General features: G+C 69.5%; 51 protein-coding genes and 1 pseudogene (1 of these 52 only partly in view). 30 read left to right on the top strand and 22 right to left on the bottom strand.

What is annotated here, in order from left to right; all coding sequences use genetic code 11:
• Positions 1-180 (bottom strand): annotated as a pseudogene (locus tag KBZ33_RS05330) (IS5/IS1182 family transposase); the annotation flags it as partial.
• A 206-nt stretch (positions 181-386) separates the two neighbouring features.
• Here KBZ33_RS05330 and KBZ33_RS05325 point away from each other — a divergent pair.
• Complete coding sequence (locus KBZ33_RS05325; RefSeq protein ID WP_254950883.1) at positions 387-1,244, top strand: hypothetical protein; 858 nt, start codon at positions 387-389, stop codon at positions 1,242-1,244.
• A 9-nt stretch (positions 1,245-1,253) separates the two neighbouring features.
• On the opposite strand, the gene KBZ33_RS05320 is transcribed toward KBZ33_RS05325, so the two are convergent.
• The 4 genes from KBZ33_RS05320 to KBZ33_RS05305 are packed head-to-tail and all read right to left on the bottom strand — an operon-like array spanning position 1,254 to position 3,874.
• Positions 1,254-2,534 carry a Y-family DNA polymerase gene (locus KBZ33_RS05320; protein WP_254950881.1) on the bottom strand — a complete coding sequence of 427 codons (1,281 nt, stop codon included), beginning with the start codon at positions 2,532-2,534 and terminating at the stop codon, positions 1,254-1,256.
• Positions 2,531-2,857 (bottom strand): S24 family peptidase, encoded by a 327-nt coding sequence (locus KBZ33_RS05315; RefSeq protein WP_315859140.1) that lies wholly within the window; start codon positions 2,855-2,857, stop codon positions 2,531-2,533. Before KBZ33_RS05315 ends, KBZ33_RS05320 begins: the two co-directional genes overlap by 4 nt.
• 44 nt (positions 2,858-2,901) lie before the next feature.
• Positions 2,902-3,348 carry a hypothetical protein gene (locus KBZ33_RS05310; RefSeq protein ID WP_254950879.1) on the bottom strand — a complete coding sequence of 149 codons (447 nt, stop codon included), beginning with the start codon at positions 3,346-3,348 and terminating at the stop codon, positions 2,902-2,904.
• A gap of 10 nt (positions 3,349-3,358) precedes the next feature.
• Positions 3,359-3,874 (bottom strand): pentapeptide repeat-containing protein, encoded by a 516-nt coding sequence (locus KBZ33_RS05305; protein WP_254950877.1) that lies wholly within the window; start codon positions 3,872-3,874, stop codon positions 3,359-3,361.
• Between the two features lie 138 nt (positions 3,875-4,012).
• Here KBZ33_RS05305 and KBZ33_RS05300 point away from each other — a divergent pair, with 138 nt between their 5' ends.
• From KBZ33_RS05300 to KBZ33_RS05290, 3 genes are all read left to right on the top strand, one after another.
• The gene (locus KBZ33_RS05300) at positions 4,013-5,665 is read left to right on the top strand and encodes a bifunctional diguanylate cyclase/phosphodiesterase (RefSeq protein ID WP_254950875.1); all 1,653 of its coding nucleotides are present in this window, start codon (positions 4,013-4,015) and stop codon (positions 5,663-5,665) included.
• A 14-nt stretch (positions 5,666-5,679) separates the two neighbouring features.
• Entirely contained in the window at positions 5,680-5,901 is a 222-nt protein-coding gene (locus KBZ33_RS05295; protein WP_254950873.1) for a DUF2721 domain-containing protein, read from the top strand.
• Positions 5,902-5,962: 61 nt separating this feature from the next.
• Positions 5,963-6,328: a YraN family protein gene (locus KBZ33_RS05290; protein WP_254950871.1), complete on the top strand. Its 366-nt coding sequence runs from the start codon at positions 5,963-5,965 to the stop codon at positions 6,326-6,328.
• 24 nt (positions 6,329-6,352) lie between these two features.
• On the opposite strand, the gene KBZ33_RS05285 is transcribed toward KBZ33_RS05290, so the two are convergent.
• Positions 6,353-6,640, bottom strand: a complete 288-nt coding sequence (locus KBZ33_RS05285) for a hypothetical protein (RefSeq protein WP_254950869.1) — start codon at positions 6,638-6,640, stop codon at positions 6,353-6,355.
• 77 nt (positions 6,641-6,717) lie between these two features.
• Here KBZ33_RS05285 and rsmA point away from each other — a divergent pair, with 77 nt between their 5' ends.
• The 7 genes from rsmA to KBZ33_RS05250 all read left to right on the top strand — a co-directional run bounded on the left by rsmA (position 6,718) and on the right by KBZ33_RS05250 (position 12,669).
• Positions 6,718-7,563 (top strand): 16S rRNA (adenine(1518)-N(6)/adenine(1519)-N(6))-dimethyltransferase RsmA, encoded by an 846-nt coding sequence (rsmA, locus tag KBZ33_RS05280; RefSeq protein ID WP_254950867.1) that lies wholly within the window; start codon positions 6,718-6,720, stop codon positions 7,561-7,563.
• Between the two features lie 5 nt (positions 7,564-7,568).
• The gene (gene ispE, locus KBZ33_RS05275; protein WP_254950865.1) at positions 7,569-8,519 is read left to right on the top strand and encodes a 4-(cytidine 5'-diphospho)-2-C-methyl-D-erythritol kinase; all 951 of its coding nucleotides are present in this window, start codon (positions 7,569-7,571) and stop codon (positions 8,517-8,519) included.
• Positions 8,516-8,818: a DUF3082 domain-containing protein gene (locus tag KBZ33_RS05270; RefSeq protein ID WP_254950863.1), complete on the top strand. Its 303-nt coding sequence runs from the start codon at positions 8,516-8,518 to the stop codon at positions 8,816-8,818. Before ispE ends, KBZ33_RS05270 begins: the two co-directional genes overlap by 4 nt.
• A gap of 155 nt (positions 8,819-8,973) precedes the next feature.
• Positions 8,974-9,957 (top strand): pyruvate dehydrogenase complex E1 component subunit beta, encoded by a 984-nt coding sequence (locus KBZ33_RS05265; RefSeq protein ID WP_254950861.1) that lies wholly within the window; start codon positions 8,974-8,976, stop codon positions 9,955-9,957.
• Position 9,958: 1 nt separating this feature from the next.
• The gene (gene secD, locus KBZ33_RS05260; protein WP_254950860.1) at positions 9,959-11,485 is read left to right on the top strand and encodes a protein translocase subunit SecD; all 1,527 of its coding nucleotides are present in this window, start codon (positions 9,959-9,961) and stop codon (positions 11,483-11,485) included.
• 9 nt (positions 11,486-11,494) lie between these two features.
• A complete protein-coding gene (gene secF / locus KBZ33_RS05255; protein ID WP_254950858.1) occupies positions 11,495-12,448 on the top strand; it encodes a protein translocase subunit SecF in 954 nt (317 codons plus the stop codon).
• Positions 12,445-12,669: a hypothetical protein gene (locus KBZ33_RS05250; protein WP_254950856.1), complete on the top strand. Its 225-nt coding sequence runs from the start codon at positions 12,445-12,447 to the stop codon at positions 12,667-12,669. The genes secF and KBZ33_RS05250 overlap by 4 nt, the downstream gene beginning before the upstream one ends.
• A gap of 30 nt (positions 12,670-12,699) precedes the next feature.
• Here the strand turns inward: KBZ33_RS05250 and KBZ33_RS05245 are convergent, their stop codons facing one another.
• From KBZ33_RS05245 to psb28, 3 genes are read right to left on the bottom strand one after another with little or no spacing between them, the layout of a single operon-like run.
• Positions 12,700-13,707: an AI-2E family transporter gene (locus tag KBZ33_RS05245; RefSeq protein ID WP_254950855.1), complete on the bottom strand. Its 1,008-nt coding sequence runs from the start codon at positions 13,705-13,707 to the stop codon at positions 12,700-12,702.
• A complete protein-coding gene (locus tag KBZ33_RS05240; protein WP_254950853.1) occupies positions 13,704-14,777 on the bottom strand; it encodes an AI-2E family transporter in 1,074 nt (357 codons plus the stop codon). The genes KBZ33_RS05245 and KBZ33_RS05240 overlap by 4 nt, the downstream gene beginning before the upstream one ends.
• Positions 14,774-15,157, bottom strand: a complete 384-nt coding sequence (gene psb28 / locus KBZ33_RS05235; RefSeq protein WP_254950851.1) for a photosystem II reaction center protein Psb28 — start codon at positions 15,155-15,157, stop codon at positions 14,774-14,776. Before psb28 ends, KBZ33_RS05240 begins: the two co-directional genes overlap by 4 nt.
• 126 nt (positions 15,158-15,283) lie before the next feature.
• On the opposite strand from psb28, the gene KBZ33_RS05230 reads away from it, so the two are divergent.
• A complete protein-coding gene (locus KBZ33_RS05230) occupies positions 15,284-16,030 on the top strand; it encodes a GUN4 domain-containing protein (protein WP_254950849.1) in 747 nt (248 codons plus the stop codon).
• Positions 16,031-16,062: 32 nt separating this feature from the next.
• Complete coding sequence (locus tag KBZ33_RS05225) at positions 16,063-16,488, top strand: ATP-binding protein (RefSeq protein WP_254950847.1); 426 nt, start codon at positions 16,063-16,065, stop codon at positions 16,486-16,488.
• Here KBZ33_RS05225 and KBZ33_RS05220 read toward each other — a convergent pair.
• Positions 16,454-16,816, bottom strand: coding sequence for a DUF6439 family protein (locus KBZ33_RS05220; protein WP_315859138.1), 363 nt, complete (start codon positions 16,814-16,816; stop codon positions 16,454-16,456). The two genes, KBZ33_RS05225 and KBZ33_RS05220, sit on opposite strands and share 35 nt — an antisense overlap.
• A 38-nt stretch (positions 16,817-16,854) precedes the next feature.
• Here KBZ33_RS05220 and KBZ33_RS05215 point away from each other — a divergent pair, with 38 nt between their 5' ends.
• Positions 16,855-17,124 (top strand): hypothetical protein, encoded by a 270-nt coding sequence (locus tag KBZ33_RS05215; RefSeq protein WP_254950845.1) that lies wholly within the window; start codon positions 16,855-16,857, stop codon positions 17,122-17,124.
• A gap of 1 nt (position 17,125) precedes the next feature.
• Here KBZ33_RS05215 and KBZ33_RS05210 read toward each other — a convergent pair whose 3' ends face one another.
• Positions 17,126-18,451: a glutamine synthetase family protein gene (locus KBZ33_RS05210; RefSeq protein WP_254950844.1), complete on the bottom strand. Its 1,326-nt coding sequence runs from the start codon at positions 18,449-18,451 to the stop codon at positions 17,126-17,128.
• A 163-nt stretch (positions 18,452-18,614) separates the two neighbouring features.
• Between KBZ33_RS05210 and KBZ33_RS05205 the strand changes: the two genes are divergently transcribed.
• The gene (locus KBZ33_RS05205; RefSeq protein WP_254950842.1) at positions 18,615-19,133 is read left to right on the top strand and encodes an allophycocyanin subunit beta; all 519 of its coding nucleotides are present in this window, start codon (positions 18,615-18,617) and stop codon (positions 19,131-19,133) included.
• Positions 19,134-19,194: 61 nt separating this feature from the next.
• Positions 19,195-20,373: an alanine--glyoxylate aminotransferase family protein gene (locus KBZ33_RS05200; protein WP_254950841.1), complete on the top strand. Its 1,179-nt coding sequence runs from the start codon at positions 19,195-19,197 to the stop codon at positions 20,371-20,373.
• A gap of 1 nt (position 20,374) precedes the next feature.
• Here KBZ33_RS05200 and KBZ33_RS05195 read toward each other — a convergent pair whose 3' ends face one another.
• Positions 20,375-20,872 carry a nucleoside deaminase gene (locus KBZ33_RS05195; protein ID WP_254950839.1) on the bottom strand — a complete coding sequence of 166 codons (498 nt, stop codon included), beginning with the start codon at positions 20,870-20,872 and terminating at the stop codon, positions 20,375-20,377.
• Positions 20,873-20,913: 41 nt separating this feature from the next.
• Between KBZ33_RS05195 and KBZ33_RS05190 the strand changes: the two genes are divergently transcribed.
• On the top strand, positions 20,914-22,371 hold the full coding sequence (locus KBZ33_RS05190) for a pyridoxal phosphate-dependent decarboxylase family protein (RefSeq protein ID WP_396107988.1): 1,458 nt from the start codon (positions 20,914-20,916) through the stop codon (positions 22,369-22,371).
• A 116-nt stretch (positions 22,372-22,487) separates the two neighbouring features.
• Here the strand turns inward: KBZ33_RS05190 and KBZ33_RS05185 are convergent, their stop codons facing one another.
• From KBZ33_RS05185 to KBZ33_RS05170, 4 genes are read right to left on the bottom strand one after another with little or no spacing between them, the layout of a single operon-like run.
• Positions 22,488-24,083: a YcjF family protein gene (locus tag KBZ33_RS05185; protein ID WP_254950837.1), complete on the bottom strand. Its 1,596-nt coding sequence runs from the start codon at positions 24,081-24,083 to the stop codon at positions 22,488-22,490.
• Complete coding sequence (locus tag KBZ33_RS05180; protein ID WP_254950835.1) at positions 24,080-26,272, bottom strand: transglycosylase domain-containing protein; 2,193 nt, start codon at positions 26,270-26,272, stop codon at positions 24,080-24,082. Before KBZ33_RS05180 ends, KBZ33_RS05185 begins: the two co-directional genes overlap by 4 nt.
• Positions 26,253-26,729: a signal peptidase II gene (lspA, locus tag KBZ33_RS05175; RefSeq protein WP_254950833.1), complete on the bottom strand. Its 477-nt coding sequence runs from the start codon at positions 26,727-26,729 to the stop codon at positions 26,253-26,255. The genes KBZ33_RS05180 and lspA overlap by 20 nt, the downstream gene beginning before the upstream one ends.
• Positions 26,729-27,298, bottom strand: a complete 570-nt coding sequence (locus tag KBZ33_RS05170) for a biotin transporter BioY (protein ID WP_254950900.1) — start codon at positions 27,296-27,298, stop codon at positions 26,729-26,731. Before KBZ33_RS05170 ends, lspA begins: the two co-directional genes overlap by 1 nt.
• Positions 27,299-27,380: 82 nt before the next feature.
• Between KBZ33_RS05170 and KBZ33_RS05165 the strand changes: the two genes are divergently transcribed.
• Positions 27,381-27,665, top strand: coding sequence for a DUF3148 domain-containing protein (locus tag KBZ33_RS05165; protein WP_315859137.1), 285 nt, complete (start codon positions 27,381-27,383; stop codon positions 27,663-27,665).
• Here the strand turns inward: KBZ33_RS05165 and KBZ33_RS05160 are convergent.
• A complete protein-coding gene (locus KBZ33_RS05160; protein WP_254950832.1) occupies positions 27,634-28,950 on the bottom strand; it encodes a pitrilysin family protein in 1,317 nt (438 codons plus the stop codon). The two genes, KBZ33_RS05165 and KBZ33_RS05160, sit on opposite strands and share 32 nt — an antisense overlap.
• Complete coding sequence (locus tag KBZ33_RS05155) at positions 28,947-30,221, bottom strand: pitrilysin family protein (RefSeq protein WP_255011580.1); 1,275 nt, start codon at positions 30,219-30,221, stop codon at positions 28,947-28,949. The genes KBZ33_RS05160 and KBZ33_RS05155 overlap by 4 nt, the downstream gene beginning before the upstream one ends.
• Before the next feature lie 42 nt (positions 30,222-30,263).
• Here KBZ33_RS05155 and KBZ33_RS05150 point away from each other — a divergent pair, with 42 nt between their 5' ends.
• The 11 genes from KBZ33_RS05150 (at position 30,264) to KBZ33_RS05100 (ending at position 40,975) form a co-directional block, all read left to right on the top strand.
• The gene (locus KBZ33_RS05150) at positions 30,264-31,016 is read left to right on the top strand and encodes a phycocyanobilin:ferredoxin oxidoreductase (RefSeq protein WP_254950829.1); all 753 of its coding nucleotides are present in this window, start codon (positions 30,264-30,266) and stop codon (positions 31,014-31,016) included.
• 11 nt (positions 31,017-31,027) lie between these two features.
• A complete protein-coding gene (locus tag KBZ33_RS05145; RefSeq protein WP_254950827.1) occupies positions 31,028-31,894 on the top strand; it encodes an efflux RND transporter periplasmic adaptor subunit in 867 nt (288 codons plus the stop codon).
• The gene (devC, locus tag KBZ33_RS05140; RefSeq protein ID WP_254950825.1) at positions 31,891-33,057 is read left to right on the top strand and encodes an ABC transporter permease DevC; all 1,167 of its coding nucleotides are present in this window, start codon (positions 31,891-31,893) and stop codon (positions 33,055-33,057) included. The genes KBZ33_RS05145 and devC overlap by 4 nt, the downstream gene beginning before the upstream one ends.
• Positions 33,058-33,075: 18 nt before the next feature.
• Entirely contained in the window at positions 33,076-33,819 is a 744-nt protein-coding gene (locus tag KBZ33_RS05135; RefSeq protein ID WP_254950823.1) for a DevA family ABC transporter ATP-binding protein, read from the top strand.
• A 71-nt stretch (positions 33,820-33,890) separates the two neighbouring features.
• Positions 33,891-34,046 (top strand): hypothetical protein, encoded by a 156-nt coding sequence (locus KBZ33_RS05130; protein ID WP_011293689.1) that lies wholly within the window; start codon positions 33,891-33,893, stop codon positions 34,044-34,046.
• A gap of 112 nt (positions 34,047-34,158) precedes the next feature.
• On the top strand, positions 34,159-35,097 hold the full coding sequence (locus tag KBZ33_RS05125) for a glycosyltransferase family 2 protein (RefSeq protein WP_254950822.1): 939 nt from the start codon (positions 34,159-34,161) through the stop codon (positions 35,095-35,097).
• 111 nt (positions 35,098-35,208) lie between these two features.
• On the top strand, positions 35,209-35,925 hold the full coding sequence (gene rpsB / locus KBZ33_RS05120; protein ID WP_254950820.1) for a 30S ribosomal protein S2: 717 nt from the start codon (positions 35,209-35,211) through the stop codon (positions 35,923-35,925).
• 39 nt (positions 35,926-35,964) lie between these two features.
• Complete coding sequence (gene tsf / locus KBZ33_RS05115; protein ID WP_254950819.1) at positions 35,965-36,624, top strand: translation elongation factor Ts; 660 nt, start codon at positions 35,965-35,967, stop codon at positions 36,622-36,624.
• A gap of 10 nt (positions 36,625-36,634) precedes the next feature.
• Positions 36,635-37,723, top strand: coding sequence for a hypothetical protein (locus KBZ33_RS05110; protein WP_254950817.1), 1,089 nt, complete (start codon positions 36,635-36,637; stop codon positions 37,721-37,723).
• Positions 37,724-37,749: 26 nt separating this feature from the next.
• Positions 37,750-40,233, top strand: coding sequence for an ATP-dependent DNA helicase RecG (gene recG, locus KBZ33_RS05105; protein WP_254950815.1), 2,484 nt, complete (start codon positions 37,750-37,752; stop codon positions 40,231-40,233).
• Between the two features lie 34 nt (positions 40,234-40,267).
• Complete coding sequence (locus KBZ33_RS05100; RefSeq protein ID WP_254950813.1) at positions 40,268-40,975, top strand: M15 family metallopeptidase; 708 nt, start codon at positions 40,268-40,270, stop codon at positions 40,973-40,975.
• Here the strand turns inward: KBZ33_RS05100 and KBZ33_RS05095 are convergent.
• Both KBZ33_RS05095 and sir read right to left on the bottom strand, forming a co-directional pair.
• Positions 40,948-41,367 carry a hypothetical protein gene (locus tag KBZ33_RS05095; protein WP_254950811.1) on the bottom strand — a complete coding sequence of 140 codons (420 nt, stop codon included), beginning with the start codon at positions 41,365-41,367 and terminating at the stop codon, positions 40,948-40,950. The two genes, KBZ33_RS05100 and KBZ33_RS05095, sit on opposite strands and share 28 nt — an antisense overlap.
• An 81-nt stretch (positions 41,368-41,448) precedes the next feature.
• Positions 41,449-43,218 (bottom strand): sulfite reductase, ferredoxin dependent, encoded by a 1,770-nt coding sequence (sir, locus tag KBZ33_RS05090; RefSeq protein ID WP_254950809.1) that lies wholly within the window; start codon positions 43,216-43,218, stop codon positions 41,449-41,451.
• Positions 43,219-43,331: 113 nt separating this feature from the next.
• Here sir and glyS point away from each other — a divergent pair, with 113 nt between their 5' ends.
• The gene (gene glyS, locus KBZ33_RS05085) at positions 43,332-45,497 is read left to right on the top strand and encodes a glycine--tRNA ligase subunit beta (protein ID WP_254950807.1); all 2,166 of its coding nucleotides are present in this window, start codon (positions 43,332-43,334) and stop codon (positions 45,495-45,497) included.
• Here glyS and KBZ33_RS05080 read toward each other — a convergent pair whose 3' ends face one another.
• Positions 45,498-46,595 (bottom strand): type III polyketide synthase, encoded by a 1,098-nt coding sequence (locus KBZ33_RS05080; RefSeq protein ID WP_254950805.1) that lies wholly within the window; start codon positions 46,593-46,595, stop codon positions 45,498-45,500.
• A protein-coding gene (locus KBZ33_RS05075) for an NAD(P)/FAD-dependent oxidoreductase (protein ID WP_254950803.1) crosses the window boundary here: on the bottom strand, positions 46,586-47,723 show its 3' portion. Its footprint extends 17 nt past the window's final position; 1,138 of the gene's 1,155 nt are visible here — the last part of the coding sequence; its start codon lies beyond the right edge, outside the window; the stop codon is at positions 46,586-46,588. The genes KBZ33_RS05080 and KBZ33_RS05075 overlap by 10 nt, the downstream gene beginning before the upstream one ends.

Raw genomic sequence — 47,723 nt, 5'->3', positions numbered from 1 at the left:
CTCCGGTGGAACCGATGGTCGTCCCTCTGAGGCGTACAGCCTGCAGAAAGTGGGATTGAGCCGATCAAGCGCCTGATCCGCCAGCTTGCGAATCCGCCTGAGCGGATGGCTGCTCGGGATCCGCTCCTCGATCGAGACGTAGGAGAACAGGGAGCCGCTGCGCTCCTGTTGGCCTCGCATCAACGAATGGGCAGTTGATGCATTCTCGCAGAGGTGGCCGGGTTTTTCAGCAAACTCTTAGGGGCATGTAGCCGCAGGAGCTGATGATCAGAACGGTCCACATCCGTGGCTGAAACCCTTGCTCCTTCAGGGTTTTTCTACGTTGTCTGCCGTTTCACCCCTTTATCCCGTGTGGCGTTCGCCTTGATTTTGTTCATCGTCTGCCTATGAGAACGTCCTTCTCCGATAGCGAAGCCCGTCGCGAGCTTTCTCTGGTGCTTCAGTACATCGGCTACGGGCTGTTTGGCCTGTTTGTCGCCTTCCTGCTCAAGCTGGTGCTGCCGGTGGCGTTGCTGCAGCCCGCCTGGCAGTTGAAACTGGCCAATGCCCTGCGCACCACGGCACTGTTTCCCTTGCTGGGGGCGGTGCTGCTGCTGCTGGCCCAGCTCTTGCGCTCCCAGTCCACCCGCCTGGCCGACCAGGTGCAGTGGATGCGGCGGCTCGCCTTTTTCGCCGCCATCGGCTTTCTGTTGCTGATCCCTTTGCAAACCCATGCGGGGCTGAAGCTGCTCGGTGACGGCAACAGCGTGGAACTGCGCGCCATGCGCCAGGTGAAGCAGGTGGCTGAGGAGATCCGCTTCGCCAAGAGTGAAGCGGCCCTGAAACGGGCAATCAGCCAACTGCCCGGCGCTCCCGCCCAGATCCAGGGCGCGTTCACCAAGCCCCTCGACCAGGTGCGGGCCGTGGTGCTTGATCAACTCCAGCCCCAGATTCAGCGCGCCGACTACCGCCTGGCAGAGCTGCGCAAGCTGCGCCTGCAGGGGGGATTGCTGGGCTGGATCACCGATGGCCTGGCGGCCCTCGCCCTGGCTGTCTGCTTCGCGGCCATTGGTCAGCTCAAGCGTGGAGGCTCCAGCCTGCTGCTCCACGTCCTTCATCTGCCGGACGTCCTGCGTTTTCGTCAAGGCCTGGGCCGACGTTCCCGGCAGCCGGTGGATGCGGCCTGGCTTGCATCGCTTCAAGACGATGGGGAGGACCCAGCCTCGCCAGGGGCAGGCCAGCCCCCCCCTGTGAAGCGCCCCTGAAGGCCCGATCTAGGCCCGCACCACCGGGACATCGCTCAGCCGGGTGGTGGCGGCCCTCGACAGGCGCGAGCGGCGCATCGTCCAGCGGGGCCGCAGGCCGCAGGCGGCCCACTGCACCGTGCCGCTGCCGTAGCGGCGGTTGAGGCCGTCGACGGCGGCCATCAGGGCCTCGCGCCGCTGCTGTTGTTCCGGTGGCAGCGGGGCCAGCAGGTGGTGCTGCAGCAGCCCCACCGGCTGCAGATCCTGCAGCAGCACGCCCGCCTTCTGCAGCGGCTTGTGGGGCCGGAACAGCCGCTCGGCCAGGGGCAGGGCGGCGGCGAGCAGCACGGCGGTGTCGTTGCTTGGCAGCGGCAGGGCGACGGTGGCGGCATTGGCATAGAAGCGGGTGCCGTTGAAGGGGCTGCTGCGCACGAACACCGTGACGCTGCTCGCCCGCTGCCCCTGGCGGCGCAGCTTTTCGCAAGCCCGGCTGAGGTAGGTGGCGATCGCCTGCCGCAGGTCCTCGAGGCTGGTGACCGGTTCGCTGAAACTGCGGCTGACGCAGGTTTCCTGCTTCGCCGGCGGCACGGCCACCAGGGGCAGGCAGCTGTGGCCGCGCAGTTCCTGCTGCAGGCGCACCCCGACGACGCCACAGCGGTGCCGCAGTTCGCCGCTCGGCATGTCGCGCAGGGCCCGGGCCTGGCTGATGCCCCGCAACCGGCACCAGCGGGACAGCTTGCGGCCGATGCCCCAGACGTCCTCGATGGCGATCGCCTCCAGCCAGGGGCCCGGATCCCCGACCTGGCCCAGATCGAAGACGCCGCCATGGGAGAGGTCGCGTTTGGCGATGCGGTTGGCGATCTTGGCCAGCACCTTGGTGGGGGCGATGCCCACCGCCACCGGCAGGCCCAGCTGGCGGCGCAGCTGCCGGCGCAGGTCTTTTCCCCAGACGGTGAGGTCGCCGTCGCCGGGGGGGCGGTGCAGACGGCCGAAGGCCTCGTCGATGGAATAGACCTCCAGCTCCTCCACCCAGGCTTCGAGGCTGGCCATCAGCCGCTGGCTCATGTCGGCGTAGAGGCCGTAGTTGGAACTGCGCACGATCACGCCGCGGCGCTCCAGGTCGTGGCGCACCTGAAACCAGGGGGCGCCCATGGGAATGCCCATGGCGCGGGCCTCGGCGCTGCGGGAGACGATGCAACCGTCGTTATTGGAGAGCACCACCAGGGGCTTGCCGATCACGGAGGGGTCGAGGGCCGCTTCGCAGGAGGCGTAGAAGTTGTTGCCGTCGACCAGCACGGTGGCCTGGCTCATCGCCCCCCCGGCAGCGAACGGATCACGTGCACGGCCACGCCCCAGAGGCGGTCGTCGTCGCGGCCACCGAGGGCGAGGGGCGGGTAGGCGGGGTTGGCCGGCTCCAGCCACCAGTGCGCCCCCCGGCGCACCAGGCGCTTGAGGGTGAATCCCCCCTCCAGCAGGGCTACCACGATGCGGCCCGATCGGGGCGTGGCCTCCCGGTCCACGACGAGCAGGTCGCCGTGGCGGATGCCGGCACCGAGCATCGAGTCGCCGCAGACGCGCAGCAGCAGGGTGCGGCCGGGGTGGAGGTTCAGCTGTTCGTTGAGGTCGACCCCCATCCCGGTCCCGGGCGACGGCCTTCAGCTTAGTACGAATGTACTGATCAGTCGTCGTCCTCCAGCAGCAGTTGCTGGAAGGCGGTGTAGAGGTCCTGGTCGGGGTCGCCGGCCGAGGGGCGGGAACTCCTGCCGGTCCGGGGGGTCTGGCTCCGGCGGCGGCCAGGGGAGGCGGGACGCTGGCCGTTGCCGCTCAGGTCGCTGCCGGTGCTGCCGCCGCTGGCGGTGGGGTTCATCGGAGCAGGCGCCTCCAGTTGCCGCAGCCGCTCCAGCAGGTGGGGCGGCACGCTGCCGTCAGCGCTGACGTCCATCAGGCCGCGGAACAGCTTCTGGGGGTCCTGCTCGGTTTCGACGGGATGGCGACGGTCGACCGCCCGGCTGCCGGGGGTCGCATCGCCAGCCACCGGGGTGGGCGGTGGCGGAGCCGGAAGCTTGCTGGGCAGCTGGCGGCCGAGGGCCTCCAGCCGTTCGCGGCTGCGGGCATCGAAGCTCATCGGGGCGGGCTCAGCTGCAGTTCAGTGTGTCGCGGGTGAGCCGACCGCTGACGGGATTGGTGCCGCTGGCGGCGGCGCAGAGGCTGGTGAGGGCATCGCCGCGCAGGGGCACGTTGGTGAAGTCGGCGCCGTCGATGAGCACCCCGCGGAATTTGGTGTTGAAGGCGAAGGCGTCGTCGAGGCGGGCGTTGCGCAGGTCGGTGCCCTCAAACACGGCCGAATCCAGGGTCGCGTCCCGCAGATCGCTGCCGCTCAGATCAGCGTCCTGGAGCTTGGCGCCGAACAGGCTGGCGCCGCGCAGGTCGGCCCCGGAGAGATCGGCGTCGCGCAGGTTGGTGAGGTTGAAGGTGACGCCGCGTAGATCGGCGCCATGGAAATCGGCTCCGATCAGCACCTGCTTGGCGTAATCCATCGCCGCCGCCACCGGCAGGGGGCCGGCCAGCAGCAGGAGGCCGCCCAGACACAGGGACAGCAGGAGGGTCAGGGGCCGGGGCAGGGAGAGCGGCAGGAAGAGCGGGCTCGCCATCGAGGATGGAGCGAAGGACTTCAGCCTAGGCAAGGGGGCCGCACCACTCCGTGGCCCGCGGAGCGATGCCGATGGGGACAGGGCGACTAGCGTGGCACGGGTCCGGTTGTCCGGCCCGTTCGATCTCCGAATCCGTGGATGGCCCAGGACCTCCAACCCAAGGACTTTCAACCCAAGGATGTCGAGCCAGGGGACGTCCGGCCAGGGGATGTCCAGCGATCAGGGACCGGAGCGATCGAGGGCCTGTTGGAGCGGATCGACAGGCCGGCGGCCCTGGCGGATGGCCAGGGGACGATCCTGGCAGCGAATCGGGCGTTCTGCCGGCGTTCGGGACTGGACGTGGAAGCGTTGCGCCAGCGGGGCCTGCAGGAGCTCTGCGCCGCTGACGTGGCACCGCTGCTGCGGGGTGCCGTGGCCACCCTGAGCAGCGAACTGGCCGGTTCCCCGGTGGCCGATGGGGTGATTCCCCTATCCCTTACCCGCCTGCCGGCCAGTAGCGCAACGGAGGGCATCTGGTGCCTGCTGGAGCTGCTCAACCAGCGGGTGACGCTGGCTGACCTCGATGACCTGGTCACGGCCCGCTACGCGGATGGCGCCGTGCTGCTGCACCTGCAGGTGCTGCAGCTCGACCTGGTGCGTGGCCGGCTGGGCATCGCCGCCTGCGAGGCCCTGATCGAGGAGATCGCCCACCGGCTGGAAGCGGCCCTTCCGGCCGATGGCTTCTTCTCCCGCCAGGGGGGTGACCGCCTGCTGGCCCTGCTGCCGGGAGCCATGGGCATCGACACGGTGCGGGACATGGCCGGCGCGCTGCTCGCCTGCCTGGAGGCACCCACCACGGTGCTGGAGCATGTCATCGAGCCCTCACTGAACGTGGGGATCAGCCGCGCCCCGGACGATGGCAAGGAGTTCGCCGTGCTGCTGGAGGCCGCCACGCGGGCGCTGGAGGAAACCCATCGCCAGCCGTTCCCCAGTTGCAGCATCGCCTCGCCGGTGGAACGGTCCGTCCAGCTGCAGGAACTGCTGGCCCGTCCCCTGGCCCTGGCGATCGAGCAGGAGCAGCTGGAGCTGGCCTATCAGCCGATCATCGAGCTGGAATCCGGCCGGGTGATCGCCGCCGAGGTGCTCTGTCGCTGGGATGATCCGGTGCTGGGCCGCCAGTCCCCCGCCGATTTCATCGACGTGGCCGAGGCCACGGCCCAGATCTCGTCCCTGGGGCGCTGGGTGATGGAGCGGGCGTTTGAGGCCCTGCACCGCTGGGATGGGGCCGGGCTGCAGCTGGGCAAGATCTGCGTCAACGTCTCGCCCCTCCAGGTGCAGGACCCCACTTGGAGCAGCGACCTGCTGATGGCCCTGGAACGTCACCACTTGACCCCCGGTCGCATCGTCCTGGAGCTCACCGAAGGCAGCATCCTGGAGATGTCGAGCCACGTCGTCAACCAGCTGCGGGACTTGCGGCGGCAGGGATTCGAGCTGGCCATGGATGATTTCGGCACCGGTTATTCCGGCTTGCAGCGGCTCACCGAACTGCCGTTCAGTGAGGTCAAGATCGACAGGAGCCTCATCTCCGCCATCGACTACGACCAGCTGCAGCAGGCCATGCTCAGTGCGGTGATCCGGCTCAGCGACGCCACCGGGATCATGGTGGTGGTGGAAGGGGTGGAACGCTCCCGCCAGCGGCAGATGTTGCTCAGCCTCGGTTGTCGCCACGGCCAGGGCTACCAGCTGTCGGCGCCCCTTTCGGATCTGGAGTTGGAGGCCCTGCTCCAGAGTCAGATCACCCCAGCGGCCTGAACGGTCCCGGCCGCATGCACTGGATTGTCCCGCTGCTGCTGTCCGTGGATGTGGGCGATGGGCGCTCCGTGGCCGGCCTCTCCAAGGCGATCCAGAGTGCCGTGGCGGCCCTGGACGTGACGGCCATCGTGGTGCCCCTGTTCGTGGCGGCCATGGGCACCATGATCGTCGGCCTGCTGTTGTTCCTGCTGGAGGTGCAGCTGGCCATCAGCCAGAACCCGCGCCGGTACTACTGAGACCCACGCCGGTTGCGGGAGTGCCGGTCGCGGGGAACCCTGGAGTAGATGAGCCCTCCCCATGCCCCCCAGCCCCGCCCAGCGTCAGGGAGCCTGGGCGGAGCAGCGGGTGCTGCGGCTGTTGCGGCTCCAGGGCTGGCAGTTGCTGGAGCGCAACTGGCGCTGCCCTTGGGGGGAACTCGACCTGGTGCTCCACAAGCCGGGGCGTCTGCTGCTGGTGGAAGTGAAGGGGCGCCGGCGCTCGGGTCTCGATGGCTCGGGCACCGCCGCGCTGCGCTGGCCGAAGCGGCAACGCCTGGAGCGGGCCTGGAACTGCTGGCTGGCGGCCCACCCCGACTGGGAGCGGACGCCGGTGGAGCAGGTGGCGGCCCTGGTGCCACTGCCGCCCTCGCGGGCGCCGGTGCGCTGGATCCGGCTGGGTGATTGAACGCTTCCGGGCCGGCGAGCCGGCTCAGGGCTGGCTGGAGGCCGGAGCGGCCGTGGCTGGGGCTGGGCTGGCCGGGGTTGTTGTGTAGAAGACCGTGCAGCGGTAACGGGTGTTGCCCATGCCCACTTCCAGGTCTTCGCAGACCGTGCGGGTCACCGTGGCGCCTTTGGGCACCTGGCTCTTGGCCTGCTGGCGGGTGGCCTCACGGTCGAAGATCGATTCGGCGGTGACGCTGCCGGCGTGGGCGGCGCCGGCCAGCAGGGCAAGACCGCCGGCCAGCAGGGCGACGGTCAGGCGGAAACCATGGGCCATGGCAGAGGGGGGATCACTCTTCCTGCTCTAGCCAGTCCTGACGGCCCTGCAATCTGGGGAGACCTGCCGGCGCCTCCATGACCTTCAGCGGCCACCGGGCCCGCAAGCGCTTCGGCCAGCACTGGCTCAGCGACCCCCAGATCCTTGATCGCATCGTGGCCGCCGCCGATCTGCACGGCGCCGACCATGTCCTGGAGGTGGGCCCGGGGCGGGGCGCCCTGACCGAACGGTTGCTGGCGTCCCCGGCGGCGTCCCTGCTGGCCGTGGAGCTGGACCGGGACCTGGTGGTGGGCCTGCGGCAGCGCTTCGGCGGCGACGGGCGCTTCAGCCTGATCGAGGGGGACGTGCTTGAACTGGCGCTGCCCTGCCCCGACCGGCCCCGTCCCACCAAGGTGGTCGCCAACATCCCGTACAACATCACGGGTCCGCTGTTGGAGGTGCTGGTGGGCCGCCTCGGCCGCCCGGCCCCCTGCCGCTTCGAGCGGTTGGTGCTGCTGGTGCAGCAGGAGGTGGGCCAGCGCATCCGGGCCCGGCCGGGCAGCAGCGCCTTCTCAGCCCTCAGCGTGCGGATGCAGGTACTGGCCCGCTGCAGCAGCGTCTGCACAGTGCCGCCCCGCTGCTTCTCGCCCCCGCCGAAGGTCACCTCGGAGGTGATCGTGATCGAACCTGTGGCGGCGGCGGACCTGCCACCGCTGGACCAGGCCCTGGCGGTGGAGAGCCTGCTGCGGCGCTGCTTCGCCGGACGGCGCAAGATGCTGCGCACCAGCCTGGCGGGCCTGCTGCCGGCGCCGGAGCTGCTGGAGCTGGCCGTCGGCGCCGGTGTGGACCTGCAGCAGCGGCCCCAGGAGCTGGCGCCCGCCCAGTGGCTCGCGCTCGCCACCGGCTTGAATCGGTCCTCCAGCGCCGACCCCGGCGGAGCGTGAGCCCGATGGCAGATGTGACGGTGCGGGCCCCCGCCAAGATCAACCTGCAGCTCGAGGTGCTGGGCCTGCGGCCCGACGGCTACCACGAGCTGGCGATGGTGATGCAGAGCATCGACCTGGCCGACACCCTGGTGCTGCGTGCCAGTGCCGATGCCACGATCCGGCTGCGCTGTGACGATGCGGACCTGCCCACCGACGGCAGCAACCTGATCGTCAAGGCGGCGGAGCTGTTGCGTTCCCGCGTGGGCCTGCCGGAGCTGGGGGTGGAGATCACATTGCACAAGCGCATCCCCATCGGCGCTGGCCTGGCGGGCGGCTCCAGCGATGGGGCCGCCGCCCTGGTGGGTCTTGATGCCCTCTGGGGTTTATCTCTGGGCAGCGAACGGCTGCATGGCCTGGCGGCCGAACTGGGATCCGACATGCCCTTCTGTCTGGAGGGGGGCACCCAGCTCTGCTTCGGCCGCGGGGAGCGGCTGGAGCCGGTGCCGCAGCAGCAGGTGGCGAAGCGGGCGGTGCTGCTGCTCAAGCACCCGCAGGCCAGCGTCTCCACGCCCTGGGCCTACGGCCGTTGCCGGGACCTGCGCAGCGACTTCTACCTGGAGAGCGAGGCGGACTTCGAACAGCGGCGCCAGGCCCTGCGCCACGGCCCCCTGCTGGCCGCCCTGGCCGACTCCGGCCCCCTGCCACCGCTGCGCAATGACCTCCAGTCGGTGGTGGCGCCGGAGGTGGAGAGCGTCCGCTCGGGCCTCGATCTGCTGCGCCGCGGCCCGCAGGCCCTGGCCGTGGCGATGAGCGGTTCCGGACCGAGCCTCTACGCGCTCTATCCCGACCTGCCGGCGGCCCAGGCGGCCCAGGCCGCCCTGGCGGAGGAGCTCGATGCCCTGGGTTTCGCCTCGTGGTGCTGCCGTTGCGGCGGGTCCGGTGTCAGCCTGGTGACGGATGGACCCCCACCATGACGGACGAACAACCCACACCGCCGCCGCGCAAGGGACCGCTGAGCTTCCTGTCCGGCGCCCTCACCAGTGGCCTGCTGGCCTGGCTGAGCCTGGGCGTCAGCCAGCGGGTGGTGGGCTGGTACGTGACCCATCCGCCCCACTTCGATTCGGCCTTCGCCCAGAGCATCGCCACGGCGATGAAGACCCTGATGGTGGGGATGTGCTTCCTGGCCACCTTCAGCTTCGCCTTCATCGGCCTGGGGCTGTTCCTGGTGTTCATCCGCAGCCTGTTGCCGGCCGAAGCGGAATCTCCTTCCTAAGCTGCCGCTGCCGCCGTCCTTCGCCCCGATGACTCCCCACGACCTGGGTCTGCTGGTGGTCCTGCTGCTGCCGGGGATGCTCCTGTCGGTCCTGCTGCTCAGCACCTTCGCCGCCGGCGGCTGAGATAGGTTGGCCGCGCAAAGGCCCCCGCTCCGTGGCTGAAACTCTCCTGTTCAACGCCCTGCGCGAAGCCATCGACGAGGAGATGGCGCGCGATCCCCATGTCTGTGTCATGGGCGAGGACGTGGGCCATTACGGCGGCTCCTACAAGGTCACCAAGGACCTCTGCGAGAAGTACGGCGAACTGCGGGTGCTGGATACCCCCATCGCCGAGAACAGCTTCACCGGCATGGCCGTCGGCGCCGCCATGACCGGCCTGAGGCCGATCGTGGAGGGGATGAACATGGGCTTCCTGCTGCTCGCCTTCAACCAGATCTCCAACAACATGGGGATGCTGCGTTACACCAGCGGCGGCAACTACACCATCCCGGCCGTGGTGCGCGGTCCCGGCGGCGTCGGTCGTCAGCTCGGTGCCGAGCACAGCCAGCGTCTCGAGGCCTACTTCCACGCCGTTCCAGGCATCAAGATCGTGGCGGTCAGCACCCCCACCAACGCCAAGGGCCTGATGAAGGCGGCGATTCGCGATAACAACCCCGTGCTCTTCTTCGAGCACGTTCTGCTTTACAACCTCAGCGAGGACATCCCCGAAGGGGATTACATCTGCGCCCTCGACCAGGCCGAAGTGGTGCGGGAAGGCAGCGACGTCACCATCCTCACCTACTCCCGCATGCGTCACCACTGCCTCAAGGCGGTGGAGCAGCTGGAGCAGGAGGGTGTCGATGTCGAGCTGATCGACCTGGTCAGCCTCAAGCCTTTCGACATGGAGACCATCGCCCGCTCGATCCGCAAGACCCACAAGGTGATCGTGGTGGAGGAGTGTATGAAGACCGGTGGCATCGGTGCCGAGCTGATCGCCCTGGTCACGGAGCACTGCTTCGACGATCTCGATGCCCGGCCCTTGCGCCTTTCCTCCCAGGACATTCCCACGCCCTACAACGGCAATCTCGAGAACCTCACCATCATTCAGCCGCACCAGATCGTCGCGGCGGCGCTCGACCTGAAAGCGGGCCGTCGCTGAGATGGGACGCCAACAGGGCTGGTTTGCCCTCATCCTTGCCCTCACCATCGCTTCCGCTGCCCTGCTGGCCAACTACGGCCTGCAGCTGGGTCTGGACCTCCGCGGCGGCAGCCAGCTCACCCTCCAGGTGATGCCCGCCGGTGCCATCACCCGGGTGGACACCGAACAGCTGGAGGCCGTCAAAGAGGTGCTCGAACGGCGCATCAACGGGCTCGGGGTGGCCGAATCCACCCTCCAGGCGGTGGGCAACGACCAGCTGGTGCTGCAGCTTCCCGGCGAGCAGGATCCCAGCCAGGCGGCCCGGGTGCTCGGCAGCACGGCCCTGCTCGACTTCCGCGCCCAGAAGCCCGGCACCGAGGAGGAGATGCGCGGTCTGCTCGGCCTCAAGCGCCAGGCCGAGTCCGTGCTGCGGGCCAAGCGCCCCCCCTCCCCCAGCGATGCCCCCACGGCACCCCCCCCGCCGGAAACACCGCCCCTTTCGTCTGAGGATCTCAGCAAGGCGCTCACCTCCCTTGGCATCCAGGTTCCCGCCGGCAGCCGTGAGGTGGATCAGATCGAACTGTTGCTGCGGGAGACCAACCGCCGCATCCTCGGCCTCTACGGGCCGCCGCTGATCACCGGCAAGGATCTCACCAGCGCCGGTCGCCAGCAGCAGGCCACCGGTACCGGCTGGGAGGTGACCCTCGGCTTCAACCGGGAAGGGGGCGAGAAGTTCGCCTCCCTGACCCAGTCGATCGCCGGCACAGGCCGGGTGCTGGGAATCGTCCTCGATGGCCGATCGATCAGCGAGGCCAGCGTCGGCGAGCAGTTCAAGGTGGCCGGCATCACCGGAGGATCCGCCTCGATCACGGGCAATTTCAGCCCCGAAGAGGCCCGCGACCTGGAGGTCCAGTTGCGCGGTGGCTCCCTGCCCCTGCCGGTGAAGATCGTCGAGGTGCGCACGGTCGGCCCCTCGCTCGGGGCCGAGAACATCCGCTCCAGCCTGGTGGCTGGTCTGTCGGGCCTGGTCCTGGTGGCCGTGTTCATGGTGGTGGTCTATCGCCTGCCGGGGATCGTGGCGGTGGTGGCCCTGAGTCTCTATGCCCTGTTCAACCTGGCGATCTACGCTCTCATTCCCGTCACCCTGACGCTTCCGGGCATCGCCGGCTTCATCCTCTCGGTGGGGATTGCCGTGGATGCCAACGTGCTGATCTTCGAGCGCATCAAGGAGGAGCTGCGAGGCGGCAACACCTTGATCCGCTCCATCGACACGGGCTTCTCCCTGGCCTTTTCTTCGATCTTCGATGGCCACGCCACCGGCCTGATCAGCTGCGCGGCCCTGTTTTTCCTCGGCACCGGCCTGGTGAAGGGCTTCGCCGTGACCCTGGCGATCGGGTTGCTGCTGAGCCTGTTCACGGCCCTTACCTGTACCCGTACTCTGCTGCGTCTGTTGATGAGCTATCCGGCCCTGCGGCGCCCCACCTATTTCCTGCCGGCCCGCCAGCTTCCCCCCGCCAAGCCCGCAGCCGCCCAGGCGGGTCCGGCCTGAATGACTGCCATGACTCCCGTCCCCTCCCCCCGCTTTCGCATCAGCCGCCACCGGCGCCTGGCCTGGCTGGGATCGGCCCTGGCCTGCGGCCTGAGCCTGCTGGGCCTGGCGCTCTGCTGGCTGAACCCGGCGATCCACGCTCCACTGAGGCCCGGCCTCGATTTCACCGGTGGCACCCAGGTGCAGGTGGAGCGCGACTGTGCCCCTTGCAAAGCGGTCAGCGCCACCGAGATCCGCCAGGGCCTCAGCAGCCTCAACCTGCCCTCAGTCGAAGGGGAGCGAGCCCCGAATCTGAGCAGTGCCTCCGTCCAGGTGCTCGATGGGGGCCGTTCCCTGCTGCTGCGCCTGCCGGCCCTGGGGGCCGACCAGAGCACGGCCCTGATCGACGACCTCGCCGCCAGATTCGGCCCGCTGATCAAGAGCGGCACTTCGGTGAACACGATCGGCCCCACCCTGGGCTCACGCCTCCTGCAGGGCAGCCTCCTCTCCCTGCTGGTCAGCTTCGTGGGGATCTCGGTGTATATCTCCTTCCGCTACAGCGGCATCTTCGCCGTCCTGGCCCTGCTGTGTCTGGCCCACGACATTCTGATCACCTGTGGCCTGTTCGCCTGGCTCGGACTGCTGCAGGGCATCGAAGTGGATTCCCTCTTCGCCGTCTCCCTGATCACCATCGCCGGCTATTCCGTCAACGACACGGTGGTGGTCTACGACCGGATCCGTGAGCAGCGCCGCACCCTGGGCGAACTTCCCCTGATCGACCAGGTGGATGTGGCCGTGGATGCCACCCTCACCAGGTCGCTTTACACCTCCTTCACCACCCTGTTGCCCCTGGTCGCCCTGATCTTCTTCGGGGGCAGCACCCTGTTCTGGTTCGCGGTGGCGCTCACCCTCGGCATTGCCGTCGGCAGCTGGTCAAGCATCGGCCTGGCCCCCACCCTTCTACCGGTGTTCTCGAAGCGATGAGCCGCTCCGATCGCGTCGAAGCGGTCAGGCGTGGCTGGCCGCTGCTCCCCTTGGTGCTGCTGGTGCTGGCCCTGATCGATCTGCGGGTGGAGTTGATCCTGCTCCGGGATCACTTCACCCTGACGGCCGTCACCGCCGCGGTGCGGTCCCATCTGCTGGCCGTGGTGGTGCTGCTCAGCCAGCCGTCCCTCTGGCACCACTACCGCCGCTCCCGCTGCTGAGGCGAACCACCCGCCGGGCCTGTCGCGGAATCAGACCTGATCCCAGCGGTCCATCACATCACGGACGAGCACCTCTTCGCAGATCACCTGCAGCACCACCACCAGGGGCAGGGCCAGCAGCAGTCCGGGCAATCCCAGCAGGGCCCCCAGACTCAGCTGGGCCATCAGGGCCACCGTGGGCAACAGGTTGACGGTGCGGCTCAGCAGCAGGGGGGTGAGTAGGAAGGCTTCGCCGTTCTGAAGCAGCAACCGCAGCACGAGCACCTGGATCACCTTCGCCGGGGAGATCAGCAGGGCGACGGCCAGGGGCAGCAGGGTGGCGGCGGTCGGACCGATGGTGGGCACGAAGGTGAGCAGACCGCAGACCAGGCCGCTCAGCAGGGCCAGGGGCACCTGCAGCACGGCCAGTCCCGCCCAGGTGGTGAGGAAGACCACCGTGCCGGAGATGGTCATGCCCGCCAACCAGCCACCCAGGGCCTCGCGGCATTCGCGCAGCAACTGTTCCATGCGCTGGCGGTAGAAGCGGGGCGTGGCGGCGATCACCAGGCGTTGATGGCTGACTGGATCAAGCGCCATCAGGATTGCCAGCAGCAGCAGCAGCAGCAGTTGAATCGTGCTGTTGGCGGCGCCACCGGCCACACCGAGCAGCTGCCCGCCCAAAGGCTGGAGCCGATCCAAGACGCTGCCATCGGCCAGCTGCCGCTCCAGATCGCGCAGCAGGGGGGTCTTGGGCACCACGTCGCCGAGCCGCTGGATCAGCTGGGGTACCAGCTGGCTGAACTGGCGGATCTGGTCGATCACTTCCGGCAGCAGCAGTTGGCCCAGGACCCAGCCGATCACGAGCAACGCCAGCAGCACCAGCGACAGGGCCGCCCCCCGATTCAAGCGAGTCAGGCGCCGCAGCAGGCTGGTGGGCACATCCAGCGCCACCGCCAACACCACCGCACCGAAGAGGATCAGCAGCACCAAGCGCAGTTCCCAGAGCAGCAGGAACAGCGCCACAAGGGCGAGGGCCCCGAGCAGGGTGCGTGCCTTCATGTCTGCCGCCGCTCCCGCTTCCAGGGGTCGAGAATGTCATGGATCAGCACGTCCCGCAGCAGCACCTGCAGACACACCGCCAGGGGCAGGGCCAGCAACAGACCGAGGGGGCCGAACAGCAGCGTGAACAGGAGCTGGGCCGTGAGGGTGAGGCCCGGCAGCAGTTGCAGCTGATGGTGCATCACCGAGGGGGTGATGACATAGCTCTCGAGATTCTGGATCAGGACGTAGACGAGCAACACGGCCAGGGCCTTCCAGGGAGCATCCAGAAGGGCCACCGACATCGGGAAGATTGTGCTCAGCGTCGGTCCCACGTTGGGGATGATGTTGAGCAGTCCGGCCAGCAGGGCGTTGGCCGCCACCAGCTTCACCCCCAGCAGGGATAGACCAATGGCCGCCAAAAGGCCGACGCAGAGGGAGCTGATCAGCACCCCGACCATCCAGCTGCTGAGAGCAGTGCCGCAGGCCACCAGCACCTGGCGCAGCCGCCGCCGGTAGAAGGAGGGCGCCAGCAGCAGCAGGGCCTCCCGGTAGCCGCTGGGCTGGGCGGCGACCATCAGGGAGACGACCACCACGAAGAGGGTCTGGAGCAGGCCAGCTCCGAGATTCCCGGCCACGCCCACCAGGCCGATCGCTCCACCGCCGAGCCTGCCTAAGAGATCGGGGGGCAGGGTGGTGGGAATCGAGAGGCTGGATTTCAGCCAGTCCAGGCTGGCCTCCCGGCGGCCGTAGAGCATCTGGGACGCGCCCTCAAGCGACTGGCGCAGCAGTGTCAACAACTCCGTCCAGGCCCGCGGCACCTGCTGCAGCAACACGCGGAACTCGGCGATGAACGGGGGGATCACCACCGTGGCGACGATCAGCACCAGCAGCGTCACCAGTAGCAGAGCCAGCAGCAGGGCCATGGGCCTGGAGACGCCGATGCGTTCGCGGATGGCGCCCACCAGGGTGCAGAGGGCCATGGCGAGCACCACGGCGGCGAACAGCAGAATCAGGGCGTCACGCAGGCTCCACAGCAGAAGGAGCGCCGCCAGCAGGGCGATCAGACCCAGCCACTGGCCGAATTTCAAGCCTCCTCCTGGCCCTCCTGGCCCTCCTCGGCCGGCTCCTCGCCCTGGCCGGCAAACCCGAGACCGTGGCCATCGGCGTAGCGCTGGGCGAAGCGCATGAAGCGCTCGAAATCGGTGGTGCTCTTCCAGGTGTAGGTGGCTTCCAGGGCGCTGGCCTTGCCGTTGACGAAACGGGCCTTCACCTCACGGGTCACCATCTCGCCCTCTTCATCGAGCATGAACATGCCGGTGATGTCGCCCACCGCCTGGGGGGCCAGGGCCTGGGGCTCCTCGAACACGAAGGTGGCCTGGCCGGTGCGGCCATCCCGTGAACGGGTCATTCGGATGTCGGGCACGACCGTCTCGTCTACCCCGCGGAAGAACTGAATGGCGGCGGCCATGGCATTCTCTGAAAATGGGACTTTAGGCAAGGCTTGAACCCCCTCTCCGCTCCCCATTCCGCCAGTGCCCATCGGCCCTGACATAGTGGATCCCACCATGCTGCCTTTTCGGCTGGTCGTCTGCCCATGCTCTCCGGTCCACCGGTTACCAGCACCGTCGATGCCGAACAGCTGCTGGAGCGTTTCCTCGCAGGGTCGGCCCGTCAGCGCCGGAGCCTTCTGGCCCCGCTCGAGCAGGCCGGCCCCGACCTCCTGGATCGAATCCCGGATCGGCTCGACCGACTGGATGCCACCGGCGACGATTGGGCCGCCGGCCATCTGATCCAACTGTTGCTGGCCTCCGCTGCCCCGGACCGGCAAGAGGCCTGGCTGGCCCGCCACCCCGAGGGATGGCTCGCCGTCGCCAGCGTCGCAGGCTTCGACTACGCGCCGCTGCAACAGCAGTTGATGCGGCAAGCCTTCGAAGCGGCCGATCGCCTCACCAGCGAGCACTTGCGCCAGCTGGCCGGCGAGGCGGCCGTCCGACGCGGCTATGTCTATTTCAGCGAAGTCGCGGCGATGCCCGACACCGACCTCACCAGTCTCGACCGTCTCTGGTGCTGCTATTCCCAGGGGCGCTTCGGCTTTTCGGTCCAGGCCCGGCTGCTGCAGGTGTGTCAGGGCCAGTGGGATCGGCTCTGGCCCCGGCTCGGCTGGAAGAGCGACGGCACCTGGACCCGCTATCCGGGCTCCTTCCAGTGGTCGCAGGAGGCGCCGGAAGGCCACATGCCCTTGATCAACCAGCTGCGCGGCGTGCGGTTGATGGACGCGCTTTTGCAACATCCCGCCATACAGGCTCGCCTGGGGGAGGCGCCGGTTGGTCGCGCACGTTAGGTTTCCGTGAGGCGAATGGGAATTCCTGCTTCATGCAGCTCCGCTGGGCCGACTACATCACCCCCTCCACCCTGCAGCTGGCCCCGCTGGTGGAGTTGCTTCTTGAACCCATCGGCTGCGCGCTCCGCCAGGCGGAGTTGCAGCTCGGTCTGCAGGAGGCCCTGGTCAATGCCGTGCGACATGGCAACGGCTGTGATCCCGGCAAGTGCCTGAGGGTCCGCCGGATCGTCACCCCCCGCTGGGTGGTCTGGCAGGTCCAGGACGAAGGCCCCGGGCTGCCGCCCCATGCCCGCCGGAGCGCTCTGCCCTGCGAGCCGGACGCCCTTTCCGGTCGTGGCCTGTTTCTGATCCATCACTGCTTCGATGACGTGCGCTGGAGCAGCCGGGGCAACCGGCTGCAGCTGGCGGCACGGCGGGCCGCGGTCAGCGTCCGTGGGCCGGACAGCCCGGATCGCTGATCTCGGCCCGCAGCCAGGCCTGGGCGTTCTCCAGCAGGGCGATGGCGTTGCACCGACCTTCGCTGCACGCGCTGGCGGCAGGCTCATCAGCGGCCAGGAGTTGCACCAGGGCGGCTGCCACCTGTTCAGCTGCCCGACGGGAGCGCTGGTGCTTGAGGGCGTGCCAGTCCCGGTCGCCGATACTGAGCTGGCGATGCAGGCGTTCGGCCAGGGGCAGGGCCTCAGGAGGCCACGACCGGTGGGACGGGACCGAGGCGCCGACGGAGGAAGAGGCTTCGGCTGGAGCGCTGGTGGCTTCCACTGGACGATCGGACCGCAGTGGACCCATCCTGTCGTTCCAGGCCTCGCCCTGTCGATCGCGCCGCCATGAGCCGACTCCAGCGCCCCCGTCGCCCGCCGTCACCCGGACTGCTGCACCATCTGGCGGCGGTGCTGAGCCTCGCCGGTCGCCCGGGGGCCGTGCCCCCCACGGGCGTGAGCCTGCGGCGGCGGCGCCAAAAGCTGGAGCTGGCCCAGCGGCTGCTGGATCCCCTCCCCACTGCCCTGCTGCCCAGCACCCGGCACGGTGATCGCTTCTGGACGGCACTGCGCTGGGGGGGCCTGGGGCTTCTGCTGGCCTGGCTGTTGCGGCCCTGAGTCAGGCGATCGGGTCGCTGGCGAACTCGTGGGGATGGGGCCTGTGCTCCAGCTCCTCCACCTCCCGGCGCTTCAGGGCCATCCAGTCCTCCAGCAGTTCCTGGCTGAAGACCCCACCGGCCAGGAGGTAGTCATGGTCGCCAGCCAGGGCGGCCAGGGCTCTGCCCAGGTCGGTGGGCAGGCTGGCGCCTGGAGGGGCATCCCCTGGGGTAGCGGCGGCGGCGGGCTCCCGATCGCTGGGGGGGCCGGGATCGCACTGGCGCCGAACGCCATCGAGCCCGGCCATCAGCATCGCCGCCAAGGCCAGATAGGGATTGGCCAGCCCGTCCGCCTGTCGCAGCAGCAGCCGCCGCTTGGCCGGATCGCTGCCGGTGTCGGGCACGCCGACCACGGTGGAAGGGTCGTTCCTGGCGTAGGTCAGCCGCGTCGGGGCCTCGGGGCCGCTCCTCAGCCGCCGATAGCTGTTGGTGCCGGGGTTGGTGAAGGCGGCCAGGGAGGGGCCGTGGTGCAGAAGCCCCCCCAGGTACCAGCGGGCGGTCTGGGACAGGTCGCCGTAGGTACCCTCACCGCAGAACAGGGGCTGGCCGGCCCTCCACAGGCTCTGGTGCACCTCCAGGCCGGCGCAGCTCTTCTCCAGGGTGGGCCTCGGCAGAACGGTGGCACTCCAGCCGTGGCGCCGGGCCACGTGGCCCAGCACGTAGCGGCTGACCATCAGGGCATCGGCAGCCCGCAGCGGATCGGCGCTGCCCAGGGTCAGCTGCTGCAGGGGGCCGGGCGCTGCCGGCTGGGACAGACGGGCCCGCAGGCCCAGGGCCGTCAGGGTGAGCAGCAGCTCACTGACGATCGCCTCCGGTCGCTCCGAGCCGATGGCGACCCGGCAGCCGCTGCCCAGGGCGTCGCAGTGGCTGACCAGCTCCTTGAACAGGAAGAACTGCTGCTTGACGCCGAAACGGGCGTCATCGGCCAGACCGCTGCCGGCCAGCAGGGCCAGGGCGCGGCTGGCCAGGGAGCGGGGGCAGTGGCGGAAGCTCACCGCCGCCGCCGCCGGCGCCTCGAACGCCGCCATCAGGCTGAGGCTCCTGGGGGAGAGGAAGGGGTCAATCCAGGCGGTGCTGGGGTCCGGATGCAGGATCAGTCCCCTGGGCTCGACGCCGAGGCTGTCGAGGGGAAGACCCCGTTGGAAGGCCCCGTCACCGAGCTGGCCGAACTGGTGGACCTCCAGGCCGATCGAATGCCAGCGTCCCTCCAGGTCACTCACCTTGAGGTCGATGCGCTCGATGCCGTCCTCCCCGAGGCGGCGCAGGACGTCCTGGGCGGAGGTGGCCATGGCGGGAGGGGGATCGGAAGGCTGCCGCCACGATGGTGCCCCCCCGGCGGGCCGGTGGCCGCGTAACCGTTTCTGTCAGATTCCCCAGAACCAGCCGCAGCACAGGAATCTGGCGGATTGCGAGTGCTACCTTCCGCTGCAGGTGCGTCGATCCGTTTCGTCCATGCGAGATGCCATCACCGGTCTGATCGGTCGCTACGACCAGCTGGGCCGCTACTTCGATCGCTCCGCGATCGATCGGATTGATGCCTACTACGGCCAGGCGGCGTTGCGGCTCGCCGCCGTCGAACTGATCAACCGGGAAGCGGCCGTCATTGTGCGCGAGGCGGCGCAACGCCTCTGGCTCGAAGACCCCGAGCTGCTCCTCCCCGGTGGCAACGCTTACACCACCAGGCGTCTGTCGGCCTGCCTGCGCGACATGGACTACTTCCTGCGCTACGCCAGCTATGCCCTGGTGGCCGACGACTTCACCATCCTCGACGAGCGCGTTCTCAACGGCCTGGATGACACCTACAAGAGCCTGGGCGTTCCCACCGGTCCCACCGTGCGCAGCATCGCCCTGCTCGGTGACGTGATCGCCGAGATGCTGGCTGATGCCGGCCTGGTGGACACCGGCCTTGTGCGGGCCCCCTTTGAGCACCTCTGCCGTGGCCTCTCCTCCAGCAACGTCCGCGCTCGCTGAGCGGCTATTCCCTAGTCTCAGATTACTTCTGCCGCTCCGCCAGGTCTTGCCTCTCCTCCCAGTGCCTCCCACCGTCAGCAGCACCCACAGGCTCGCTCTGGATCCCATCGCCACCCCGGAGCGACTGCTTCTGGGTCCTGGCCCCTCCAATGCCCATCCCACGGTGCTGCAGGCCCTGGCCCGGATGCCCATCGGCCACCTGGATCCCCTCTACATCGAGCTGATGGGTGAGGTGCAGGAACTGCTCCGCTACACCTGGCAGACCGACAACCGGCTGACCATCCCGATGAGCGGCACCGGCAGTGCCGCCATGGAAGCGACCCTGGCCAACACGATCGAGCCCGGCGACAAGGTGCTGGTGGCGGTGATGGGCTACTTCGGCCAGCGCTTGGTGGATATGGCCGGCCGCTACCGGGCCGACGTCGTCACGATTGAGCGGCCCTGGGGAGAGGCCTTTGACCTGGCCGAACTCGAAGCGGCCCTGATCGCCCACAAGCCCGCCATCCTGGCGATGGTGCATGCCGAAACCTCCACTGGCGTGTGCCAGCCGATGGAGGGGATCGGCGACCTCTGCCGCCAGCATGATTGCCTGCTGCTGCTCGATACGGTCACGTCCCTTGGGGCGGTGCCGCTGCACATCGATGCCTGGAAGGTGGATCTGGCCTACAGCTGCAGTCAGAAGGGTCTCAGCTGCCCCCCTGGCCTGGGCCCCTTCACCATGGGTCCGCGGGCCGAGGCCAAGCTGGCCGCCCGCTCCGGCAAGGTGCCCAACTGGTACCTCGATGTGTCCCTGCTCAACAAGTACTGGGGCAGCGACCGGGTGTATCACCACACCGCTCCGGTCAACATGAACTTCGGCATGCGCGAAGCCCTGCGGCTCCTGGCCGAAGAGGGACTGGAGGTCGCCTGGGCGCGCCACCGCAGCAACGCTGAACGGCTCTGGGCGGGCCTGGAGCGGTTAGGCCTGGAGCTGCATGTTAGCGAGCCCCTGCGTCTGGCCACCCTGACCACCGTCCGCATCCCCGAGGGGGTCGACGGCAAGGCCTTCAGCCGCCATCTTCTCGACCGTTTCGGCATCGAGGTGGGCGGTGGGCTTGGGGATCTCGCCGGCAAGGTGTGGCGTATCGGCCTGATGGGCTACAACAGCACCCCGGAAAATGTCGATCGCTTGCTCGACATCTTCGCCAGCGAGCTGCCCGCCTTCCGGCCCGCTGCGGCCGTGGCTGCCGCCATCGCCTGAGTCAGCCCGCCGCCGTTGCGCCGTTCCTCTGGGGGGCCAGGCGCCGTTGGCGGAACCACTGCTCCAGTTGCTGAGCGGCTCGCTCGCCGTGCACCCCGCCCCTCACGGCCATGTGGTGGTGGGCGCTGGGGTGGCTGGAGAGATCGAGGCTGCCGCCGAGGGCGCCGCGCTTGGGATCGCCGGCGGCGTAGATCACGGTGCCCACCCGCGCCTGGATCAGGGCACCGGCGCACATCGGACAAGGCTCGAGGGTGACCAGCAGCGTGCAGCCGTTGAAGCGCCAGTCGCCCCGGGCGGCGGCGGCCCGGCGCAGGGCCAGCAGTTCGGCGTGCCCCAGGGGATCCGCCCGCCGGTGGCGCCGGTTGCTGCCCCAGCCCACGCAGTGGCCTGACTCATCCAGCAACGCCGCCGCCACAGGGATCTCTCCCCGCGCCCCGGCCGCCTCGGAGAGCCGCAGGAGCCGGTCCATCCACAGCAGGCTGTCGGTGTCACTCAGCATCGCCTTCTTCTAGCCAGCTCTCCGCCAGGGCACCCGCCAGAATGCCGAGACCCCCACAGTCGCCGTTGGCCAGCGTCCCCCCCGCCCACCGGCCTTCGCCGCCCCCCCAGGAGTTCAGCTGCTTCGCCGATCCTTTTCAGCTGGACCCGGCCCTGGAGGACCTCCTGCAGCAGGCCTCCGGACTCCTCTGCCGTTGGCTGGGCCAGGCTGGCCATGGCACGCCCCTTCCCGGACTGAGCGTCCTGCCGGTGGTGGAACCTGAGGCGGCGGGGCTCGGCAGCGACCGGTTGCTGGCCGATCTGCAGCTGGTGATGGAAGGGGCCTACAACCCCAACCACCCGGGTGCCCTGGCCCATCTCGATCCGCCGCCCCTGTCAGCCTCGATCGTGGCGGACCTGATCTGCGCCGGTCTGAATAACAACCTGCTGGCCGAAGAGCTCTCCCCCAGCCTCAGCCGGCTGGAGCGGGCCCTGTGTGCCTGGATGGCCGGACGGCTTGGGCTGCCGGACGGCGCCGGGGGGGTGGCCGCCAGCGGCGGCAGCCTCAGCAACCTGATGGCCCTGGTCACAGCCCGCCATCATCGTGGTCTGGCCTGCCGGGGCGAGGCGGTGGTGCTGTGCAGCGAGGAGGCCCACGTCTCGCTGATCAAGGCCGCCGCCGTGATGGGCCTGCCGGCCGAGGCCCTGGTGCAGCTCCCCGTCACCGCTGCCGGTGGCCTGGAGCCGCAGGCCCTGGAGGAGCGGCTGGCGCGGCTCGACCGGGCCGGTACGCCGGTGATCGCCGTGGTGGCCACCTCCGGTACGACCGTGCGCGGAGCCCTTGATCCCCTCGAGCCCATCGCGTCCCTGTGCCGCCGTTATGGCCACTGGTTGCACGTGGATGGGGCCATCGGGGCGATCTTCGCCTTCAGCGAACGATTCCGTTCCCGGCTCGCCGGCCTGGCCTTGGCCGATTCGATCACGGTCAACCCCCAGAAGCTGCTCGGCATCACCAAGACCTCCTCCCTGCTGCTGTTGGCGGATCCGCGCCACCTGCAGCGGGCTTTCGGCACCGGACTGCCCTACATGGAGCCCAGCTGGGGCGGCGGCCACCAGGGAGAGGCGGGGTTGCAGGGCACCAGGCCCGGGGAGATCCTCAAGCTCTGGCTGGGTTTGCGCCAGCTCGGCCTCGATGGCGTGGCCGCCCTCATCGACGCGGCCGTTCAACGCCGCACGGACCTGGAGCAGCGGCTGCGGGGAATCGGCGGTCTGACCCTCTGCAGCGGCCCCCTCCATCTGCTCGCCTTCCGGCCCGAAGGCTGCGAAGGGCAGAAGGCGGAACGCTGGAGCGCCGATACCCGGGCCGCCCTGCTGGCAGAGCAGCTGATGCTTTCGCGGCCGGTGTACCGGGGCCACCACCATCTCAAGGCGGTGCTGGGCAACCCGCACACGCTCCCTGATCACCTGGAGCGGCTGAGCTTCGTTGTGCAGCAAAGCCTGACGGGGCCCAACCATGGTTGAACCGCTTCCGGATCTGATCCCGCCGAAGCCCCCCCAGAGCGATCGCCGCGGCAAGTGGGTGGCGATCCTCACCGGTGCCCTCTCGATCCTGATCGGGGTGGCCTACCTGGTGCTGATCACGGTGCTGGATTCCCGCGGTCCCCTTCTGCCGCCCCCCCCCGAGGCCCTGGGCGGGGCGGCAGCCGCCGTCTCTGGCGTTGCTGCGGAGGCTCCACCACCCGGTTGAGGGCGGTTTCCAGGAAGCTGCGCAGCATCCCCTCCCGTTTGTTGAGGTCATATTCGCGCTGCAGCACTTCCTGCAGGCCGCCATCCCCCCAGTCCTGGTTCTGGCGGAAGTAGGTGATGAAGCTGCGCCCCGCCACCCGGGTGAGCCAGGCCGCGCTGACCGCCTGAATCGCCCGGCTGACAACCAGGGCAGGGAGACTGAGGCTGAGGGCCGACGTGAGCAGACCCACGCCTCCCTTGACCAGCCCCAGCCCCGCCAGGGTCCGGCCCACGGAAAGGGCCAGATCCTGGGCGGTGTCGCGGCTGAGGCTGACGCCGTAAACGCGGCCGATCTCCACCACCATCTGGGCGTTGACCGCGGCGGTGGCGAGCAGGTCGATGCCCGGCAGCGGGGTCACCATCACCACCCCGGCGCCGATCCACATGTACCGATCGACGATGGTGCTGGCGTCGCTGTGCCGTTGCCGGTCCAGCAGGTCCTGGCTGGCCTGGCTGAGGCGGCGGCACTGCAGCAGCAGGTTGTCGGCGATCAGCTCCTCCCCATCGGCATGCAGAACGCTGGCGATCCGGCGCAGCAGGGCCTCCACCTCCGGCGCCGGCTGCAGCGGCCGGCCGCCCGGCATCGGCACGCTCTGGGGGGCCGCGCTGGCGGGGACCACATCGTCGGGGGCGAGACGGCCAGCGCAGCGTTGCCGCAGCAGGGCCAGCAGGCGCCGTTCCTCCTCTTCGCCGCGCAGGTCGCACTTGTTGAGCACCAGCAGCCGCCTCTTGCCCAGCCCCGCCAGGGCGTCGAACACCTCCAACTCACTGGCACGCAGGTCGCCATCCAGTACCAGCAACAGCAGGTCGGCGCGGGCGGCCAGTCCCCTGGCCAGCCGCTCCCGTTCCCGCCCCTGGCGGCCCGCTTCGAGAATGCCTGGGGTGTCCTCCAGGATCACGGCGCGGGGCAGATCCCGCAACCGCAGCCGGTAGCGGCTGGCGGTGGTGGTCGAGCCCATGGGTGCGCCCACTTCGCCCACGACCTGCTGCAGCAGGGCACGGATCAGCGAGGTTTTGCCAGCCGAACCGGTGCCGAACACGACGATCACCAGGTCGCCCCGTTCCAGTTCTGCCTCCATTCGCTGGCGTTCCTGATGCAGGGCCTCCCGCTCCACCGCATCGCGCACCTTTTCCAGGGTGCGGTCGATGGCGCCCAGGTTGCGCTGGGCCGCCTCGCGGCGGCTGGAGGGCACCGTCGCCGTGGGCGTTTTGCCGGCCCCCGATGGGCCAGGCCTGCGCAGCCTCTGCAGCCAGGGCCAGCCGACCTGGGCCAGGGCCAGCAGCAACGCCACCAGCACGATCAGCATCAGCGGCCCCACCATCCAGTAGGGAAGCCAGGTGCTCAGCGTCCACTGCAGCTGCTGGACCGCCTGCAGCACCATTCCCAGCACCACCAGCGCCAGCAGACCCAGGAGGATCCAGATCCAGAGGCGTTGGGGCAGCTTCATGACCCCGGCGGGGCGGAGCGCACGATCTCGCCGAACAACGAGGCCGCCAGGGCGCTGCTGGCGGCGGTGGGGCTGTTGTCATCGTTGCCCAGCCAGATGCCGATCACCCACTGGCGCCTGGGGGCATAGCCCACGAACAGCAGATCCCGGCCCTCGTTGGTGGTGCCGGTCTTGCCCCAGCTGCCTGCCCCCACGTCAGCGGCGCTGCCGGTGCCGCCACTGACCACCGCCTCCAGCAGGGTCCGCATCGCTTTGGCGGTGGCGGGGCTCATCACCCGGCGGCCGGGGCTGGTGACGGCCCTTGCGCTGCCGGCGGAGGCCCGGCAATCGGCTCCCCCCCGCTCCCCCGCCGCCTGGGAGGCGCCGCAGGCTTCGGCATCCGTGAGCCGACGGATCGTTGTCGGCGTCCGCCAGAGCCCATCGGCGGCGACGCTGGCATAGGCGGCCGTGAGCTCCAGCAGGGTCACCTCGCTCTGGCCCAGGGCCAGGCCCGGCACCGGGGCCAGGGGGCTGGTGAAACCGAGATCCCGGCCCTTGCTGACGACGGCGTCGAGGCCACCCTTGCGCGCCAGGCGCAGGGCGGCGGTGTTGCTGCTGATCGCCAGGGCCTGGCGCAGGCTGAGGCTGCCGCCACAGCCGCTGCTGAAGTGCTGGCCGCCCCAGTCCAGCGGTCCGCAGCTGATCCGGTCGCCGGGCCGGGCGCCCCGCTCGAGGGCCACCACGTAGGGCACGAGTTTGAACGTGCTGCCGGGCTGGCGCAGGGCCATCGAGGCCCGGTTGAACTGGCTCTGCAGGTAGTCCCGACCGCCGGCGATGGCGCGGATCCCCCCCGTGCGGCTGTCGATCACCACCACGGCCCCCTGGCTCACCCCCAGGGAGCGGCTGGCGTCGATGCGCTGCCGCAGCACCAGCTCCACCCGCTCCTGCAGCAGCGGATCGAGGTGGGTGTCGATCAGGAAGTTGCCTTCGGCGGCCACCTCCTTGCCCACCAGGTTTTCCAGATCGCGGCGCACCTGGTCGGTGTAGAAGGGGGCCCCCCGCTGCTGGGCGGAGCGGCAGGCGTCCGCGGCCAGCCGGATCGGTTGGCGCCGGGCCCGACGGGCCTGATCGGCGCTGATCCGGTTGGCGGCCGCCATCTTGTCGAGCACCTGGTTGCGGGAGGCCAGGGCTGCCGAGGGATCGACGCAGGGGTCGTAGCCGTTCGGGGAGGGCAGCAGGCCCACCAGCAGGGCGGCCTCCTCGAGCTTCAGGGCCGCTGCCGGCCGGCCGAAGAAGCGCCTGGAGGCATCCTCGAAGCCCCAGACGGCGCCGAGATAGGCCCGGTTGAGGTAGCTCAACAGCAGGTCCTGCTTGCTGAAGCGGGCCTCCAGCTGCAGGGCCACCAGCAGTTCCCGCCATTTGCGACCCAGCGTCTCGCCCTGTCCCACCTGCTGCGGGTAAAGGCTGCGGGCCATCTGCTGGGTCAGGGTGCTGCCGCCCTCCAGCACCCGGCCGCCGAGCAGGTTGGTCAGCAGGGCACGGGCGGTGCCGATCGGGTCCACGCCCGGGTGCCACCAGAAGCGATTGTCCTCACTGGCCAGCAGCGCATCGATCAGGACAGGGGGATAGGCGTCCAGGTCGGGGAGTTCGCGGCGCTTGCGATCGGCCACGGACGCCACCGGCCGGTTGCTGCGGTCGTAGAGGAGCAGCGGTCCCCGCACCGTCGCCAGGCTGCCCCGGGTAGGTACCTGCAGCAGGGACAGGGCCAGGAGCAGGGCGCCGGCGCCGGCCACGGCCAACGCACCCCGAGCCCCCCAGCGCCCCAGCCAGGCCCGGCGCAGGCCCCCTTCAGGCGCGAACAGCAGCGTGGGCAGATCGTCCTGATCGGCGGGTCCGAAACGCACCAGATCCCCCTGGCGAAGCACCAGCTGCCGCACCCGGCGGCCCTGCCACCAGAGTCCGTTGGTGGAGCCGGCGTCGCTCAGCAGCCAGTGGCCGCCGTGGTTTTCCAGCAGGGCGTGGTGGCGGCTCACGGCCGTGTGGTCGATGACGATGCTGTTGTCGCTCGCGCGCCCGATCCGGTAGGGGCTGCCGTGCAGCGGGTGGCTCTGCTCCGGCAGTCCGGGACGCAGCAGCTTGAGTTGGGGGCCTGTGGTGGGGGAGCGTGGCCGCAGCCGCCGCTCCAACCCCTCAAGGATGGCGGTCGGCATGGGGTCGCAGCAGATCGATGAAGAAGCACGCCACGGCCAGGTTGATGGCCACGTCGGCGAGATTGAAGATCGGGAAGTGAATCGGGAGGAACTCCAGGAAGTCCACCACCGCGCCGTAGCGCCAGCGGTCGATGCCGTTCCCCAGGGCGCCCCCGAGCAGCAGTCCCAGGGCCAGGCCGTTCCACAGGCCGACGGGAGGGCGCCAGAGGATCCAGACCAGCAGGCCGAGGCTCACCAGGGCGCTGATCACACCGAGCTGGATCGATGCTCCGCTGAACAGGCTGAAGGCGGCCCCGGTGTTGCTGACCCGCTGCAACTGCAGCAGACCAGGCAGCAGCGGCCGGATGTTGCCGCTGGCCAGGTGGTCGAGGGCCCAGGCCTTGCTGACCTGATCCAGCAGCAGGATGAGGGCCGCCAGCAGCAGCATTCCCAGCCGCCGGCGCAGCGGACGCGCCATCACGAAGGCACCAGCAGCAGCCGGCGCAGCAACCAGCCCAACACGCCGGCGGCGCAGCAGAGCAACAGCTGGGGCAGCAGGGCCAGGCTGTAGCCCACCACCAGGGTCAGGGTGTCACCCCCCCAGCGTCCGGCCAGGCTGCCCAGCAGCAGATTGGTGAGGCCGCAGAGATGCAGCACCAGCAGTCCGATGGCGGCGGCCCCGGCGAGGGTGAGGGGATCGTCCATGCCCGGCTGGCGCGCCAGCTTGCCGGTGATCCAGGCGGCTGGCAGGAAGCCCGCCAGGTAGCCGAAGCCCGGATCCAGCAGATAGCCGACCCCCCCACCCTCGTGGAAGACCGGCAACTGAAACAGACCGACGCTGAGATAGGCCACCGCCGCCAGGGTGGCACTGCGGGGGCCGCAGACCAGGGCGCACAGCAGCAGGGCGGGCACCTGCAGGGTGATGCCGAGCGGCCGCACCGCCCAGCCACCCGCCTCGTGGACCGGAAAGGCCGCCGGCACCAGACCGCCGACAAGGATGAGCAGGAGGCCGGCGATCGCTCCGCTCCAGGTGGCAAGGGCCCGCAATGAACCGTTCGTGGCTGGCACCCATCCTGCTCCAGCTAGGTTCGGCTGAGAAGGGCCCACAGCCCGCTGGAGCGCCGTACCAATGCCGGATCTCACCCCCGCCGATCCCGCGCTACCTCCGACAACACCGGCGGACTCGCCGCAGGTCGCGGAGGTGGCGATCCATCTGGGCGATGCCGTGCGCCTGCGCCAGCCCCCGCGCTATCTCAAGACCGCCGACCCGATGCCGATGCTGCGTCCCCCGGACCTGCTGGATCCAGGCGAAGTGGGCCGGGTGGTGGAGATCCGGGCCCTGGAGCTGAGGGCCATCCGTTTCCGCCGCGGCACCTTCCTGATCAACCTTTCCGATCTGGAACTGGCCGATTGAGCCCATGGTTCAGCCAGGCCTGGTGCGCCTGATCCAGGGCCGGGTCCGGGCCCACCAGGCTCAGGCTGGGGGACTGCAGCCAGCGGCGGGCCGCCGCGCACAGATCTTCGGCCCCCAGTCCGGGGGCGCGCTCCATCACCTGACGCACATGGTCGGCGGGCAGGCCATGGCTGAGCACCAGGGCCTGGCGCTCGGCGATCTGGGAGCAGGTCTGGCGTCCCATGGCGTCCTGCCCCTGGAATTTGGCCAGGGCCAGCAGGCGTGAGCCCTCGTCCAGGGGCTCCTCCAGGAGCCGCTGCCACTCGTCCAGCAGGCAGGCGGTGGCTTCCGCCGCCCGCTCGGCCGAGGTGGACAGGTGCATGACGAACGGAGGGGCACCGGCATGGGCCGGCAGGTGGACGCCGACGTCGTAGGCCAGCCCCCGCTCCTCCCGCATCGTGATGAACAGTCGACTGGACATGCCGAGGCCCAGGTGGGCCTGCAGCAACCGCAGGGCCAGGGCGTCGGGATGGGCCAGGGGAACAGTCGCGGCCCCCAGCATCAGCACGACCTGCTCGGTGTCCTGCACCTGCCGGCCAAAGTGACCCGTGGCCAGCGGTGGACCGGAGAAGGCCTGGGGCCGGGGGGCGTGGGTGCTCCAGGGGGACACAGCCAGTTCCCGATCCAGGGCTGCCTCCAGGGCCGAAGGGGCGTCGCCACAGAGCACCAGGACGGCCCCGTCAGCCCCGAGGCGCTCCACGAGTGGGCGCAGGTCCTCAGGTCCGAGACCGTCCAGCTCCGCCTCGATCCCGAGGGGGTCATGGCCGTAGGGGCCATCGCCGTAGAGCAGGCGGCGCAGCTGGTCGTGGGCCAGTTGGAAGGGGTCCTCCTTCTGGCGCTGCAGCATCTGCAGGTTGAGCTGCCGTTCGATCGCCACCTGCTCGGGCTCCAGCCGCGGCCGCCGGGCCATCGCCAGCAGCAGGGGCACCAGGGTGGGGGCGTCGTCGGCGGCACATTTGAGGGCCAGCACCAGGCCGTCCTCATGGGCCTCCGCCCGCAGGGCGGCGCCGGCCCCCTCGACGCAATCGGCCAGGGCCTCGGCATCCAGGTCGCCGCAGCCCCGGGTCATGCTGCCGGCCAGCAGCTGGTGGGCACCCCGGCGGCCGGCCGGGTCCCGGCCGCTGCCGCCTGGAATGGCCAGGCGGGCCGCCAGGATCGCCGGCCCGGGCCGGTGCAGGATCCGCAGGGGCAGGCCCCCGTCCAGGGTGCGGTGGTCTTCGGAGGTGGCAGGAGGGGCAGGGCTCATGCCGGCACCGCCTCGAGCAGGCAGGCCCGGGCCGGATCCAGCAGGGCCAGCGTCTGCTCCTGCAGTCGATCTGGCGACCACCGGTCCAGCAGCGCCAGGGGCTGGTCGAGGGGCTGACGCCGTCCCCAGAGGCGGCTGCTGCCGAGCAGGGAGGCCACGCCGCCGGGGGATTCCAGGGAAAAGCGATAGCCGTTGGCGACCAGGCGGCGGGCCCGCCACCATTCCTGCTCGCCGAGGCGCTCCTGGCGCAGTTCCTGCCACACCTGGCTGATGGCCCCACGCACCGCGGCCAGGTCCTCCTCGTCGCAGACGGCCTCCAGCAGGGCGAAGCTGCCACCCTCCATCGCATGCAGGTCCAGGTCGATGCTCTCGACGATCTGCAGCTGTTCGCGCAGGCGGTCGACCAGACGGCTGCGGCGTCCCTCCGCCAGCACGGTGGTGCCCAGATCCGCCCCCACCAGCCCCTCGACATCGCTGGCGGCCGGCAGCCACCACAGCATCAGCAGCCGGGCGGCCTCCAGCCGCGGCACGGCGAGCCGGTGCTCGCCCGGGATGACCTGCAGCGTCGCTGGGCCCATCGCCGCAGTGGTCGGTGCCAGGGCGGCGAGGGGACCCTCGGCCGCCCGCCGCATCAGATCGCCATCGGCTACGGCGCCGCTGAGGGCCAGCACACAGCGCCCGGCGGCGTACTGGCGCTGGTGGAAGGCAGCCATGGCGGCCGGGTCGTGGGCCACCAGGGCCTGGCGCCGTCCGAGGATCGGCAGGCCGTAGGGGTGATCGGGGCAAGCCAGGGAGAGCAGGTGCTGCAGGGCCACTTCCTCGGGTTGATCCTCGCTCTGGGCCAGTTCCTCCAGCACCACCTGCCGTTCCATGGCGAAGCTGTCGGCCTCGAGGCGGGGCTGCAGCACCAGATCCAGCAGCAGATCCAGGGCTTCGGCGGCCCCCTCCGGCGGCATCAGGGTGTGGAAGTGGACGTCATCGAAGCCGGTGGCGGCATTGCTGCTGCCGCCCAGCGCCTCGATGCGGCGATCGAACTCGCCGGCCGCCAGCCCGTCACTGCCCTTGAACACCATGTGTTCAAGGAAATGGGCCATGCCGCTTTCCGCTGGATGCTCGAAGGCGCTGCCGGCCCGGCACCAGAAGTCGAGGCAGACCAGGGGGGCGTCCTCCAGTTCGAGCTGGACCAGCTCGACGCCATTGGCGAGGGTGTGGCTGATGGGGGCGGCCAGCCCGGGCAGCAAGGACCCGCAACAACCCAGGGACACACTCACGCACGCATGGCAGGATCCGCATTCTGCTGTCACGACGTGTCGATGGGTGAGGTCGCTGGGACCGGAGACGGTGGCCTCCATCCGCTGGTGGATGCTCTGGCCGAGAGGATCCGGCTCTGTCGCAACGATCTGCCGGATCTGGCCCCCCTGGCGATCGACCCCGATCTGGAGGCGATCAGCGGCAGCCTCGATGGCGATGCGCTCTTCATCCGTAACGAGGTGCATCGCTGCCGCGGCCTGCGCAAACTGCACCTGGAGACAGCGCGCCTCGGCGCCGGACTGCAGATCCTCCACTGCGTCTTTTTCCCCGATCCCCGCCACGATCTGCCGGTGTTCGGCGCCGACATCGTGGCCGGCAAGGCTGGGGTGAGCGCCGCCATCGTCGACCTCTCGCCGGTCGGGGAGGCCCTGCCGGCGGCCATCAGCGAGGCCCTGGCCGCCTGCCCCCGCCCGGCTTTCGAGCAGGTGCGGGAGTTACCGCCCTGGGGCTCGATCTTCTCCCCCCATGTGTTGTTCGTTCGTCCGGTATCGGAGGCGGAGGAACAGGGGTTCGTCGAGGAGGTCGCCGCGTTCCTGGGCGTGCTCGCCGAAGCCGCCAAGGTGAGCCCTTCCCAAGCCCATGACGACCCGGCTACGGTTGCCCGATGGCAAGGGCAGCTGAGGTATTGCAAGCAACAGAAACAAAACGACAAGACCCGCAGGGTTCTGGAGAAGGCGTTCAACCCCCAGTGGGCGGATCGCTACATCGAAGACCTGCTCTTCGACGACCCACCGGCCCCTGGCGCAACGGCCTGATCGTCGCCGGTGTGGCAGGCCTGGTGGTGGGGGGTGTCGTTCTGTATCAGCGCCTGCAGCCCGCCAAGGCCCCGGTGGCCGCCGTGGCCCGCCCACCAGCCCCGGTGGAGGCGGTGGCGGCCCTGGGCCAGCTGGAGCCCGATGGTGATGTGCGCGTCCTGGCGGCTCCGATCACCGGCATCGGTGGCAGCCCCCGCATCACCGAACTGCTGGTGGCCGAGGGCGACAAGGTGCAGGCCGGACAGCTGCTGGCCCGCTTCGACAACCAGCCGCTGCAGAGGGCGGAGCTGGCACTGATCCGCACCCGCATCGCCAACCTCGGCCGCCGGCTCACGATCCAGAGCCGCGACCTGGCGCGCTACCGCAAACTGGCCAGCGACGGGGCCTATGCGGCCGCCGATCTCGATGGTCTTGAGCAGCGCACCCTGGAGCTCCAGGGCGAGCTGCAGGAAGCCAGGGCCGCATTGGTCAAGGCGAGCACGGATCTGGTCAATACCGAACTGAGGGCACCGATCGACGGCACGGTGCTGCGCATCCAGTCCCGCGTCGGCGAACGCCCTGGCGACAAGGGCATCCTCGAACTGGGGGCCAGTGACCGCATGGAAGCCTCCGTCGAGGTCTATGAGAGCGACATCGACCGGGTACGGCTCGGCCAGGCCGTCACCCTCACCAGCGAAAACGGTGGTTTCGATGGCAGCCTCAAGGGCACGGTGCGACGCATCAGTCCCCAGGTCCGCCAGCGGGAGGTGCTCTCCACCGATCCCACCGGTGATGCCGATGCCCGCGTGGTGGAAGTGCGGGTGCGCCTCGATCCCAGCGATGGGGCCCGGGTCGCCTCCCTCACCGGCCTCAAGGTGATCGCCCGCCTGCAGCCATGACGTTCTGGCAGGGACGCCGGATCCCCCTGGCCTGGCTGCTGCTGACCCGCCAGCCCATGCGCCTGGCCGTGGCCCTGGCCGGGATCACCTTCGCCGGGATCCTGATGTTCATGCAGCTGGGCTTCCGTGATGCCCTGTTCGATTCCAGCATCACGGTGCACAAGCTGTTCGACACCGATCTGGTGCTGCTAAGCCCGCGCACCAAGAGCTCGATCAGCATGACCGGCTTCCCCCAGCGACGGCTGGTGCAGGCCATGGCTGATCCGGATGTGGCCGGCATCACGCCGGTGCATTGGAACCTGCTGTTGTGGCGCAACCCCAAGACCAAGGGCACCCGTTCGATCCTGGCCCTCGGGTTCGAGCCCCGCGACCCCCTGTTCATTGATCCGGCCGTCACCGCCCTGGCACCCCGTCTCACCCAGAAGGGCAGGGTGCTCTTCGACGACCAGTCCCGCGATGAATTCGGACCGGTGGCCCAATGGTTCCGCCAGGGACGCACCGTGGAGAGCGAAGTGGCCGGCAAACGGCTGCGGGTGGCGGGCCTGTTCAGCGCCGGAGCCTCCTTCGGCGCCGACGGCAACCTCCTCACCAGCCGGGAAACCTTCCTCAGCCTGCTGCCCAACACCCCCCCCGGCAGCATCGAACTGGGCCTGATCCGGCTGCGCCCCGGGGCCGATGCCGCCCGGGTGGTGGAACGGCTGCAAGGCCTGCTGCCGCAGGACGTCAGCGTCCTCACCAAGCAGGGCTTCCTTGATCTGGAGATGGACTACTGGCGCAGCAGCACCGCCATCGGCTTCATCTTCACCCTGGGTGCCGCCATGGGTTTCGTGGTGGGATGCGTGATCGTGTATCAGATCCTCTATTCCGATGTCAGCGACCACCTGCCGGAGTACGCCACGCTCATGGCCATGGGCTACAGCCTGCTGACCCTGCTCGGCGTGGTGGCCCGCGAGGGCCTGCTGCTGGCGATCTTCGGCTACCTGCCCGCCTACGCCGCCGGCCAGGTGTTGTACGCCGTCATCCATGCCGCCACCAAGCTGCCGGTGGCCATGGCCAGTGATCGGGCCATCACCGTCTTTCTGATGATCCTGGTGATGTGCATGGGGTCGGCGGCGATGGCAATGCGCAAGCTGGGCGACGCCGATCCAGCGGACATCTTCTGAGTCGATCCTTCCGAGCCAATGACCACCCTCCACCCCGGTACCGCCCCCCCTGTCGCCAGCGCGGGCGATGGCCTCGCCACGGTGACGGTGAGGGGACTCAGCCACTGGTACGGCACCGGCTCCATGGAGCGCCAGGTGCTGCAGAGCATCGACCTGGAGATCCATCCCGGCGAGGTGGTGCTGCTCACGGGCCCCTCCGGCTGCGGCAAGACCACCCTGCTGACCCTGGTGGGGGCCCTGCGTCAGGTGATGGAGGGATCGGTGCGGGTGCTGGGTTGCGAGTTGAAGGATTCCAGCCGCCACGAGCGCCAGCTGCTGCGCCGCAGCGTCGGCATGATCTTCCAGGGCCACAACCTGCTGCGCTGCCTCACCGCCGAGCAGAACGTGCAGATGGGGGCCGACCTGCTGCCGGATCTGGGCTACCGCGCCCGCCGCGACCTTTCCCGGGAGTGGCTGCGGGCCGTGGGTCTGTCCGACCACCTCAGCAAGCTCCCCCACGACCTCTCCGGCGGCCAGAAGCAACGGGTGGCGATCGCCCGGGCCCTGGCCGCCCATCCCCGCCTGCTGCTGGCCGATGAACCCACCGCCGCCCTCGACAGCCGCACCGGCCGGGAGGTGGTGGACCTGCTCAAACGGCTGGCCCGGGATGAGGGCTGTGCGGTGCTGATGGTGACCCACGACCCGCGCATCCTTGATGTGGCCGACCGTTTGGTGCGGATGGAGGATGGCCGGCTCTGGGCCAGTGAGGCCAGCCTCGGTTGATAGGGGGCGGGTTGATCCGGGCCGGTTGAGTAGGGTGGAATCTCAAAGACTTTTCGAAGCGCTGAAGCCCTATGTCGAAACGCAGGAACCTCAAGAAGGAAAAGCAGGAGCGCAACAGGGCCTACGCCCGCAAGTTCAAGAAGCGCAAGCTGCGCAACGACGGCCGCGGTGAAGGCGCTGGCAACGGCGTGACCGGCACGGCCAACAACGGCGGCGCCGCTGACTGATGCCGCCAGTCCGGTCATGGCGGCACCGGGGGATTCGCTTGGGATCCCCCCTTTTTTATGGCCACCAATCTCCGTCTCTCCTGCCTGCGGCCCTGCCACGCCCAGAACCCCGATGTTCATCAGCGTCGTCATCCCCACCTACAACCGGCTGCCGATCCTGCGCCAGTGCCTGCAGGCGCTTGAGCGGCAGGAGTTGGGCGGTCCCCTCGAGGCCTATGAGGTGGTGCTGGTGGATGACGGCTCCACCGACGACACGGTGCGCTGGCTGGATGCCCATGCCACCGGCTTCCCCCATCTGCGCTTGATCCGCCAGGACCACGGCGGCCCGGCCGAAGGGCGCAACCGGGGTGTGGACGAGGCCCGCGGCGATGTGATCGTCTTCATCGACAGTGATCTGGTGGTGACGGAACCCTTCCTGCTGCACCACGCCACGGCCCTGCAGCGCGCCTGGACCGAGAGCGGCGACCGGCTCTGTTTCACCTACGGCGCGGTGATCAACACCCACAATTTCGAGGCGCCCACGGCGGAGCCCCACAAGCTCAGCGATCTGTCCTGGGCCTACTTCGCCACCGGCAACGTGGCGATCGATCGCCGGGTACTGGAGCAGTCGGGTCTGTTCGACACGGGCTTCCGTCTCTACGGCTGGGAGGACCTGGAGCTGGGGGAACGGCTGCGCCGCATGGGCGTGCGGCTGGTGCGCTGCCCTGAAGCCGTTGGCTACCACTGGCATCCGCCCCTGAGCCTGGAGCAGATCCCGGATCTGGTGCGGGTGGAACGGGAACGGGCCCGCATGGGCCTGGTTTTCTACCGCAAGCACCCCACCTGGCGGGTGCGATTCATCATCCAGTACACCTGGCTGCACCTGGCGCTGTGGGAGCTGCTCACCCTGGGCGGCCTGATCAATGAACGCAGCCTGCGGCCCTTACTGGCCTGGCTGATCCGCCACGGCCAGGCGGGTCTGGCGATGGAGCTGTTGCGGCTGCCCCTCAACCGCTTCGGGGTGCGGGCCCTCCATGCCGAAGCCCGCCAGCAGGGCCATTTGGTAGGTTGACCAGGTACCCCCAACACCGCACACCTGCACGTTTCGGGTGATCCGCTGCCTTCCCTACGGCGCGGCATCCCTGGCAGGTGGAGGCCAACCCGAAACCTCCCTACAACCCAAATGGCTGTCGTCACTCTCACCGAGATGATGGAAGCTGGTGCCCACTTCGGACACCAGACCCGTCGCTGGAATCCCAAGATGTCGCGCTACATCTATTGCGCGCGCAACGGAGTCCACATCATCGATCTCGTGCAGACCGCCGTCTGCATGAACAACGCCTACAAATGGACCCGCAGTGCCGCCCGCAGCGGCAAGCGCTTTCTGTTCGTCGGCACCAAGAAGCAGGCCTCCGAAGTGATCGCCCTGGAAGCCGCCCGCTGTGGAGCTTCTTACGTCAACCAGCGCTGGCTGGGCGGCATGCTCACCAACTGGAGCACGATGCGCGCCCGCATCGACCGCCTCAAGGACCTCGAGCGGATGGAGTCCTCCGGTGCCATCGCCATGCGGCCCAAGAAGGAAGCGGCCGTTCTGCGTCGCGAACTCGACCGTCTGCAGAAGTATCTCGGCGGTCTGAAGAACATGCGCCGTCTGCCCGATGTGGTGGTGCTGGTGGATCAGCGTCGCGAGACCAACGCCGTGCTCGAGTGCCGCAAACTCGACATCCCGCTCGTGTCGATGCTCGACACCAACTGCGATCCGGATCTCTGCGACGTCCCCATTCCCTGCAATGACGACGCCGTGCGTTCCGTGCAACTGGTGCTGGGCCGCCTCGCGGATGCCATCAATGAAGGCCGCCATGGAGCCCAGGATCAGCGCAGCGGCGACGACGACGCCTGAGCCCTTCTCTCCCTCCCGACCTCCCTCCCTCCCCAACCCATGGCTGAGATCACAGCGAAGCTCGTCAAGGAACTGCGCGACAAGACCGGCGCGGGCATGATGGACTGCAAGAAGGCCCTCACCGAGTCCGGTGGGGATGCCACCAAGGCCGCCGAATGGCTGCGCCAGAAGGGCATCGCCACCGCCGAGAAGAAGGCCGGCCGCACGGCGGCCGAAGGGGCCGTCGGCAGCTACATCCACACCGGTGCCCGTGTCGGGGTGCTGGTGGAGGTGAACTGCGAGACCGATTTCGTCGCCCGCGGTGAGCTCTTCCAGGAGCTGGTGCGTAACGTGGCCATGCAGATCGCCGCCTGCCCCAACGTGGAGTACGTCTCCACCGACGATATCCCTCCCGAAGTGGCGGAGCGCGAGAAGTCCATCGAGATGGGACGCGACGACCTCGCCGGCAAGAAGGAGGAGATGAAGGTCAAGATCGTGGCCGGGCGCATCGGCAAGCGCCTCAAGGAACTGGCCCTGATGGACCAGCCTTTCATCCGCGACAACACCCAGACGGTGGGTGAGATGGTCAAGTCGGCCGCCGGCAAGACCGGCGAAAACATCCGCGTGCGCCGCTTCACCCGTTACACCCTCGGCGAGGGCATCGAGGTCGAGCAGTCCGACTTCGCCGCGGAAGTGGCGGCGATGGGCTCGGCCGCCTGATCCTGAGTCGTTGAGCGAACCGTCCGACGCCATCGATCTGCCGGGTCAGCTGCGTCAGCTGATCCGGCAGCTGACGCAGTCGAACCCGGAGCTCTATCGCCATGTGGCCCTGTACCTCCAGGTGCTGCGTCAGGTGCTGCCCCAGCGGGTGCAGCAGGCCTGCTTCCATCTCGCCACCCAGGTTCACCCCCAGCGCTACGTCGCGCTGCCTGTCGAACGCCGTCGCCTGCTGCTTGACCAGATCGGGGAGCTTGTGAGTCGCTGCTCCAGTTTGCTGACGGTGGAGCAGCTGGTGATCCTCGCCGCCCAGATCTCCCGTGAGCAGGAGCGACGCGAGCGTCACGACCGGCAGCAGCTCCTGGAGGAGCTGTCCTGGAATGGAGAGACCAGCGATCGCTCCCCGGACCCAGGCTCTCTGCCGCCAGGGTCGGTTCAGATCGCCATGGCGCCACCCCTGACCGGAGCCTCCTTTCTGTTGGGGGCGTTGGGCCGTGGGGCTGACACCTCTTCCGAAGACGAGGATGCGGCCGACGAGGACGCCGATGGGGACGCACAGCCCGAGGACCAGGCGCTGGAGCAGGACGAGGACGACGATGACGATGACGAGCCTGCGTCGACAGACGATCGCTCCCTGTGGCAGGCCGGCCGGCTGCCGGAGGATCCCGAGCAGGTGCTCCGCTGGATGGACGGCATGGAACTGGCCCTGGGCCGGCGGCTCCGCAACCTGTCCCATGCCATCAATGTGGAGTTGCTGCGGTGCGGTGTCAGCAGCAGCCTGCTGCCGGTGAGCCTGCTGGATGCGTTCCTGGACGGCCAGCTGGAGACCATGGCCGCCCCCGCCAACCTGATGCGGCTGCCCCTGCCATTCGGCCCCAGCCGCTCCTCCCAGACCCAGACCATGGCGGTGTTGCTGCGGGCTGTGGAGCTGGAACTGGAGGAACCCCGCCTGCGGACGTGCCGGCGGCGTCTGCAGCAGCATCGCCAGGAGGTTCGCAGAATGGCCCAGCAGTTCCGCCGCCTTCAACGGAGGTCGCGGATCCATCAGGCCGAACAGCTTTGGCTGCAGGACATCCGCCCCCCATCGATCCCGAGCGACTGACCGGGCCCTCTGCCGGCCAGGGGGGGATGGCGTCCTCCCCTTCGGCGGTCGACGCCTGGTGCACGCCCTTGCAGCTCGCCTGTCGCCTCGAGGCCGATACCGGCTTTGGCGATCTCCAGGGACGGCGGGACCGCTTCAGCGGCTTTGTCGTCGCCAGCCTCGCCGCTCCGGTGGCGGGGCTGGAGGCCGCTGAGCGCCAGCGGCTGGCCGCCTTGGCCCGCGACTTCGGCGCCTATGGAGAGCTTGGCCTGGTGGCCCGCCAGTCACTGGTGCGACGGCTGCGGCAGGCCCTGCACGAGCTGCGTTGCCGCCGCCGGGAGGTGTTGCCGGTGGCACCCCCCCGCTTGCGGTTGGTGCCGCCCACCGCGGCGGAGCGGGCAGGCACGGGTAGAGCCGTCCGGCTCACAGCCCAGACCCCCCTTTCGGAGGTGGCCGGCATCGGGCCGAAGACCGCCACCCGGCTCGCCGCCCTGGGCCTGCTGGTGGTGCGCGACCTGGTGCACCACTACCCCCGCGACTATCTCGATTACGCCCATCTCGTGCGGATCACCGACCTCGAGCCGGGGCGGACCGCCACCATCGTGGCCACGGTGCGCCGCTGCCATGCCTTCGGCAGCCCCCGCAACCCCAATCTGGCGATCCTGGAGCTGCACCTCCAGGACGTCACGGGTCGCCTCAAGGTGACACGCTTCTTTGCGGGTCGCCGCTTCAGCAGCCCCGGCTGGTTGAAAGCCCAGCAGCGGCTCTACCCATTGGGGGCCACGGTGGCCGTAAGCGGCCTGGTGAAGGAGAGTCCCTACGGCCCCAGCTTTGCCGATCCCCTGCTGGAGGTGCTGGAGACCCCCGGGGCGCCGCTGCGATCGGAGCAGATCGGCCGCTTCGTACCCGTCTATGCCCTCACCGAGGGCCTCAGCGGCGAGCGCCTCGCCCGGGCCATCGCGGCGGTGCTGCCGGCGGCGAGCCGCTGGCCCGATCCCCTGCCGGAGCCCCTGCGCCAGGAGCTGGGCCTGGTGCGCCGTGGCGAAGCCCTGCTGGGCCTGCATCGCCCCGCCGACCGCGAGGAGCTGCAGCGCTGTCGCCGCCGCCTGGTGTTCGACGAGTTCCTGCTGCTGCAGCTGGCCCTGGGCCAGCGGCGTGAGCGCCTGTGTCGCTCACCGGCCTTGCCGCTGCTGCTGCCCAGTGGCGGCGAGGACCTGGTGAGCCGGTTCCTCGCCCTGCTGCCCTTTCCGCTCACCGGGGCCCAGAACCGGGTGCTGGCCGAGATCCGCGCCGACATGGAGCGGCCCCAGCCCATGGCCCGGCTGGTCCAGGGGGACGTGGGCAGTGGCAAGACGGTGGTGGCCCTGGCGGCCCTGCTGGGTGCCATCCAGGCGGGTTGCCAGGGGGTCCTGATGGCGCCCACCGAGGTGCTCGCGGCTCAGCACTTTCACAAGCTGGCCGGCTGGCTGCCCCAGCTCAACGTCAGCCTTGAGCTGCTCACCGGCTCCACCCCAGCCCGCCGTCGCCGCCAGCTGCTGCAGGACCTGGCCAACGGGCAGGTGAACCTGCTGGTGGGCACCCACGCCCTGCTCGAGGATCCGGTCCAGTTCGATCGCCTCGGCCTGGTGGTGGTGGACGAGCAGCACCGCTTCGGTGTGCGTCAGCGCAATCGGCTCCTGGCCAAGGGGCTGCAGCCCCACCTGCTCACCATGACCGCCACCCCGATCCCCCGCACCCTGGCCCTCTCGATCCACGGCGATCTGGACATCAGCCAGATCGATGAACTGCCGCCGGGTCGCACCCCGATCCGCACCCGCCTGCTGCGGGGTTCGGAGCGCCCCGGCGCCTGGGAGCTCGTGCGCCAGGAGGTGGCCAAGGGCCAGCGGGCCTACGTGGTGCTGCCCCTGGTGGAGGAATCCGAGAAGCTCGACCTGCGCTCCGCCGTGGAGGTGCACCGCCACCTCGACGAGGAGGTGTTTCCCATGCTCACGGTGGGCCTGCTGCACGGACGCATGACCGGCGAGGAGAAGCAGCGGGCCATCAGCGCCTTCCAGGAGGGGCGCTCCCAGGTGCTGGTGTCCACCACGGTGGTGGAAGTGGGGGTGGACGTGCCGGAGGCGAGTGTGATGGTGATCGAGCATGCTGAGCGCTTCGGTCTGGCCCAGCTGCACCAGCTGCGCGGCCGGGTCGGCCGGGGCGCCGCCGCCTCCCATTGCCTGCTGCTGCACGAAGGCGACAACGCCATGGCCCGCCAACGGCTGGAGTTGCTGGCCCGCAGTGGCGACGGCTTCGAGATCGCCGAGATGGACCTGCGGCTGCGTGGTCCCGGCCAGGTGCTCGGCACCCGCCAGTCGGGATTGCCGGACCTGGCCCTGGCCAGCCTCAGTGACGACGGTGCCGTGCTGGAGGAGGCCCGGTCGGCGGCGCAGCGGTTCCTGGCGGTGGATCCGGCCCTGGAACGCCACCCCCAGCTGCGCGAGGCCCTGGAAGCCCAGCGCCGCCGTTCAGTGGAGGCGGCCCAGTTGAATTGAGCCAGGACAGCGAACCGAGGCGGTCTCCCCAGCCATGCCCCCCCTGCGCCCCTGGAGTCCGATCCCCATCGACGACGCTGGCGAGCCCCTGGGCGACCTGCCGGCGGCGCTGTGGCGCCTGGAACCCCATCCCTATCAGGTGCTGGGGGCGCCCTATGGCGCTGGCGCCAGTCCGTTCCGGCTGCGCCGCGCGGTGATCACCCGGCTGGAGACGGCCCAGGCCCTGCTCCAGCAGCAACAACCCCAATGGCGGCTGGCCATCTTTGATGCCTGGCGCCCCATCGCGGTCCAGGCGTTCATGGTCCGCCACGCGTTCCGTGCGGCCTGCCGGGAGCGGGGCCTCGATCCCGATGCCGGCGGGGACGCCCAGGCGGCCGTAGCGGCAGAAGTGGATCGTTTCTGGGCACCGCCGAGCAGCGATCCGGCCACTCCTCCACCCCACAGCACCGGTGCTGCGGTGGATCTCACCCTGGCCGAGGCCGACGGCCGGCCCTTGGCGATGGGCGGGGAGATTGACGCGATCGGGATGATCTCCCATCCCGACCACTACGCCGCGGCCTCGCCGGGCAGCGAGGCCGCCGACTGGCACGCTCGCCGGCGCCTTTTGGCGGCGGTGATGGGAGCGGCGGGCTTTGCCCAGCACCCGAATGAATGGTGGCATTTCAGCCACGGCGACCAGCTCTGGGCCTGGCGAAGCCAGGAGCCGCTGGCTCTTTACGGCGCCGTCGCCGGGGAGGGTTGACGGGTGGGGGGTGCAGCGCCGCCGGCCACGGGGATGACCGTGCCAGGCAGGGTCAGGCCCAGTTCCCGGAACAGAACGCTGGCCTGGGGACGGGTCAGCAGACCTTTCTGAACGCAGCGTTTGAGGCTGGCCAGGGTCATGTCGTCCTGCACCCGGCGCAATTTGGCCAGCACTTCGGGGCTCTGGTCGGCGAAGGGCAGCAGCTGGCTCTTGTAGGAGGCGCTGATCGCCTCCGGATTGCAGGCCTGGGGGTCTGAATCGAAGTACCTGACAGGCGACTGCGGTGGGTTGGGTCGCTCTGCCGCCTCGTTGGCCCCGCCAGCCCCAGGCAGCAGACCAAGCAACACCCCGCAGAGGAGGGGGCGGAGCAGGGGCTGAAGGGCAGCGGCCACAGAGCTCCGCATGCGCGCAATTCTGAAAGACCTCACCGTAAGCGGTCTCCCGGGTCGGTCCGAAGAACCGATCGGCCGGGATCAGGCAGGGGAGAGCAGCTCGCTGACCCGTTGGTCACCGAGCCGGTCAGTGAAGTCGCCGAAGCGACTACGGGGGCCGCCCTCGTCGCGCCAGGCCGTCAGCAGGGGCTCCAGGGTCGCTTCCAGCTTCTCCAGGGGCATTTTCTCCAGGTAGGGCCTGGCCAGACGCGTGAGGCCATGGCTACCACCGAGCCATAGCTGGTAGGTGTCCACAGCGCTCCCGACCAAGCCGATCTCGGCCATGTAGGGGCGGGCGCAGCCGTTGGGACAGCCCGTCATGCGCACCAGGAGCGGCTTGCTGATCGCCAGGCGCTCCAGCAGGGCGTCGAGGCGGGCGAGCACATCGGGGAGGACCCGCTCGGCCTCGGTGACGGCCAGGCCGCAGAGGGGCAGGGCCGGGCAGGCCAGGGCGTGACGCGCCAGGGGGGGCGGGGCCTCAGGGCTGGTGAGGCCAAGCTCCGCCAGGGCCTGCCGCACCGACACCCGCTGGGCGCTGCCGATGTTGCAGAGCAGCAGGTCCTGGTTGGGGGTGAGCCGCACCTCCAGCTGGTAGGTCTCGATCAACCGGCGCAGGCCGGTCTTGAGGTCCCCCTGCAGGCGTCCGCAGAGCACGGGCAGACCCACGAACCACAGGCCCGGGGACTGGCGGTGCCAACCCAGGTAGTCGGTGAGGACGGCGGTCGGTTCGCGGCGCATCCCCTTGATCGGATGGGGAAAGTAACGACCCAGTTCGGTTTTGAACCAGTCCACACCACGGTCGTGGATCAGATACTTCATCCGGGCATGGCGGCGCTGTTCGCGGTCGCCGTGGTCGCGCTGCAGGGCCACGATCGCCTGCACCAGTTCCAGTGCATGGCCGGCGGCCACATAACCGAGGGGATCGGCCGTGCGGGCGAAGGTTTCCTCCTTGTTGTGGGTCCGCCCCATGCCCCCACCGACGTAGACGTTGCAACCCAGCGGCCGGCCGGAGGGATCACTGAACAGCACCAGGCCGATGTCCTGGGTCAGCAGATCGACGGAGTTGTCACCGGGAACGGTGACGGCGACCTTGAACTTGCGGGGCAGGTAGGTGGCGCCGTAGAGCGGTTCGGCCGCATCGCCACTGAACACAGCACCGCTCTCCTGCAGGCGTCGCGCCTTCTTCACGGGCCCTTTGGGCTTGATGCGGTAGCTCAGGTCACCGTCCACCCAGAGGTCCAGATAGGACCCCTCGGCCGCCTGGGGCGCCAGCAGGTCGGCGATCTGATCCGCCAGCAGACGGGCCTCCGGGTAGCCATCCCGCTCGAAGGGAGCGGCCGGGGCCATCACGTTGCGATTGATATCTCCACAGGCCGAAAGCGTCGAGCCAAGGGCCCGCACGATGCCGCCGATCACTTCCTTGAGGTCGGTCTTCTGAACGCCGTGCATCTGGAAGGCCTGGCGGGTGGTGATGCGCAGGGTGCCGTTGCCCAGCCGATCGGCGAGGCAATCAAGGGCCAGATACAGAGAGGTGGGAATGCGCCCGCCGGGATTCCGAAGCCGCAGCATCATCTGCCAGTCCTTCTCGACCCCCTTGCGACGGTTGTCCCGGTCGTCCTGCTGGTAACTGCCGTGGAACTTGAGGATCTGGACGGCGGGATCGGTGAAGCTGGGCAGCGCATTGCCAAGCTCGGCGGCCAGGGGATCATGCAGATGGCCACTGCCGGCTTTGAGCGCCTCCTGTTTGGTGGGGGGGGTAGCGGGGGAGGCCGATGGGAGCGACGTGCTGTCGGCGACCGTCGTCGAGGACATCGGCATGCAGAAGGGTTGGTCGAACGAAACTAGCGAACGGGATGGATCGGTTCGCTGGCGCTGATCGCCATCTCCCTCCTTTGCATACAGTCGCGTCCTGCCCGCCCCCCCGCATGGCCACCTTTCTTCTGGAGATCGGAACCGAGGAACTACCGGCCGATTTCGTTCGCCTGGCCCAGCCCCAGCTGGAGGCGATCGTGGCCAGGGATCTGCAGGAGGCCCGCCTGTCCTGGGACAGCCTCAGAGCCAGCGGCACCCCCCGTCGGTTGGCGGTGACCATCGCCGGTTTGCCCGACCGCCAGCAGGATCTGGTCGAGGACCGTAAGGGTCCGCCGGCCCAGCAGGCGTTCCGTGATGGCCAGCCCACCCAGGCCGCTCTGGGCTTCGCCCGCCGTTGCGGCTGCGGGCCGGAGCAGCTGGAGATCCGCGACACCGACAAGGGTCCCTTCGTGTTCGCCCGTACCACTGAGGCCGGCCGCTCCGCCGAGGCGGTGCTGGCCGGCTGCATCCCCGGCTGGATCCGCTCCCTGCAGGGACGGCGCTTCATGCGCTGGGGCGATGGCGACGGCCGCTTCAGCCGGCCCCTGCGCTGGCTGGTGGCGCTGCTGGATGGGGCGGTGGTTCCGCTGCAGCTCACTGATGTGGATCCGCCCCTGAGCAGCGGCCGCCTCAGCCGTGGCCATCGTCTGCATCAAGGAGCCGTGTCGATCCCCTCCGCCGGGGCCTACGCCGCCACCCTGGAGGCCGCCGACGTACAGGTCGACCGGGAGGCCAGGGGACAGAGGATTCGCCTTGAGCTGGAGGCGGCCGCCGAGCGGGTCGGGGCCGAACTGGATCTGCCCGAGGCGCTGTTCGACGAACTGGTCGACCTGGTGGAATCCCCCCGCTTGATCGAGGGCCGTATCGACAGCGCCTATCTGGCTCTGCCTCCGGAGGTGCTCAGCACGGTGATGCGTTCCCACCAGCGCTATGTGCCCCTGCGGTTCTCGGGGGCCACGGGCGATCCCCTCGCCCTGGTGGCGGAGTCGGTGCTGCTGCCGCGCTTCCTGTGCATCTCCAATGGTCTGGACGCCGCCGCCGAGACGATCCGCCGCGGCAACGAGCGGGTGCTGCGGGCGCGGCTGGCGGACGCGGCTTTCTTCCTGGCGGCGGATCGCCGTCAGAGCAGTGCCGAGCGGGTGGAAGCCCTCGACCGGGTCACCTTTGCCGAAGGGCTGGGAAGTCTGGCCGACCGCAGCCGGCGTCTCGCCTGGCTGGCCGGTCAGCTTGGCCGCCACCTGCCGATCGGCGAGGAGGCGGCCAGCGCCGCCCGCCGGGCCGCTCCCCTTTGCAAGCACGACCTGGTCAGCCAGATGGTGGGGGAATTCCCGGAGTTGCAGGGGATCATGGGGGCCAAATACCTGCTGGCGGAGGGGGAAACTCGCGCCGTGGCCCTGGCGGTGCTGGAGCACTACCAGCCCCGTGGGGCCGGCGATGCTCTGCCGAGTTCGGAGGCGGGCGCCCTGCTGGCCCTGGCCGAGCGACTGGAGCTGCTACTCAGCATCTTCGCCAGGGGGGAGAGGCCCAGCGGCTCCTCCGACCCCTATGCCCTGCGCCGTGCCGGTAACGGCGTGCTGCAGATCCTCTGGGAACGGTGCTGGTCGCTCGATCTGGTGGCTGTGATGGCCGAAGCGACGGCCCATTGGCAGGGCCTGCTGCCCGCCCTGGCGGTCGAGCCACTGGTCTTGGCGTCCGACCTGCTCGACTTCCTGCGTCAGCGCCTCGCCAGCCTGCTGGAGGAGGAGGGCTTCAGCGCCGATCTGGTGCAGGCCGTGGCCGGTGAGGGCGTTTCGCTTGAGCGGCTGTTGCGGGATCCGGCCGATGCCAGGGCCCGGGTGGACCTGTTGCGGCGCCTGCGCCTGGAGGAGCGCTTGCCCCTGGTGCAGGCGGTGGTGCAACGGGCCTCCCGCCTGGCCGAACACGCCGATCTGGCCGCTGACGTGCTCAGCCCGGCTGGCGTGGTGGACCCGAAGCTCTTCGGTTCCCCCAGTGAGGCGGCCGTGCTGGCGGTGCTGCAGCGATTGGCCCTGCATGCCGCCGCCACCGGAACCGCCCGCTACGAGCCCCTCGCCCGTTTGCTGGGGGAGAGCGGCGCCACCCTGGCCGCCTTCTTCGATGGCGACGACAGCGTCATGGTGATGTGTGAGGAACCGGAGGTGCGCCGCAACCGGTTGCGGCTCCTGGCCGTGCTGCGCAACCAGGCCGCCGTGCTCGCCGACTTCGCCCGCCTGGGGGCGTGATCACGCCAGCAGGGCCACTTCGATGCACAGGCCGGGGCCGAAGGCCATGGCCAGGCAGGGCCCTGGGGCACCGCTGCGCCGCAGCCGCTCAAGGATGAACAGCAGCGTCGGGGACGACATGTTGCCGTAATCCCGCAGCACCGACCGTGAGGGTTCGATCAGTCGGGGATCGAGCTCCAGGCCCTTCGTGACAGCCGAGAGGATGCGGGGCCCGCCTGGATGCACGGCCCAGGAGCCGATGGCGGCGAACGTCAGCTGGTGGGCGGCCAGCCACCGCTCCAGCCAGGGACGCAGATGCTCGCTGATCAGGTCAGGAACCTGCGGAGACAGGCCCATGGCGAAGCCGTGGTCACCGATCTCCCAGGACATGGCGTCGGCACTGGCTGGCACCAGCAGGGAGCCGCTGGCGATCAGCTGGGCCAGGCGCGCCGCTGCTGGGGCCCTCTCTGCCCCGGTCCTTCCGGTGGCCACCAGGGCGGCGGCCCCGTCGGCGAACAGGGCATTGGCCACGATGCGCTCAGCATCCCAGCCGTACTGGAGATGGAGGCTGCAGAGCTCGACGGCACAGAGCAGCACACAGGCCTCCGGCTCAACACCGGTGAATCCGGCGGCCACCCGCAGACCATTGAGGGCCCCGTGGCAGCCCATGAATCCCACATGGGTGCGCGCCAGACCAGCGTCCAGCGGCAGGGCGGCCATCAAAGCGAGATCGACGCCGGGGGCCGCGAAGCCGCTGCAGGAGACCGTGATCAGATGGGTGATCCGTTCCGGGGACAGCTGGGCCTGCGCGAGGGCTGCCTCGACGGCACGCAGGGCCAGGGGGGGGGCCTCCCGTGCATAGCGGCGCATCCGCTCCCCGGTGCCGGGGCTGGTGGCTCCAAAGAAGGTTTGTCGGGGGTCGCTGCCGGGGGGATCGAGCAGCACGCTGTGGCGCGTGGCGACGCCTGAGCGGCGATGCAGGGTATCCAGCAGCCGACGCTGGCCTGGAGAAGGGACCTGGTTGGGCAGGGCCACCTGGGCCGCGATGGCGGCGGCATCGCCTTGGGCGATGCGCTGAGGTGGCAGGGCCGTTCCCAGGCCCTGAATGGTCAGGGACATGGCCTGGAGGCAAGCGGGGTCAAGCTGGCGCCATCGATGGAATGCAGGAAGGGGGCAGCCAGGATCGGCCAGCGCTCCACCGCTGCCAGGAGAGCGCGGCTGAGGCCAGGACGCCGCAGGGCGAAGGCCAGTCCACGGCAGTGGCGTTGGCGAGATCCGATCAGCTGCCGGTGGCGGTGGCCCCATTGCCGTTCGAGCTCCCTGCTCCATTGGTGTTGGCCCTGCAGCACCAGCGGCACCGCCGCCAGAGCCCCCACCAGGGCCCAGCCCATGCCCTCTCCCGTGAAGGGTTCGACGTACCCGGCAGCGTCCCCCAGCAACAGCAGCCGCTCGGACGCCAACGGCCAACGGCGAACGGTCAGGGCCGGGGTGGCCAGCCAGCTGGCGGCGGACGCTTGGGGGACGGGATCGAATCCGGCCTCCGCCAGCACGCCGGCGGCGGCGAGCGCCGCTCCGCCCGCCTGGATCAGATGGGCACGGTCGAAGGCCGCCGCCAGGTTGAGATCACCGGCTTCGGTGCGCACCAGCCCGACGTAGCCGTGCCGTCCGATCGCCATATGGATCGTGCCCCGGCCATACCTGCTGGCGCTGGCGTCCACCCGGCAGCCGGCACCCACTCTGGAGTGGACCTGGACCCGAGTCCGGATCGGGCTGGCAGGGTTCAGCCCTGAGCTGCCCAGCCCGGTCGCCAGCAGCACCACACGGGCGCTGGTGGTTTCAGGCGTGGCTCCGCTGTTCAGCCGCACCTGCCGGCCGCCTGGGCAGGGGCCCGCCACCGTGGCCTCGGTGTTCATCCGCAACACCGTTCCTTCGGCCACCGCGGCATCGCAGAGGGCCAGGTCGAGGCTGCCCCGGGAGAGGGATCGGCCCAGGGGAAGCGCCAGATCCGCCTGATGCTCCTGCAGGCCGAGGCGTAGCCGCACGAGGGGCACACCGCCGAGCTGTTCCACCAGGCCCGGGAGGCCGGCCTGGGCCAGCGCCCCGAGGGCCACCCCGTTGAGGCAGGTGCCGCAGACCTTCCAGCGGGGAAAGGCCCGCTTCTCCACCAGCAGCACCCGCAGCCGCTGCCTGGAGAGCTGGTGGGCCGCCAGGGCGCCAGCGGGCCCTGCCCCGAGCACGATCACATCC

Source organism: Cyanobium sp. Cruz-8D1, from assembly GCF_024345975.1.
Lineage (GTDB): Bacteria > Cyanobacteriota > Cyanobacteriia > PCC-6307 > Cyanobiaceae > Cyanobium.
Note: the sequence above shows the minus strand (reverse complement) of the source record. Positions and strands in the feature narration are given on the sequence as shown.

Bases quoted from the DNA above. Each gene is read 5' to 3' on its own strand.
- KBZ33_RS05285 (WP_254950869.1), bottom strand. From the start codon at position 6,640: ATGGCCCATGGTTTCCGCCTGACCGTCGCCCTGCTGGCCGGCGGTCTT.
- rpsB (WP_254950820.1), top strand. From the start codon at position 35,209: ATGGCTGTCGTCACTCTCACCGAGATGATGGAAGCTGGTGCCCACTTC.
- KBZ33_RS05225 (WP_254950847.1), top strand. From the start codon at position 16,063: ATGCAGCTCCGCTGGGCCGACTACATCACCCCCTCCACCCTGCAGCTG.
- KBZ33_RS05135 (WP_254950823.1), top strand. From the start codon at position 33,076: ATGACCACCCTCCACCCCGGTACCGCCCCCCCTGTCGCCAGCGCGGGC.
- KBZ33_RS05150 (WP_254950829.1), top strand. From the start codon at position 30,264: ATGGGTGAGGTCGCTGGGACCGGAGACGGTGGCCTCCATCCGCTGGTG.
- lspA (WP_254950833.1), bottom strand. From the start codon at position 26,729: ATGGCGCGTCCGCTGCGCCGGCGGCTGGGAATGCTGCTGCTGGCGGCC.
- KBZ33_RS05190 (WP_396107988.1), top strand. From the start codon at position 20,914: ATGCCGAGACCCCCACAGTCGCCGTTGGCCAGCGTCCCCCCCGCCCAC.
- tsf (WP_254950819.1), top strand. From the start codon at position 35,965: ATGGCTGAGATCACAGCGAAGCTCGTCAAGGAACTGCGCGACAAGACC.
- KBZ33_RS05295 (WP_254950873.1), top strand. From the start codon at position 5,680: ATGCACTGGATTGTCCCGCTGCTGCTGTCCGTGGATGTGGGCGATGGG.
- KBZ33_RS05325 (WP_254950883.1), top strand. From the start codon at position 387: ATGAGAACGTCCTTCTCCGATAGCGAAGCCCGTCGCGAGCTTTCTCTG.
- KBZ33_RS05320 (WP_254950881.1), bottom strand. From the start codon at position 2,534: ATGAGCCAGGCCACCGTGCTGGTCGACGGCAACAACTTCTACGCCTCC.
- KBZ33_RS05215 (WP_254950845.1), top strand. From the start codon at position 16,855: ATGAGCCGACTCCAGCGCCCCCGTCGCCCGCCGTCACCCGGACTGCTG.
- KBZ33_RS05210 (WP_254950844.1), bottom strand. From the start codon at position 18,451: ATGGCCACCTCCGCCCAGGACGTCCTGCGCCGCCTCGGGGAGGACGGC.
- sir (WP_254950809.1), bottom strand. From the start codon at position 43,218: ATGTCCTCGACGACGGTCGCCGACAGCACGTCGCTCCCATCGGCCTCC.
- KBZ33_RS05130 (WP_011293689.1), top strand. From the start codon at position 33,891: ATGTCGAAACGCAGGAACCTCAAGAAGGAAAAGCAGGAGCGCAACAGG.
- secD (WP_254950860.1), top strand. From the start codon at position 9,959: ATGGGACGCCAACAGGGCTGGTTTGCCCTCATCCTTGCCCTCACCATC.
- glyS (WP_254950807.1), top strand. From the start codon at position 43,332: ATGGCCACCTTTCTTCTGGAGATCGGAACCGAGGAACTACCGGCCGAT.
- KBZ33_RS05290 (WP_254950871.1), top strand. From the start codon at position 5,963: ATGCCCCCCAGCCCCGCCCAGCGTCAGGGAGCCTGGGCGGAGCAGCGG.
- KBZ33_RS05220 (WP_315859138.1), bottom strand. From the start codon at position 16,816: ATGGGTCCACTGCGGTCCGATCGTCCAGTGGAAGCCACCAGCGCTCCA.
- KBZ33_RS05080 (WP_254950805.1), bottom strand. From the start codon at position 46,595: ATGTCCCTGACCATTCAGGGCCTGGGAACGGCCCTGCCACCTCAGCGC.
- KBZ33_RS05250 (WP_254950856.1), top strand. From the start codon at position 12,445: ATGAGCCGCTCCGATCGCGTCGAAGCGGTCAGGCGTGGCTGGCCGCTG.
- KBZ33_RS05245 (WP_254950855.1), bottom strand. From the start codon at position 13,707: ATGAAGGCACGCACCCTGCTCGGGGCCCTCGCCCTTGTGGCGCTGTTC.
- KBZ33_RS05180 (WP_254950835.1), bottom strand. From the start codon at position 26,272: ATGCCGACCGCCATCCTTGAGGGGTTGGAGCGGCGGCTGCGGCCACGC.
- KBZ33_RS05310 (WP_254950879.1), bottom strand. From the start codon at position 3,348: ATGAGCTTCGATGCCCGCAGCCGCGAACGGCTGGAGGCCCTCGGCCGC.
- KBZ33_RS05305 (WP_254950877.1), bottom strand. From the start codon at position 3,874: ATGGCGAGCCCGCTCTTCCTGCCGCTCTCCCTGCCCCGGCCCCTGACC.
- KBZ33_RS05160 (WP_254950832.1), bottom strand. From the start codon at position 28,950: ATGAGCCCTGCCCCTCCTGCCACCTCCGAAGACCACCGCACCCTGGAC.
- KBZ33_RS05185 (WP_254950837.1), bottom strand. From the start codon at position 24,083: ATGAAGCTGCCCCAACGCCTCTGGATCTGGATCCTCCTGGGTCTGCTG.
- KBZ33_RS05300 (WP_254950875.1), top strand. From the start codon at position 4,013: ATGGCCCAGGACCTCCAACCCAAGGACTTTCAACCCAAGGATGTCGAG.
- ispE (WP_254950865.1), top strand. From the start codon at position 7,569: ATGGCAGATGTGACGGTGCGGGCCCCCGCCAAGATCAACCTGCAGCTC.
- KBZ33_RS05205 (WP_254950842.1), top strand. From the start codon at position 18,615: ATGCGAGATGCCATCACCGGTCTGATCGGTCGCTACGACCAGCTGGGC.
- KBZ33_RS05125 (WP_254950822.1), top strand. From the start codon at position 34,159: ATGTTCATCAGCGTCGTCATCCCCACCTACAACCGGCTGCCGATCCTG.
- KBZ33_RS05315 (WP_315859140.1), bottom strand. From the start codon at position 2,857: ATGGGGGTCGACCTCAACGAACAGCTGAACCTCCACCCCGGCCGCACC.
- secF (WP_254950858.1), top strand. From the start codon at position 11,495: ATGACTCCCGTCCCCTCCCCCCGCTTTCGCATCAGCCGCCACCGGCGC.
- devC (WP_254950825.1), top strand. From the start codon at position 31,891: ATGACGTTCTGGCAGGGACGCCGGATCCCCCTGGCCTGGCTGCTGCTG.
- KBZ33_RS05100 (WP_254950813.1), top strand. From the start codon at position 40,268: ATGCCCCCCCTGCGCCCCTGGAGTCCGATCCCCATCGACGACGCTGGC.
- recG (WP_254950815.1), top strand. From the start codon at position 37,750: ATGGCGTCCTCCCCTTCGGCGGTCGACGCCTGGTGCACGCCCTTGCAG.
- KBZ33_RS05195 (WP_254950839.1), bottom strand. From the start codon at position 20,872: ATGCTGAGTGACACCGACAGCCTGCTGTGGATGGACCGGCTCCTGCGG.
- KBZ33_RS05165 (WP_315859137.1), top strand. From the start codon at position 27,381: ATGCCGGATCTCACCCCCGCCGATCCCGCGCTACCTCCGACAACACCG.
- KBZ33_RS05230 (WP_254950849.1), top strand. From the start codon at position 15,284: ATGCTCTCCGGTCCACCGGTTACCAGCACCGTCGATGCCGAACAGCTG.
- rsmA (WP_254950867.1), top strand. From the start codon at position 6,718: ATGACCTTCAGCGGCCACCGGGCCCGCAAGCGCTTCGGCCAGCACTGG.
- KBZ33_RS05270 (WP_254950863.1), top strand. From the start codon at position 8,516: ATGACGGACGAACAACCCACACCGCCGCCGCGCAAGGGACCGCTGAGC.
- psb28 (WP_254950851.1), bottom strand. From the start codon at position 15,157: ATGGCCGCCGCCATTCAGTTCTTCCGCGGGGTAGACGAGACGGTCGTG.